Raw genomic sequence first — 55,451 nt, 5'->3', positions numbered from 1 at the left:
CGCCGCTGCGGGTTCGTCCGCGCACGCCAAGCCAATGTAGGCAGAGCCCTCCCCCTTGCCAAGTAAGTCGGGCGCCCCTGCGGCAAGGCCGTCCCCTCGCCTGGGCGGAGCGGGCCGGATCGTCACGCGGCCGGCCGGGTCGGCGGCGACGGCGAGCCCGCGCAGGGTGCGCCGCACCGCGCGCCCCGATCTCAGCGCCGGCAGCAGGTCGACGAGGACCAGCCGCTCCAGCCGCTCCAGCCGCCGCGGCAGCGTGCCGCCGGCCCGGTCGAGGGCGAGGTCGAGGACGCGCAGCGCGACCGCGTCGGGGAGCGCGGCGAGGATTTGGCCGTCGAGACGGAGCGGGACGATCGCCGCAGCACCCCCTCCCCCCACTGCGGGGGGAGGGAGAGGCGCGGCTCCCTCTCCCCCTGGGAGAGGGGACCCGTGCGCGTTCGTTGACACGAGATCTGAATGCACGCTCGCGAAGGCCGCCGCCGCCGCCTCTCCCAAGGCCCCCTCGTCGCGGGCCGCGCGCTCGGCCAGGCGGACGAGGCGATCGACGCTGAGGCCTTCGCGTTCCAGCAATCGGCGCAGGCGCACCCGGCCGTAGCGCTCGTCGGCGTTCGAGGGGTCGCGCGCGAAGCCGACGCCCTGCGCCTCGCACCAGGCCACGAGGTCGGCCTTGGCGATATCGAGGAAGGGCCGCGCCAGCGCCAGCCCGGGCTCGAGCGGGCGCTCCCGCCGCATGCCGGCGAGGCCCGCCGGGCCGCTGCCGGCGATCAGGCGCATCAGCACCGTCTCGGCCTGGTCGTCGCGGGTGTGGCCGGTGAGCACGAGGCGTGCGCCGACCGTGCGCGCATGCGTGGCGAGCAGGCGGTAGCGGGCGGCCCGCGCCTCCGCCTGGATCGCGGCTCTGGGACGGACGCCCTCCCAGGGCAGGGTCGCGTGGGGCAGGCCGAGCGCCGCGGCGGCGCGGGCGACGGCGCGGGCCTCGTCGGCGGATTCGGGGCGCAGGCCGTGGTCCACCGTCGCGACGAAGAGCGCGCCGGCCCGGCACGCGGCGGCGGCGTGCATCAGGGCGGTGGAATCGGGGCCCCCGGAGACGGCGAGCACCACGGGCGCGTCCCCGGCGAGCCAAGGTGCGAGGGCGCGACGGATCCGGTCACCGGGATCGTCGCGCGGGTCGCTCACGCGGTGCAGCGCGCGCGCTTCTGCTCGCGCGCCACGCTCTGGCGCACGTTCGAGCCGGCGGCGGGGAACTTGCGGTCGAGCTCGGCCAGGGTCGCGCAGGCCTGCTCGCGCGCGCCCAGCGCGTTGAGCGAGACGCCGAGCTTCAGCATCGCCTCCGGCGCCTGGGGCGAGCGGGCGTAGTCGGTCGAGACCTTCAGGAACTGCTCGGCCGCCTCGCGGTTGCGGTTGCGCTGCAGGTAGCTCTCGCCGAGCCAGTAGGTCGCGGCCGGGACGTGGCCGTCGCGCGGGTGCGACTGGATGAACTGGCGGAAGGCCATCTCGGCCTGCTCGTAGCGCTTCTCGCGGATGTGGCCGACGGCGGCCTCGTAGTCGCTCGTCGCGTCCCCGCTGCCGGTGGCGGCGACGCTGGCCGGGGCGCGGGCCGGGCTCGGAAGCGCGCCGGTGGTGCCGACGCGGGCGGGCGGCGACAGGTCGACGGGCTCGTCGTAGCCGGGGGCGCCGCGCGCCTCCGCGTCCTCGCCGTCGTCGATCGCCGGCTCCGGCAGGCGCCGGGTCTGGGCCATCGGCGCGGCGGCGGCCGGCGCAGGCGCCGCGGCCGGGGCGGAGGGCTGGGTCGCGCCGAGCTGCATCGGCGCACCGGGGCGGCCGGGGCTCTGCTCGGGGTCGAAGGCGTCGCCGCGCTTCTGCGGGCGGGCGGCGCCCGGATTGCCGCCGTTGACGGCGCCGGCCGGCTCGCGGCTCGGCGCGGGCGCGGCCTTGCCGCCGCCCTTCTCGTTGAGGCGGAACTCGACGTCCTCCTGGAACTTCCGAAGCTGCTCCTTGAGCTGCCGGTTCTCGTATTGCAGCGTCTCGATCTGCCCGGCCATCATCCGGGACTGGTTCTCGATCCGGTTGAGGCGCACGACGAATTCGGAGGCGTCCTGCGCCGCGGCCGGGGCGGCGAGGCTGAGGACGGCGCAGGAGGCGAGAAGCAGGCGGCGGAGCATGGTGGCACCGGTCGTGACAGGGAGCGCGCAAGGTCGGCGCGAGGCCGGTAGCAGATGCGCTCCAGCACGGCAAAGTTAAGGCGATGCCGGCTCGGGGCCCCTCGAGCCGCACGGCGAGGGCGGGCCTAGGGGGCCGGCCGCATGCGGCGGCGCCCCGGAAGTTGCCGCCACGACCGGCCTGGTGTGAGATGCCCGCCGCGAAGTCCCGAACGGCCGGATGCGAAGCCCCCATGCCGCAGGAACGGATCATCGTGGAAGCGACGGCGCCCGCGCCGGTCGGCGTCGTCCGGGACGCCTACACGATGCCGGATCGGATCACGCAGTGGAATTTCGCGTCCGACGACTGGCATTGTCCGACGGCGACCGTCGACCTTCGGGAAGGCGGCACGTTCACGGCGCGCATGGCGGCGAAGGACGGCAGCCTGGGCTTCGATGTCGCGGGCACCGACACCAGGATCGTCCCGAACGAACGGATCGAATACGCCTTCGGCGACCGTCATGCGGCGGTCGAGTTCACCGCGTTGGGCGACCGGACCGGCGTGACGGTCGCGTTCGATCCCGAGACCGATGTCCCCATCGCGCAGCAGCGCAGCGGCTGGGCCGCCATCCTCGGCAACCTCTGCCGACACGTGGCGAGAGGGCGAGCCGCGCCGGACGCGTCGGCCGGACGCGTCGCGGCGGGTGCCGTCCCCCGCTCGCCCCTGCCCCGATACGCCCGCCCGAGGAGGCCGCGTTGTGGTGGAGGCAGGATGGCGGGGTCGTCGGGCGACGAAGGTCGCGCCTGCGGTCAGCTTCCGGCGCCGCGGTCGAGCACCGTCACGGCGCGGCGGTTCTGCGACCAGCACGAGATGTCGTTGCAGACCGCGACCGGGCGTTCCTTGCCGTAGGAGACGGTGCGCATCCGCCCGGCGGCGATGCCGCGCGAGGCGAGGTAGTCGTTCACCGCCTGGGCGCGGCGGGCACCCAGCGAGAAGTTGTACTCGCGGGTGCCGCGCTCGTCGGCATGGCCCTCGATGAGGAAGCTGTAGCGCGGGTAGCGCTGCAGCCAGGCCGCCTGCTTGTCGAGGGTGCCGGTCGCGGTGGGCGTCAGGTCGGTCGAGTCGGATTCGAAGAACACCCGGTCGCCGACGTTGACGACGAAGTCCTGCGCGCTGCCGGGGGTGGAGGCGCCGCCGCCGAAGGCGGAGGCGTCGGCGAGGTCCTTGTCGCTGCTGCAGGCCGAGACGGCGAGGCCGGCGCAGAGGGCGAAGCTCAGGGAGGCGGCGCGGAAGGTGGCGGCGCGGAAGCGCGCGGATCGGGGCATGTCTGTCACTCCACGAGCGGACGGTGTGCGCCGGCCCGGTCCCGGGTCGCGGCAGGTCGGCGCGTTGATGTCCGCGCGATCAAACGAGATTGGGCTTTAGGCCTGTCGGGTTAAGCGAAGGTTCCATCAAGCTTGACGCCGGGTTTCCAACGGAGCCGGCCCGCCGCCGATGTGTCGTGGCGCACGCAGGACTCGCGGCGCGAGGACCGACGTCGCGGGCCCCGTCAGGCACCCGCATTGCGGCGGCCGCGCGGCCCGGCCTCGCGCAAGCGTCGATTCGACCGGAGCGTTGCGGCGGCGCAACAACGGCGCGTCGCGGGCGAGCCCGCGCGGGCATGCGGGGCCGGGGGCGGCGCGCGTTAGGGAAGCGTTAACGCTCGCGGCCTCCACTGAGGCGAAACCTGCCGACCGGATCCACCCCGATGCATCCCGCCCAGAGCGTGCTCATTGTCGAGGACAGCTACCTGCTCCTCGAGATCGTCGCGTCGCTGTGCGAGACGCAGGGCATCCGCGTCATCGAGGCGTCGAGCGGCGAGGCCGCGCTGACGATCCTGCGCGAGCGCGGCCGCACGATCGACTGGCTGTTCACCGACATCCGCCTGCCCGGCCTGATCGACGGCTGGAGCGTGGCCGAGGCCTTCCGCGCGATGCATCCCGACCGGCCGGTGGTCTACACCTCGACCGCCCCCGGCCTGCCGCCGCGCGCCGTCCGCGGCGGCCTTTACCTGCGCAAGCCGTTCCAGATCCGCGACATCGAGCAGGTGGTGCGGATGATGGCGCAGGGCGTCACCGACGAGCCGCTCCGCGCCGCGATGTGATCGTCGCCCGGTCGCGCCGGGGCGTCACGCGACCCGCCCCGGCTCACGCGGCCGCGGCGCGGAACATCGCGACGATCTCCGGCGCGCCGATCCAGGCCTCGACCCGCGCGCAGGCGAGGTCGCTCGGCTCCGCGGCGTCGTACAGGGCGAAGCTCGCCGCCAGGAAGCCGGGCAGGTCGTACAGGACCGGGAAGGCGTCGCCGCGGGGCTTGGTCTTGAACAGGTACGAGCCGGTGAGCCCGTAGATCTCGGCGATCGGCGGATAGACCGGCCAGACCACGTCGCGGGCGAGCTCGTCGCCGAGGTAGTCCTCGATCTCCACCGGCTCCGGCGCGAAGCCGCTCTCGACCAGCAGGCGCCGGGCGATGTCGGCGACGACGAAGACCTTCGGGTGGTTGATCACGTGCATGAAGGCGCCGCGCCGGCTCCAGCGGCTCATCTCGCGCTCGAGCCCGAAGGCGACCGTGGCCCCGCCGCCGATCAGCTCGCGGACCGCCGGCTCCCACTGGTCGAGATAGCCGAGCCGCCGGAACACGTCCTCGCGGAACAGCCGCCCGGCCTGGGTCGCGGTGAGGCCGAGGCGGTGGGCGCACAGGGCGATCGCCGAATGGTACTGCCCGAGCGGCGAGCGCGCGAGCTTCAGCGCCGCGAGGTCCTCGACCCGGCCGGCATAGACCATGTCCGGATGGAAGGCCGAGAACACGATCGTCGGAAACAGCTTGGTGCGCGGGTCGCGCCGGCGCAGGACCGCGATGTCGCCGCCGGGGAGCAGCCCGGCCGGGAACAGCTGCGAGAACACGTGGTCGGAGGCGGCGAGCGTCGACACCAGCCCGTCGATGTCGCCGTGGTCGCGCCCGAGCGTCCCCATCGGCAGGAAGCGCACCGGGCTGTTGGGCGCCAGCAGCCGCATCGCCTGGGCCACGCCGCGCGCCTGGCAGTTGCCGAGCACCGCGATGCGCGGGCCGCGCCGGCCCGCATCGGCAGCGGGCTTGGCGCGCCACGGTGTCGCCCAGGATGGCGGCGACAACGAGAACGCGCCGCGGGCGCGCCTAGGCAGATCGGACAGGGCCACGTTACGCGCCGGGTGCATCGGGTGGGGCGAAGAAGCTCGGGGCGCGTCGCCGAGGCGGTTGCGCCGGAGGTCGGAGGAAGGGTCTACAAGATGACGTCCAACCCCTATAGCGGTCTACCGGCCGAGCGTTTCTGGCGCAAGGTCGTGACCAACGTCGCCCCCTTCGCCGTCGATCCGCGGCCGCGCGCGTCCTTCGCGATCGGCCAGGCCGACAAGGTCGCCACCGGCGGATCGTGCTTCGCCCAGCGCGTCGCCGAGGCGCTTCGGGCGGAAGGCTTCAACTACTACGTGACGGAAGCCGCACCCGAGGGCACCGCGCCGGCGGAGGCCGACGCGCGCCAGTTCGGAACCTTCTCGGCCCGGTACGGCAACCTCTATTACACGCGCCAGTTCGTGCAGCTGTTCGACCGGGCCTACGGCCGGTTCGAGCCCGAGCTGAAGGCGTGGCTGCGCGAGGACGGCCGCTACGTCGACCCGTTCCGCCCCACCGTCGAGCCCGCCGGCTTCGCGGACGAGGCCGCGGTGGTCGCCGCGCGCGACGCGCATCTGGCCGAGGTGCGCCGCCTGTTCGAGACCCTCGACGTGTTCGTGCTGACGCTGGGCCTGACCGAGGGCTGGCGCTGGCGCGCCGACGGCGCCGCCCTGCCGCTCGCGCCCGGCGTCGCCGGCGGCAGCTACGATCCGGCGCTCTACGAATGCGTCAACGCCGGCGCGGCCGAGGTGCTCGCCGACCTGCAGGGCTTCCTCGAGCGGCTCTGGAGCGTGAACCCGACCGCCCGCATCATCCTCACGGTCTCGCCGGTGCCGATGATCGCCACCTACATGGACCGGCACGTGATGGAGTCGAACAGCTACTCGAAGTCGGTGCTGCGGGTGGCGGCCGGCGAGGCCTGCGCCTCCGGCGACCCGCGGGCGGTGTACTTCCCGGCCTACGACATCGTCACCAGCAACGTGAATGCCGGCCGCTACTACAACGACGACCTGCGCACCATCAACGACGCCGGCGTGCGCCACGTGATGCGCTCGTTCCTCGCCACCTTCGCCGCCGACCGCACCGCACCGGCCCCGGTGCAGGCCGCCCACGACTTCGCCGCCGAATACGAGGGCACGGCGGGCGTGATCTGCGACGAGGAGCAGATCGAGCGCAGCGTGGCGTGAGGGGACGACGCGACCCGTCCCTTCCCTCCCCCGCAGAGGGGGGAGGGGAGCGCGCGTCGCGGATAGCCCCTACTGCAGGTGCTTCGTGTAGACCTCGCCCGCCGCCGCCTTGATCGCCGCGCCGCAGTCGCGCCCGATCCGCTCGGCGTCGGCGACCGGGCCCGAGCGCGAGGCGGCCCAGTGGCGGCTGCCGTCGGGGAGGAAGAGCAGGCCGTCGAGGCTGAGCGTGTCGCCCTCGATCCGCGCCAGCGCCGCGATCGGCGTGCGGCAGGAGCCGTCGAGCTCGGCCAGGAGCGCGCGCTCGGCGCCGATCGCCGTGGTGGTGCGGGCGCAGGCGAGCGGCGCCAGCAGCGCGTGGATCTCGGCATCGCCCGCGCGGGCCTCGATGCCGAGCGCCCCCTGCGCGACCGCCGGCAGCATCTCCTCGACCGAGAGCACCGAGCGGGCCATGCCCTCCAGCCCGAGGCGCTCGAGGCCGGCGAGCGCCAGCAGCGTCGCGTCGCACTCGCCGGCCTCGAGCTTGCGCATCCGGGTGTTGGCGTTGCCGCGGAGCGGCACGATGCGCAGGTCGGGGCGCCGCATCAGCACCTGCGCCGCGCGCCGGAGCGACGAGGTGCCGACCCGCGCGCCCGCGGGCAATTCCGAGAGCCCGGCGGCCCGCGGCGACAGGAAGGCGTCGCGCGGGTCGTCGCGGGCGAGGATGCAGGCGATGACCAGCCCCTCGGGCAGCCAGGTCTCGACGTCCTTCATCGAGTGGACCGCCACGTCGACCTCGTCGGAAAACAGCGCCTGCTCCAGCTCTTTGGTGAACAGCCCCTTGCCGCCGATCTCGGAGAGCGGCCGGTCCAGGATCTTGTCGGCCACCGTGGTGACGACGACGAGCTCGGTCTCCAGGCCCGGGTTGGCCGCCACGATCCGGTCGCGGACCATGCCGGTCTGGGCCAGCGCCATCGGGCTGCCGCGGGTGCCGATGCGGAGGGGACGCTGGATCATGTGCTTCTTGTCTCGCCCGAGCTTTGCGCGAGCATCGTCGGCGGCGGCGGGCGACGCAAGCGCTCGATCCGCTCCGACCCCGTCATTCCGGGGCTGCGAAGCAGAGCCCGGAATCCAGAGCCGCCGACAATGCCCATGACTTTCGCGTCGGCGTGTCCGGACTCCGGGCTCGCCTGCGGCGCCCCGGAATGACGGTGGAGGGGGCCGTCGGCGTCGCGCGCGTCCTCAGAACGCCTTCAGCACCCGTTCCGTGTGCTCCACGGCCGGCGGGCTCGCGAAGCAGGGGGAGACCAGGGCGCGGTAATCCTGCCACGGCTGCGAGCCGGTGAAGTCCCGGGTGTGGGCCTCGAGCGTGTCCCACTCGATCAGCAGGCGGTAGCGCTGCGGATGCTCGACCGAGCGCCGCACGTCGAAGCTGCGGCAGCCGGCGGCGACCCGGAAGATCTCCGCGGCCTCGGCGATGCCGGCCTCGAACGCCGCCTCCATCCCGGGCTTGATCTCGACCTGTGCGATTTCGAGGATCATCGGTGTCGTGTCCTTTGCGGCGGGAGGCCTACTGGAGCGGGCGGCCGAGCTTGCGCGCCAGGATCCGCTGCGGGCTCTTGTCCGGGTCGGCCTGGGCGGAGACCGGCAGGTAGGCGGTCTGCTCCAGCATGTAGCGGCCGCCCATGGCGCCGTGCATCACGAGGTCGGAGAAGGTGACCCAGGTCTGGCCCGGCAGGAACTCCACGTCGGCCTGGGGCGCGCCGGCCTGGTAGTCGGCGTCCTGCTTGAGCGCGTCGTGCAGGTGCAGCATCAGGTGGTCGTATTCCGAGCGCCGCGCCTTGGTGATGCGCAGGGCGGCGAGCAGCCGCGCCGAGAGGGCCGAGTAGCCCGGGAGCTTCGGCAGGAACTTGTCGGCCATCGAGCCGAAATCCTCGCCCACCCGCCACAGGCGCGGCTGGCCGCTCGGGTTGATGTTGCGGAACACCCGCAGGATGCGCTTCTCGCCGATCGGGTTGGAGGGGAAGGCGTCGACGTGCAGCCGGGTGTCGTCGCGGCGCCAGCTCATCTTGCGCCGGTCGACGTCGAAGGGCCGGTACGACGTGCCGGCGAGGCTGATCCCGCTCGCGTATTCCGGCAGGTGGCGCGCGATCAGGTCCTTGGAGAACGCCCGGTAGCGCACCAGCAGCTGGCGCAGCGCCTCCTGCTCCTCCGGCGTGCCGGCGGCGCCCCGGAGGGTCGCGGCCTCGCCCCGGATGTTGACGTTCTTGGCCTTGCCGTCGGCGAAGGGGCGCTCGGTGAAGCGCCGCTCGAAGTCGCTGAACGGGAAGTCGAGATCGGGGAACATCAGCACCGCGCCGCCTTCCAGGGCCGCGGCGAGCGAGCCGTTCGAGGCGGGCCCCGAGGCGGGAACGGTGAGGATCGGGCTGATCATGCGGGTCGCGTGTCCTGTCGCGGGGCCGGCGTCGCGGGTCCGCGGGTTTAGCCGAGGCTCGGGGCGAGGGCCAGCGCGGCGGTTTTACCGGTGGATGACGGCGCCGGCATCCTGTCATCCCGGGATGCCGCAGTCGCGACGCCTTGCGCAACCGATGCGAAGGCGGCACGTTCTCCCCCTGTTCCGGGCGGTCTCGCCCGCACAAGGATCATTCGCCGATGGCGACGTTGAAGGAATTCGAGGAGTCGCTGCGCGAGCACGGCATGAACATGGCGCTTGCCCTGCTGGAGCGCCTGCGCGAGCGCGACCGCGCGATCCGCACCGTGAAGCCCGCCCGGCGCCTGACCGGCCAGAAGATGACGCCGGAGCTGGCCCACGCCATCCTCGACCTGCACGCCTCCACCGGCATGACGCAGCAGGAGATCGCCTTCAAGGTCGGCGTGAACCAGGGCCGGGTCAACGAGGTGATCAAGCGCGGCAAGTGGCTCGACGGCGATCCGCACGCCCCCGAGGCCGTGGCCCGCGACAAGGCCCTGGCCCGCCTGCGCGGCGAGCCGACGGCGCGCAAGGCCCCCGCGGCGAAGCGCGCCGCAGGAAAGAGCACCCCGGCCAAGGCGAAGACCGTCCCGGCGCCCCGGCGCAACCAGGGGCAATTGGCCTTCGGCGATCTCTGAGGCGCCAGGCGCAGGCATCGGCTTCGTCCGAGCGCCTGCAACCGGCTTGGGGACGATGACTTAATCCGTCAGGTCCGGGCTGAGGTCCTTCGGCCGCACGAACCGCTCCAGGCGGCCGTCGCCGTCGATCGCGTTCCAGCTTTCCGCATCGAATTCGATCACCGCCAGCGCCGCCGTGGGGAAGCCCTGCGCGAGGCGGCTTCGCGCCGCGCGCGGGCCGGCGTTGACCAGCCGGTCGGCCAGCGCCTCCATGCCGGGATTGTGGCCGACCAGGATCAGCGTCTCGGCGGAATCGGGGGCGGCGCGGACCGCCTCGAGCAGCGATGCCGGCGGCGCCTCGTAGATCGTCTCGACGATCTGCGCGGGAACCGCGCCGAGCGAGGCGGCCACCGCCTCCCAGGTTTCCCGCGTGCGCTTTGCGGGCGAGACCAGGGCGAGGTCGGGCTGCAGGCCCTCGCTCGCGAGGTAGGTGCCCATCCGCGGCGCCGCCTCGCGCCCCCGGGCGTCGAGGGGCCGGTCGATGTCGGGGACGCCCGCCGGCCGGTCCGACTTGGCGTGGCGCAGGAGCAGCAGGCGGCGCATCAGGCGAACCCGACGATCGGATGCGGGGTGTAGAGCGACTCCAGCGCCGCGATCTCGTCGTCCATGAGCACGAGGTCGAGGGCCGCGACCGCATCGGTCAGGTGGCCGGGCTTCGCGGCGCCGATGATCGGCGCGGCGACCTCGGGCTTGGCCGCGACCCAGGCCAGGGCCACCTGCGCGCGCGGCACGCCGCGGGCCTCGGCGATCTCGGCGACCTTGGCGATGATCGCCCGGTCGGCGTCGGCCGCCGCGTCGTAGAGGCCCTTGCCGACGGCGTCGCTGTCCTGGCGCGCGCTGGTGGCGTCGGCGTCGCGGGTCAGCCGCCCGCGGGCGAGCGGGCTCCACGGCAGCACGGCGATCCCCTGGTCGCGGCAGAGCGGCAGCATCTCGCGCTCCTCCTCGCGATGCAGCAGGTTGACGTGGTTCTGCATGGTCGCGAACCGGGTCCAGCCGTGGAGATCGGCGGTGTAGAGCGCCTTCGAGAACTGCCACGCATACATCGACGAGGCGCCGAGATACCGCGCCTTGCCGGCCTTCACCACGTCGTGCAGCGCCTCCAGCGTCACCTCGATCGGGGTCTCGTAGTCCCAGCGGTGGATCTGGAACAGGTCGACGTGGTCCATGCCGAGCCGCTTCAGGCTGGCGTCGATCGCCGCGAAGATTGCCTTTCGCGACAGCCCGCCGGCATTCGGCCGGTCCGTCAGCGGGTAGAAGCACTTGGTCGCGACGACGAGGCTGTCGCGGTCGCCGTAATCGCGCAGCGCCCGGCCGACGATCTCCTCGCTGGTGCCGTCGGAATAGTAGTTGGCCGTGTCGAAGAAGTTGATCCCGAGGTCGAGCGCCTGGTGGATCAGCGGGCGGCTCTCGTCCTCCGGCAGCGTCCAGGGATGGGGGCCGCGCTCGGGGATGCCGTAGGTCATGCAGCCGAGGCAGAGGGCGGACACGTCGAGGCCGGTGCGGCCGAGTTTCTTCATCTTCATGCGGCGGCTCTTGGTTCTCTCGATCTGACGGCCGCGTTTTGGCCAAGGTGGCAGGCGGCGTTCCGCTGCCCCCAATTCATCGCCTCATCTGAGGTGCCCGCGCGAGCGGGCCTCGAAGGAGCCCTCCCGAGGTCGCGCGGTCCCTGGAACCCTCCTTCGAGGCCTCCGCTTCGCTGCGGCACCTCAGGATGAGGGGGTGGAGGGGAGGAGCGGAAGGCTCAGCCCCCCCGCCCCTCGCGCCGCATCATGAAGGCCAGCTTCTCGAACAGGCTCACGTCCTGCTCGTTCTTGAGCAGCGCGCCGTGCAGCGGCGGGATCAGCTTGCGGGCGTTGGTCTCGCGCAGGGTCTCGGGGTCGACGTCCTCCGAGACCAGGAGCTTGAGCCAGTCGAGCAGCTCGGAGGTCGAGGGCTTCTTCTTCAGGCCCGGCACCTCGCGGGTCTCGATGAACACCCGCAGCGCCTCCTCGACGAGGCGGTGCTTGATGCCGGGATAGTGCACCTCGACGATTCGCCCCAGCGTCTGCGCGTCCGGGAACTTGATGTAGTGGAAGAAGCACCGGCGCAGGAACGCGTCCGGCAGCTCCTTCTCGTTGTTCGAGGTGATGATCACCACAGGGCGGCGGGCCGCCTTCACCGTCTCGCCGGTCTCGTAGACGAAGAACTCCATGCGATCGAGCTCGGTCAGCAGGTCGTTCGGGAACTCGATGTCGGCCTTGTCGATCTCGTCGATCAGCAGCACCGGGCGCGCGTCGGCCGTGAAGGCCTCCCACAGCTTGCCGCGGCGGATGTAGTGGGAAATCTCCGAGACGCGGGGATCGCCGAGCTGCGAGTCGCGCAGCCGCGAGACGGCGTCGTACTCGTACAGGCCCTGCTGCGCCTTGGTGGTCGACTTGACGTTCCAGGTGAGCAGGTCGGCGCCGAGCCCCTTGGCGATCTCCTCGGCCAGCACCGTCTTGCCGGTGCCGGGCTCGCCCTTCACCAGCAGCGGCCGCTCCAGCACGATGGCGGCGTTGACGGCCGCCGTGAGGTCGGGCGTCGCGACGTAGGACTCGGTTCCGGTGAAGCGCATCGGGCTGTCTCGTCCTGGCGGGCCGGCACGGCCGACCCGTCCGACATAGGGTGCAAAGCCGGTCGCGGGCAACGCCCCAGGGACGCGGCCCGCTCATCCCCAGTCCCGTGGGTCGGGACCCATGAGGTCCGGCGGGCCGCCGCCCCGCCGTCGCGGGGAGCCGGACCGCGACGCGATCGACCGCGTCGCGGTCCGGTCTTCGCCCGGCCTAGCGGTCGGCCTTGGCGCCGGCGGTGGTCAGCTCGATGTAGCGCAGGGTCGTCGGGCGCACGAGCTCGCGCACCTTGGCGGCCATGCCCTCCTCCTCCTTCAGCGATTGCTGGAAGGCCGCGGCATGGCCCTGCTGGCCCGCCGCCTCGCCGATCGCCAGCAGCGAGGTGTAGGCGGCGATCTCGAAGTTCTCGAAGGCGTGGTTGGCGTAGGCGTTCTTCAGGATCTCGTCCTGGGCCGGGGCGTGCCCGAGCGCCATCATGTTGCCGACGAAGCCGAGAAAGCCCTCCTTGAGCGCCGAGGGGCTCTCGGAGAGGCCGTGCAGCGCCTCCTCCAGGCGGGTGCGCTGGCCGTGGGTCTCGTCGATGTGGCGGCGGAGCGCCGCCTCCATCTCGGGATAGTTCTGCAGCCGTTCGACCTGACGCTCCATGATCTGGAGCGCCTGCATCTCCAGGGCATGCGTGTTCTTCAGCGCCGTGACGTAGATGTCGCGCGTGTCGAGGGCCATGTTCGGATCTCCTGATCGGCGGCCGGAGCCCGGCCGCGCCTATGGGAGAGACCCGGCGCCCGCCGGCCAAGTTTCCCGGGAGTCGCGCACGCGCTCAATGTGACGCAGCGCGGCGGATCTCCCGCGTGCGTCTCGCGCGTGGACGGCGCACCCAAGCCTCCCCCGCACCCAAGCCGGGCTCGCCCGCCTCGGGCACATGGGGTGCGGATCTCGGGCGGGCCCGAGATCCGTCGGGGGGAGGGAAAAGCCGGTGCTCCTCAGGCGAGCAGGGTGTCGGACGGCTCGCTGTCGGAGGGGCGGTCGTCCTCGGAGCTTTCCGGGGCGGTCTCGATCACCGGCTCGACCGCGGCGGCGACCGGCTCCGAGCGGATCGTCACGGTGTCGCCCTCGATGGAGAAGCGCACGTTCATGGCGGCGGCGCGGGCGACGAGGCCGGCATAGTAGGGCAGGATGCCGTGGGCATCGACGACGCCGTTCTCGGGCGTGCCGGCGATCAGCGCCTCGACATGGGGCGGGATGCGGGCATGCGAGCCCTTGGCGACCAGCACCAGGGTCGGCGCCTCGCCGTCGCCGGTCACCGTCACGTCGAGCAGGCCGCCGCGCGGGATCGCGCCGGTGGCGATCATCACGAGGTTGAGGAGCAGCTTGACCTTGTTCTTCGGGTAGAGCGCCACCGGCGCGCTCCAGCTGAGCTGGGTCTTCTCGTCGGAGAACATGCCGCGCGAGACCTTCTCCGCGTCGGCGAGGTCGATCGAGGCGCCGGCCGAGCCCGCCGCGCCGAAGGCGATCCGGGCGAATTGCAGGCGGGCGGAGGCGTGGCGCGCGCTCTTGCGGATCAGGTCGAGGGCGAACTCGCGCATCGACTCGTCCTGGTCGTCCTCCAGCACCTCGAGCCCGTTCACGATCGCGCCCACGGGGCTGATCACGTCGTGGCAGACGCGGGAGCACAGCAGCGCGGAGAGGTCGAGGGCGTCGAGGGTCACGGCATTCATGGCACGCTCCGGGCGTTTTCTTCGGACTTGGTCTTCGGACTTGGTCGTCCGGCTTGGCGACGCGGAACTCGGCCGCGTGCTTGGCGACGCGGAACTCGGCCGCGGGGCGGCCCTGCCCGAACGGATAGACGCCACATCCGCCTTTGCAAAGGGTTACGGGGGAGGCGCGACGCGGCAAGCCGATCGCCGGCCGGCCCTCGGACCGGAGCGGCAGGCGCCCGGCTCGGTCCGCCGCCCCGCGCGCCCCCTCAGGTCCGGCAGAACAGCACCCGCCCGTCCGCCCGCATCTGAAGCAGGGCGTCGAACTCGCGCACGTTGCGGGTCAGCACGGCGACCCCGTGCTTCATCGCCTGCACGAACAGCACGCAGTCGTGGAGGGCCTTCATCCGCTCGTCGCGGCCGTAGCCCTGAACCCGCGCGAGGATGCCCGCATACACGGCGGCCTGGGCGAGGATGTCGGCATCCGGCACGAACAGGCGATGCGCCGGCATGGCATCGATCGCCGCTTCGATCGCCGCGACGGCGCCCTCGGTCCGGGCGTCGCCCGGATCCAGCGCGCCGACCGTATGCATCAGCTCCTGGACGGCGACGGTGCTGTGGTTCACCAGCCGGATCGCGAGCAGATCCGCGACGATCGCGGGCGCCCTGCCTTGCATCTGGTCGATGTAGACGCAGGTATCGAGGAGAAGGCCGTTCCCGGCCGATGCCTCCGTCCCGAGAAACGGAAGACAGTCGTCGGGTCGGCGTCCCAGGGTCCTGACCGGAGCCTGCCTCCGAACCCGCTCGGCGGACCGGAAGTCGAACGCCACGCGCTAGAATCCGAGGTCCAGCCCGGGATCGACCGTGCCTCTCAACGCTCGAAACACGTCGGCGAAATCGTCTTCGATCGCCAGGTTGGCCAGGGCGAACTCCACCAGCTCGGTGTCCGACCGGATGCCGGTGCGGGCTTTCGCGCGCTCGATCAGTTCCGGCGACACGCGCCCGTGAATCCGCCCGCCTTTCTTTGCGATCAGGCCGCTCTCCTGCGCCCGCGCCAGCACGGCCTGAACCTTCGCCTTGGACGAGGCCGCCGCCACGATCGCCATAGGATCGGGCGACACGCGGTGCAATCGGACGCTCGATCCGCTCGGTCCTCCGCGTGGAGGCTCGTCGCGAAGGCGGTCTGCGCCCGTCCCATGCGCCCGGCTCGGCGAGCACGCCCGCAGACCCGGCAAACCTCTGGAGGCGTGCGACGCGCACGACCGGCACCGGGATGCCGGCGCGCCTATTCCAGCCGCACCACGACGCTGTCGCTCGCGCCGGTCGCGTCGAGGACCGAGATGCGGGCGAAGCCGGCGCCGTCCGGGACCCATTCGGACTGGCGGCGGGGGGAATCGGCCACCGGGCGGCCGCCGACCATCCAGGTCAGCGGCGGCACGCCGCCCAGCGCCTTCAGGGCGAGGCGCGCCTGCTGCGCCGCCTCGCCCGGGTGATCCTGAAGCCCGAGATCGATCCGGGCGCCGTCGGGCGGGTAGGCGATCTTCAGGGGCGCGGTGTCGGCGGCGGCCAGGGTCTTGGGGGCGTCGCGGCGGATGTGGCGGAGCGGCGGCGGCAGGCCGGCCGACGTGGTGACCAGCGCGTCGCGCGGCTGCGCCACCGGCTCCGGCTCGCCGCCGAAGCGCGCGAACGCGTCGAACAGGATCGGCGCGGCGACCGCGCGCCCGACGAGGCCCGGCACCGCGGCGCCGTCCGGCCGCCCGACCCAGACCGCGATCGTCACCCGCCGGTCGAACCCGGCCGCCCACGCGTCGCGATAGCCGAACGAGGTGCCGGTCTTGTAGGCGATGCGGCCGGACAGCGCGTTCTCGGGGGGCGGTGCGCCGCGCAGGATGTCGGCGACGTACCAGGCCGCCACCGGCTCGGCGACGCGGCGCGCGGAGTCGGGCGGCGCCGGCCGGTCGGCGCGGCGGATCAGGTCGGGCATCGCGCCGCCGCGGGCGAGGCCGGCATAGAGCCGGGCGAGGTCGGTCAGCGTGATCCCGAGGCCGCCCAGCGCCACGGGTAGGCCCGGCGCGGCGTCGCGCGGCAGCAGGATCGCGGCGCCGGCGGCCCTGAGGCGGGCGATGAAGCGGGCCGGGCCGACCGCCTCCATCAACGCGACGGCGGGCACGTTGAGCGAGAGCTGCAGGGCGCGGCGGGCGGTGACGGTGCCTTGATACGTGAGGTCGAAGTTCTCGGGCGCGTAGGCGGCGGCGTACCGGGCCGGGCGGTCGTCGAGCAGCGTCTCGGGATGGGCGAGCCCGCTCTCGAAGGCCTGTGCGTAGATGAAGGGCTTGAGCGCCGAGCCCGGCGAGCGCACCGCCAGCGTCATGTCGATGGCGCCGCGGCGCGCGGCGTCGCGGTAGCCGGCGCTGCCGACCTGGGCGAGCACCGCGCCGGTGCGGTTGTCGATCGCCAGGATCGCCGCCGACAGGCCGGGCCCCGCGGCCTGCGCGCGCTCCGTCGCCAGCTGCTCGAGGCTCGCCTGGAGCCGGCCGTCGAGGGTCAGGCGCAGCACGCTCGCCGACGGGTCGGCGGCGACCGCCGCCTCCGCCGCGTGCGCCGCCGCCATCGGGAACGGGCGTCGCAGGTCCGGCACCGGCTCGGCCTTGGCGGCGGCGGCCTCGCTGCGCGTGATCGCGCCGCGGGCGGCGGCGATGTCGAGCACCCGGTCCCGCGCCCGGCGGGCGTTGGCGGGAAAGCGGTCCGGCCGGCGGGTCTCGGGCGCCTGCGGCAGGGCGACGAGGAGGGCGGATTCGGCGAACGAGAGCCGGGCCGGCTCGCGGCCGAAATAGGCGAGCGCCGCCGCCCGCGCGCCCTCGACCGGGCCGCCATAGGGCGCGAGCGCGAGGTAGAGGTCGAGCACGCCGGCCTTGCCGAAGCGCCGCTCGAGCGCGACCGCGCGGACCATCTGCCGGAGCTTTGCGGCGAGCGAGCGTTCGGCGCGCGGCTCGACCAGGCGGGCGACCTGCATCGACAGGGTCGAGCCGCCGGAGACGATCCGTCCGTGCGCCAGCCATTGCCACGCGGCGCGCAGCGTCGCCGCCGGGTCGATGCCGGGATGGTTGGCGAAGCGCCGGTCCTCGTAGGCCGTGAGCATCGCGAGATAGCGCGGGTCGACGGACGCCGCCGTCACCGGCAGCCGCCAGCGCCCGTCCGGCGTCGCGAACGGGCGCAGCAGGGTCCCGCGGGCGTCGACCACGATGGTGGAGCGCAGGTCCGCCTGCGCCAGGTCGAGGGGCGGCAGCGCGGCGGCGAAGCGCCAGAGGGCGAGGGGGGGGATGGCGACGAGGATCGCGACGAGGGCGACAAACACGCGCCACCACCCTCCCCCCTCGGCGGGGGAGGGTGACCCCTGCGTGAGCAGGGGTCGGGAGAGGGGAGCGCCGTCTCCGGAGGACGCGGTCCCCTCTCCCCCCCTGCTCCGCAGGGTCCCCTCCCCCGCAGAGGGGGGAGGGACGCGCGGGCGGCCGCCCATCCCTACTTCGCCGCCCCGATCTCGACCGAGCCGAACGCGGTGCGGCCGAAGCGTTCGGGGCGGTACATGTCCTCGATGGTCGCGCCGGGGTGGACGTAGGTGCCGGGCGAGATCGCGCGGACGGTGTAGGCGGCGGTGAAGAAGGCCGACTGCTCGGGCGAGCGGTCGTAGGCGGCCACGAAGCGGTCGTCGCGGAACTCGGTGTGGACCGGCTGCACGTCGGACTTCGCGAAGGCGAGGCCGGTGAGCGCGTCGGCGTCGAGGAGCTTCGAGTTGTCGATCTCGAGGCCCGCGGGCAGGCGGTCGACCAGCAGCAGGCGGCCGGCGCTGGCCTTGGCCTCCGTCACCTTCAGCACCACCACGAGGCGGTCGTTCTGGCGGATGCCGCGGGCGGGGTCGACGATGCTGCCGTCGAGGCGGTGATAGCTCCGCTCGATGGCGTAGCCGCGCGCGTCGGCCGGCTCGGGCGACACGGGATTGCCCGAGACGCCGACCACCACCTGCACCGGCGCCCGGCCGGTGTTGGCGATCGCCACCGGCCGCTCCAGCGCCGCCGCCCGGTAGCTCCGCGCCAGCGGGCCGGCCTGGGGCGCGCCGTCGACGGTGAAGGACAGCGCGTCGGCTTCCTGCGTCAGGCCCTGGGCCGCCAGCACCATCCAGGTGTTCTCCTGCGTGCTGGTGACCCGCCCGGAGGCGCGCTCCTCGACAAGCACCGCGGAGACCGGGGTCAGCGCGGCCTGCGAGAAACCGGTCTCGGCGGCGAGCGCCAGCAGGCCGGCGCCGTCGCGCAGGCGCGAGCCGTAATCGGCGCGGTAGCTCTGCCTGTCGCGCTCGGACCGGAGCGCCGTCAGCGCGGACTCCATCGCCTTGGCGGCGCGGCCGCGGTCGCCGAGGAGCGCCAGGGCCGCCGCGATCTGCGCCCGCCCGAGGGGGGTGACGAAGTCGGCGAGCTTGGTGTCGGCGAGGTAGCGCAGGTCCCCCATCACCGGGCGGCCGTTCCGGGCCAGCACGTAGGCCGCGTAGGCGAGGTCGGTGCCGCCGTCGCGCACCTCCGTGGTGTTGGCGACCGCGTTGCGCAGGCGGTCGAGGGCTTGGCCGAACGCCACCTGCGGCACGGCGAAGCCGCGCTCGCGGGCCCGCGTCAGGAAGTCGGTGACGTAGGCCGACAGCCAGAGGTCGTTCGACCCCTGCGCCGACCACAGCCCGAAATCGCCGCTCGCATCCTGGCGCGACAGCACCCGCTCGATCGCCTCGCGGATGCGGGCGTCGACGGTGTCGTCGAGGGCCAGCCTGTCCTTGGCCGCGAGCGCGTTGACGTAGAGCAGCGGCATCGCCCGGCTCACCACCTGCTCGGAGCAGCCGTAGGGGTAGCGGTCCAGCGCCAGCAGCAGCGCCGGCACGTCGATGCCCGGCAGCGCGGCGGCCGCCACCGAGACGGTGCCGGTGCCGGGCAGGATGTCGGCGAGCAGGTCCCCGGAGAGCTGCAGGCTCGCGCCGGGCGCCAGCGTGCGCACCTCGCGCCGCACCAGCGCGCCGGTGCCGGGCGAGACGGGAAGCGTGAAGCGCTGGCCGACGCCCGCGGCGAGGCCCGGGCCGGAGAGCGTCAGGTCGAGGCTCGCGGTGCCGGGCCCGGCCGCGGTGATCGGCACCACGAGCTGCCCCTTGGCGCCCGCCTCCAGCCGCATCGTCGTGCGCACCGCCTGCGCCCCGACCAGCACCGGCCCCGACAGGTCGAGGTCGAGGGTGTAGTCGCCGCCCTGCCCCTCGACGTTGTCGAGCGCCAGGAAGACGCGGGAGCGGTCGCCGGCATTGAGGAAGCGCGGCAGCGTGCCGGTGACGACCACGGGATCGCGCACGATCACGTCGGCCGAGGCCTGGCCGACGCGGCTGCCGCTCCAGGCGGTGACCATCACCCGCGCGGTGCCGTTGAAGGCCGGCACCGGGAAGGTGACGCTGGCGCTGCCGTCGGGCGCGACAGTCACCACGCCGGAATAGAGCGCGAGCGGCGCCTGGGTCGGCGGCGCGTCGGCCAGCTCCCCTCCGGCGCCGTCGCCGCCGGAGCGGATCGCGCCCAGCGTCCCCTGCATCCCGTCGATCAGGTACCCGTAGAGGTCGCGGATCTCGGGTCCGAGCGCCTTCTGGCCGAGGAAGTAGGCGACCGGGTTCGGCGCCTCGTAGCGGGTGAGGTTGAGGATGCCGACGTCGACCATCGCCACGGTGACGCGGGCCGCCTCGCCGGCCTTGAGCCCCGCGAGCCGGATCGGCAGGGTCAGGTCCTGGCGCGGGCGCGTCTTCTCCGGGGCCTCGACCGAGACCGTCAGCGCCCGCTCGGCCCGGTCGACCGAGAACCACGCCAGCCCCAGCGCCCGGCCCGGCAGGCGCTTGGCGGCCTGGTCGAGCGGCCGGTAGGCGGTGGCGACGAGGTAGGCGCCCGCGCCCCATTCGGCCTTGACCGGGATCGACACCGTGGCGCCGCCCTCCGGCACGTCCACGTCGAGCACCGCCTGCAGCCGGTCGCCGACCACCGTGACGGTGGCGCGGCCCTTGAAGCGCGGGTTCAGCCGCGCCTGCAGGGTGTCGCCGGCGGTGTAGGCCGCCTTGTCGAGGGTGAGGTCGAGGAGGTCGGGCACCTCGGCCGTCTCCGAGCCGCCCCAGCCGACGCTGAAGCTGACGGAGGCCGCAGCCCCCGGCCGGCCCGGCGCGCTGACCTCGAGGCGGTACTTCCCGAAGCCGAGCGCCTGGGCCACCTTGGCCGGCGCGTCGGCCTTCAGGTCGAGGGTGCCGTCGGCGACCCGGCGCACGGACTTCACCGGCTCGAACGACCAGCGGCCGTCGGCGCGGTACCATTGGTAGGTCTGCTCCAGCCGCGACAGCGTCCAGGTCGCGCCGGCCTGCGCCAGGCGCGTGCCGTCGGGCGCGGCCATCACCACGTCGAAGCCGGCGGTGCCGCCGACGGGCAGGTCGTCGCCAAAGCCCTTGCGGATCGCCAGCACCGGGCCCTCGGGCAGGATCGGCAGGGTGAGGCTGCGCGACAGCGCCCGCCCGCCGGGCTCGCCGACCGCGAGCGTGATCTTGGCCTCGACCGGGCGCGGCGCGGCCAGCGCCTGCACCGGCACCGCGACCACGGCCTCGCCCTGGGCGTCGGTGGCGGCGCGCGCCTCGATCTCCTGGGTCGAGGCCTCGATCGCCTCGTCGTCGAGCCCGACCGAGAAGCCGTCCAGGCCCTTGATGCCGCTCGCGGCCGCCGCCTGCACGGTGACGCTGCCCGAGACGTCGAGGCCCGAGCCCGGCGCGCCGTAGAGGTAGCGCGCCGCCACCGCGACCCGGGCGGCCTCGCCCCGGCGCAGGCTCGGCTGCTCGGGCTTCAGCGTCACCTCGAGCCGCTCGGGGACGTAGTCCTCGAGCAGGAACGAGGCCTCGCCGACGGCGGGCGCCTTCGGATCGGTGAAGGCCTGGATCCGCCAGGTGCCGTGCATCGCGCCCGAGAGCAGCGGCAGCGGCAGGGCGCGCCCGCCGAGGCCCTGGTCGGCCACCGAGACGCGGCGGTACTCGACGCCGTCGGGGCGCTTGACCACCAGGGTCAGCGGCAGGCTCGGCACCGCCTTGCCCTGCCCGTCGCGGAGGAGCGCGGTGATCTGCACGGTCTCGCCGGAGCGGTAGACCCCGCGCTCGGGGAAGACGTAGGCCTCGATCGAGCCGGCGTCGGCCCGACCCTTCACGCCGCGGTCGGTGAGGTCGAAGGCGGCGAGGTCGAGGTCGAGGAAGCCGTAATCGTCGCCGACCTGCGCCACCACCAGGCTCGGGGCGACGCCGCCCTCGCCGCGGGCGAGCCCCGGATCGAAGGCGGCGTGGCCGCTCGCGTCGGTCCGGCGCGCGGCCAGCACCTCGTTGTTGCGGGCGATCAGGCGGATCTCGGCGTTCGCGACCACCGTCGCGCTGGCGAGCGAGCGCGCGAAGACGTGGACGCCGTCGCGGCCCTTGAAGGCGGTAAGCCCGAGATCGGAGACCACGAACCACTGCGTCGCCTTGGCCTCGTAGCCGCCGTCCTCGCCCTCCGCGGTCGCGGCGGTGCCCGAGGCCTGCGCCAGCATCACGTAGAGGCCGGGCTCGAGCCGGCCCACCGCCTGGAGCACCGGGAAGGCGGTGACCGATTCCTGGTTGACCTCGGCCTTGGCCGTGTCGAGCGTGCCCTTCCAGACCTGGACGCCCTTCTGCTCGGCGATGGTCCGGGCGGTGGCGCCGTTGAGCTGGCCGAGGAACTCCTCCGACCGCAGCGACGGCAGCAGGCCGCGGTCGCCGATGCGCAGCACCTCGACGTCGACCTTCGGCGCGTTGACCGAGACCAGCGGCACCCCCGCCTGCCCGGTGCGGGGCAGGACGTAGTTGCGGCCGGTGAAGCGCACCTGGGGGGCGCGGTCGCGGACGTAGACCTCGTAGTCGGCCGACTTCAGCAGGCTCTCGCCCACCGCGGAGGGCAGGCCCTGGCGCACGACGAAGGCGTAGGAGCCGCCGTGCTTCAGCCCGTCGACGCAGACCTGGGAGCCTTCGGCCGTGACCGCGGCGTTGGTCGCGCCCGACACCGCGACGAAGGGGGCGAAGTCGGCCTTGGCCGCCAGCGGCTCGGAGAAGGTGAAGCACACCCGCGGGGCGGCGGCGTCGGCGTCGACCTTGTAGTCGAGGATGCGGAAGCCGTGCTCGGCGCGCATCGTCTCGTAGGCCTCGCGCACGGGCGCCACGTCGTTCAGGGCCAGGCTCGCCCCGTAGGCTTCGAGCGCCGGGCGCCACTCCGCCCGGCCGCCCTGGATCTCGGCGAGCAGCGCCAGGGCCTCGGCCGCCTCGGGCGCGCTCCGCGCGCGCTGGTAGGCCTGGTAGGCGGCGGCCGGGGCCCGGCCGCGCAGGCGCGCGCGGCCCTCGTAATCCTTGTTCTCGTCGTCGCCGGCGACCGCGTCGGCCGCCCGCGCGTAGCCGAGCCAGGCCTGGACGTCGGACGGGTCGGCCGCCACCGCGGCGGCGAAGGGCGGCAGCGCCTCGGCGGCCTTCTCGTCGGCGAGCAGCGCCTCGGCGGCGCGGCGGGATTGCCCGGGCCCCTTGAGCGCGCCGGCGGCCTCGCCCTTCAGCGACGTTTCGAGCCGCACGGCCGCGCTCGCCAGCCCCTCGCGCACGAAGGTCCTTGCGATCGCCGGTGCGGGCCGGGCCGCGGGCGCCGGCCTGGGGACGGCACGCGCGGCGGGCGCCGGCGCCTGCGCGAAGGACGGCGTCGTCGACGGCGCCGCGATCAGGAGCCCGGCCAGCAGGCCGATCCGACGCCCGAACCCCGATCCCAGCATGATCGTCCTCGCCCTGTCGCGCCGGTCGGCCCCTCGGGGCCGACCGGCGATTCGCGTGGCGCAAATGCCGGGCGGACCGTAGCACCCGCCCCGCCGGCCGCAATCAGCGCGGGGCCGCCGTCGGCCCCGTCCCGCCGAAAATCGGGTCCGCGGCGGCGGCGTCGACGATGACCGCCGCATCCTCCGGCAGCAGGAAGCCCTGGGCCTCGGCCTCCCGGGCGGCCTCGCGCACCCGGTTCACGTAGTCGGCCTGGCTCCGGTAGCGCTCGGCCAGCGACGGCGGGCCGCCCTCGGTCGCCCGTCGCGGGAAGGGCCGGTAGGCGCCGACGAGCGAGCAGGTGAAGGTGGACAGCGGCGCGTTCTGCAGGCCGTGGACGCCGAGCGGCGCCGCGATGTCGGGCAGGCGCACGCCGCCGACGGGATTGCCGTCGGCGTCGCGCCGCGGCACCTGGACGACCGCCCCCTGCAGGGTCCTGGGCGCCTGCAGCACGCTCGCGTCGCCGGTGGCCGGCACCAGCGGCATCAGCCGGGTCTCGGGCGGGGCGAGGTTTTGCGCGACCCAGCCGTCGAGGCGCTGGAGCGTGGCCCGGGCCACGGGAGCCCAGTCGAGGCGGCCCGGCGGCAGGCTGCAGGCCTCGGCCCGGACCACGGTGACGTGCGAGGCGCCGGCGACGTCGTACATCCGGACGTTGGCCGGCAGCGCGAGGTCTTCGGTGCCGGTGGCGCCGGTGCGGCCGAGCGAGGCGCGCAGCGACGCGTAATCCGTGGTCGAATTCAGGAGCATCGCCTTCGGCGCCACCTCGCCCCGCGCCTCGGCCGCGGCGACGATCGCGCCGATGGTCAGCGGCCCGTCGTGGACGCCGGGAAACTCCGGATCGGCGAAATTCGGCGCGCCGTCGGCGCTCGATCCCGGCCCGGTGCCCGATCGCAGGATCGGCAGCAGCCCCGCGCCCGAGACGAAGACGTGCATCCCGTCGAAGACGCGCCGGCCGTCGGCGCGGTTGAAGCCGTGCAGCAGGAAGGTCTTCAGGAAGCGCCCGTCCTGCGACTTGCCGGTGGCGAGCGTCCGGCTCACGCTGCCGGCGAGCGGGTTCGGCGTGCCCGCGGCATCGGCCGCCGCGTGGGCGAGGAAGTCGGCCGTATCGCGCACGATGGCGAAGCCGACCCCCTCGACGAAGCGCCGCTGTCCCTCGCCGTCGGTGAAGGACGGCAGGTCGGCGCCCTGGCCGAGCTCCCAGTACACCTCGGCGACCCGGTAGCCGCGATCCTCCAGGAAGCCGGTGCCGGCATCGAGGTTGCCCGACGCCATCGGCAGCGCCCGCGGGCTGTTGTAGAGCGCGTGGGCGTAGGCCTTGCCGCGATTGGGCACGTCGACCAGCAGCGCGCCGTTGCCGGCGGCCGCATCGACCGGCAGGAACAGGATCACCCGCGCCGCGTACTCGACCCTGCCGGCGGCGTTGCGCGTCGCCCTGTCGAGATCGGGAATGCCGGCCTCGCCGGGCGCCAGATCGCCGACGACGCGCCCCTCCCAGCGCGCATAGGCCCCCGCCGCGAACGTGCCGTAGGGCTGCTTGGACGCGATCTCCAGGCGGACGACCCTGGCCTCGGCCGCGCCCGCGCCGAGGGCGAGGAGGAGGGCTGCGGCGTGGAGGATGCGTGGCATGGGAACCCCTCGTTTCGGCAGAGCCTGACGCCGTCGCGGCGTGCCGGCCCGGGGGACGATCCGGGGGCGGATGGAACCGCGCTCGGCGCTCGATCCCGACACGGAACGCCCGATGCGCGCGGCCGTCACTTCCGCAGCGGCACGCCCTTCGTGGTGAAACGCGGCGCGCCCGGATGGCGCCCGGGTCGCGGCTGGCCGCCCGCCTTGCCCAGGCCCGTTCCCGGCGGCTGCGAGAGCGGGACGAGCTGGTCCGGCCGCGGCCCGATGAGATCCGCGCGGCCCATCGCCCGCAACGCCTCGCGCAGCAGGGGCCAGTTCTCGGGGTCGTGGTAGCGCAGGAACGCCTTGTGCAGCCGGCGCTGGCGCATCCCCTTGATCGCGTCGACCGGCTCGCTGCCGCCGCGCCGCACGCCCTGCAACGGATTGATCTCGGTGTGGTACATCGTCGTGGCGGTCGCCATCGGCGAGGGCAGGAACGTCTGCACCTGATCGGCGCGGTAGTCGTTCTTCTTGAGCCAGACGGCGAGGTTCATCATGTCCTGGTCGGTCGTGCCCGGATGGGCCGCGATGAAGTACGGGATCAGGTAGTATTTCTTGCCGGCCTTCTCGGCGGCGGCGTCGAACATCTCCTTGAAGCGGTCGTAGGTGCCGATCCCCGGCTTCATCATCAGGTCGAGGGGGCCGCGCTCGGTGTGCTCGGGGGCGATCTTCAGCCGGCCGCCGACGTGATGGGTCACGAGCTCCTCGACGTATTCGGGGCTCCGGACCGCGAGGTCGTAGCGCACGCCGGAGGCCACCATCACCTTCTTGACGCCCTTGACCTCGCGGACCTTGCGATAGAGCCGGATCAGGTCGTCGTGCGAGGTGTTCAGGTTCGGGCAGATGTCCGGGAAGACGCAGGACGGCAGCCGGCACGCCGCCTCGATCTTCGGGTCCTTGCAGGCCATCCGGTACATGTTCGCCGTCGGCCCGCCGACATCCGAGATCACGCCGGTGAAGCCCGGGGTCTTGTCGCGGATCCGCTCGATCTCGCGCAGGATCGAGCCTTCCGAGCGGTTCTGGATGACGCGGCCCTCGTGCTCGGTGATCGAGCAGAAGGTGCAGCCGCCGAAGCAGCCGCGCATGATCGTCACGGAGAACTTGATCATGTCCCAGGCGGGGATCTTCGCGTCGCCGTAGGCGGGATGGGGGGCGCGGGCGTAGGGCAGGTCGTAGACCGCATCCATCTCCTCGCTGGAGAGCGGGATCGGCGGCGGGTTCAGCCACAGATCGCGGTCGCCGTGGCGCTGGACGAGGGGGCGGGCGTTGCCGGGGTTGGCCTCCCGGTGCAGCACCCGCGAGGCGCGGGCATAGGCCTCCTTGTCGTCCTTGACCTCGTCGTAGGCGGGGAGCCGGATCACGGTCTCGCCGGGGCGGCGCATCGCGGCCTCGTCGGCCGAATCGAGATCGTCGGCGGGCAGCTCGGCGTAGTGCGCGGGCACGCGGCGGAACAGGGCGACGCCCCGGACGGAGTCGAGCTCGTGCGGCGCCGCGCCGGCCGCGAGGCGGTTCGCCACCTCGACCACGGCGCGCTCGGCATTGCCGTAGAGCAGCAGGTCGGCCTTCGCATCCGCAAGGATCGAGCGGCGCACCTTGTCGGACCAGTAATCGTAATGGGCGATGCGGCGGAGCGAGGCCTCGATGCCGCCGAGGATGATCGGCACGTCCTTGTACGCCTCGCGGCAGCGCTGCGTGTAGACGATGGTCGAGCGGTCCGGGCGCCGGCCGCCCTCCCCGCCCGCGGTGTAGGCGTCGTCGTGGCGCAGGCGACGGTCCGCCGTGTAGCGGTTCACCATCGAGTCGAGATTGCCGCCGGTGACGCCGAAGAACAGCGCCGGCCGGCCCAGGGCCTTGAACGGCTCCGCCGATTGCCAGTCGGGCTGCGCGATGATGCCGACCCGGAATCCCTGCGCCTCGAGCAGCCGGCCGATGATGGCCATGCCGAAGCTGGGATGGTCGACATAGGCGTCGCCCGTCACCAGGACGATGTCGCAGGATTCCCACCCGAGCGCGTCCATCTCGGCGCGGCTCATGGGCAGGAACGGCGCCGCCGCCTTGGAAGACGGCCGCTTGCAGGCGAGGGGAGCCGGGGATCGACTCGCGGAAGCTTGGAGGAGGTCCATGGGGCCCGTGCATAGACCGCCGGGGCCGCGACCTCAACGAACGGCGCGGCGGGTCATCACGGACCAGCCCGGCCCCTACCCCTCCTCGCCCGGCATCGCCGTCGGCCAGTCGACGATCCGGTCCGGGAGCTCGTCGTCGGAGAACTCCTCCTCGTTGCCGGCCATCCGGCCGCGGATCGAGATGCCGGCGTCGTGGACGCTGTTGCGCGAGCCTGAGATCAGCGGGTGCCAGTCGAACAGCGGCTCGCCGTCGCGGACCAGGCGGTAGGCGCAGGTGGGCGGCAGCCACGGGATCGTGCGCACCGCCTCCGGCGTGAGGCGGACGCAGTCCGGCACGCGGACCTGGCGCTTGGCGTAGTCGCGGCAGCGGCAATGGTGGCCGTCGAGCAGCGTGCAGCCGACGTCGGTGTGGTGGACCTCGCCGGTGTCGTCGTCCTCGAGCTTGAGCAGGCAGCAGCGGCCGCAGCCGTCGCACAGGCTCTCCCACTCGGCCGGCGTCATCGCATCGAGGGATTTCTCCCGCCAGAACGGCGGGGCGGCACCCGCGTGGGCGGGCTTGGGGTTCCCCATCGGGAACACCTCTCGTGTCTCAAGGGCTGAAGCGCTCTCCTGTGCCGCATGGGCGCCGGCCGCGCAACCTCGCCCCGGGGCCGCCCCAATCCCGCATCAAGGTTGACGCGACCTTTCTCGGGCGCCCGCCGGACCCATCGCCGCGAGGGCCGCGTTCCATCTCGCGAAAGGCCCCGCAGCTTGGTAGAGAGGGGCACGGCCCCGTCGTCCGCGGGTCCGTCGAGGCGTCTCTAGGAGCCGGAACCCCGTCGTGCGCCTGCCGAACGTCTCTCGTCTCCTCACCCGCATCAGGCACGCGTCGCTGGCCTTCGACGCGTGGGTCAATGCGGGCCTCTACGACAGCGGCGTCTCCGGCGGCGCGGCCTACGGCCGCTTCCAGGAGCGGATGAAGGTCTTCGCCTTCCGCGGCTGGAAGCGGGTCGCGCTCGACCTGACGAGCGAAGCCACGACGCTCGGCACCGGGGCGGCGATCCTGATGCTGGCGATGGCGCAGCCCGCCTTCAACCTCACCAGCGACAACTGGCTGAAGCAGCAGGACCTCGCGGTCACCTTCCTCGACCGCTACGGCACCGAGGTCGGGCGGCGCGGGATCAAGCACGACGACTCGCTCAAGCTCGACGAATTCCCCGACATCATGATCAAGGCCCTGGTCTCGACCGAGGACCGGCGCTTCTACGAGCACTGGGGCATCGACCCGATCGGCACGATGCGGGCGCTGGTCAACAACTCGCGCGGCGGCGGCAACACCCAGGGCGGCTCGTCGATCACGCAGCAGCTCGCCAAGAACCTGTTCCTCACCAACGAGCGCTCGCTAGAGCGCAAGATCAACGAGGCCTTCCTGGCCCTGTGGCTCGAGAGCCACCTGACCAAGAACGAGATCCTGAAGCTCTATCTCGACCGCGCCTACATGGGCGGCGGCACCTTCGGCGCGGTGGCGGCGGCGGACTACTATTTCGGCAAGCCGCTGAAGGACATCAGCCTGGCCGAGGCCGCGATGCTGGCCGGCCTGTTCAAGGCGCCGAGCAAGTACGCGCCGAGCGTCAACCTTCCGGCGGCCCGCGCGCGCGCCGTCGACGTGCTGCACAACATGGTCGAGGCCGGCTTCGTCACCGAGGGGCAGATCCAGACGGCGCTGCGCAACCCGGCGACGCCGGTGACGCGCACCCGCGACATCACCGCCGACTACTACCTCGACTGGGCCTTCGGCGAGATCAAGGCCATGGCCGACGCGGGCAAGTTCAAGAGCGACCGGGTGCTGACGGTGAAGACGCCGCTCGACCTCGGCATCCAGAAGCGCGCCGACCAGGTGGTGGCCGACATCCTGCGCAAGTCCGGCGAGGCCTACGACGTCGACGAGGCGGCGATGGTGATCCTCGATCCCGACGGCGCCCTGCGCGCGATGGTCGGCGGCGCCGATTACGGCGAGAGCCAGTTCAACCGCGCCACCGACGCGCTGCGCCAGACCGGCTCGTCGTTCAAGCCCTACGTCTACGCGGCGGCGCTGAGCTCGGGCCTGTTCCGGCCGGACACGGTGGTGGTCGACAGCCCCGTCTGCCTCGGCAACTGGTGCCCGCAGAATTACGGCCGCTCCTATTCCGGGCGCCAGCCGATGTGGCTCGCGGTGGCCAAATCGATCAACACGATCCCGATCAAGGTCTCGATCGCCATCGGCAAGGGCCTCGGGATCAAGGGCGACTTCCCGGCGGCGAAGGCGGGCCGCGCCAAGATCATCGACACGGCCCACCGCATGGGCATCACCACCCCGCTGGTCGATTCCGTCTCGCTGCCGATCGGCTCGGCCGAGGTGACGGTGATCGACCAGGCCGCGGCCTACGCGGTGTTCGCCAACGGCGGGCGCAAGGCGAAGCCCTACGCGGCCTCCGAGGTGAAGAACTCCAGCGGCGAGGTGATCTACCGGCACGACGACGAGAAGCCCGAGCAGGTGCTCTCGACCCAGGTCGTGGCCGACATGAACTACATGCTGAACAAGGTGGTCGAGGAGGGCACCGGCCGCCGCGCGCAGCTCGAGGGCATGAAGGTCGCGGGCAAGTCCGGCACCACGAACGCCTACCGCGACGCGTGGTTCGTCGGCTACACCGGCAACTACGTCGCCGCGGTCTGGTTCGGCAACGACGACCACACCTCGACCAACAAGATGACCGGCGGCTCGCTCCCCGCCTCCGCCTGGCACGACGTGCTCGAGGTCGCCCACCAGGGCATCGAGCTCAAGCCCCTGCCGGGGCTCAAGGCCCCGAACGCCGCCGCCGCCCAGGCCGCCGCCGCCGCCCCGACCGATCCGGCCGCGACCAGCTACGGCAAGCTCTCGCGCCGGAGCTTCGAGGTGATCGGCGGCCTCAACGGCCTGTTCCGCACCGTCGAGCGGGCCCGGCCCGATGCGGGCGAGGCCAAGCCCGCCGCCGGCGAGCCGCGCCCGGGCGCGAGCCTGGCGCCGGCCGCCACGACCCGCGACGTCGCCGAAGGCACCCGCTCCGTCGGCGGCCGCTTCGAGACCCGGTGACGGCCATGGCGTCGGGCATCGATCCGGCCGCGACGGCGGTCGCGCCGCAGGCCGCGGACGCGCGGCGCGAGCCGAGCCCGCCGCAAGGCACCGACAGGGGCACGGACAGGGGCACCGGCACGGCCGCCGGCCGCCTGCGGAAGCTCGCCTCCGGCGCCTCGCCGGCCGCGCTCGCCCTCTACGCGCTCGCGCTCGGCGCCGGCCTCGGGCTTGCCAGCGCCGACTGGGCGACGCGGGGCGGCTACCCGTTCGGCGGCGTCACGGTGGGGGCCTGGACCGCGTGGCCGCGGGCCGGCTCGACCGCGGCCGACCCCTATACCCGCGCCGTCAACGCCCGCCGCGGCGAGGTGCCGCTCGCCGTCGGCGAGGGTCTGCTGCTCACCGCCGCGGTCGACGATGCCGGGCGGGCGCTCGATGCGACCTGCACCTACCGCATCGCCGGCGTCACCCCGCCGGCCCGCGCCTGGACGCTGACGGTGGCCGGCCGCGGCGCGCCCGAGCCGGGCCGCCAGCCGGTGCGCGAGGGCTTCACCGCCACCGAGATCCTGCGCGAGGCCGACGGGCGCTTCGCGATCCTCCTCGGCCCCGAGGTCGAGCCCGGCAACTGGCTGCCGAGCCCGCGCGCCAGCGGGCCGATCCGGCTGGCGCTGCGCCTCTACGACACCCCCGTGGCCGCCAGCGCCGGGACGCTCGACCGCGACGCCGTCCCCGCCATCACCCGGACGGGATGCGCCTCGTGAACCTGCGCGTGCTCTACGCCACCGCCTGCGGGCTGGCGCTCGCCGGCATCGTCCACGTGGCGACGGTGCTCGCGATTCCCGCCCTGTCGGAGACCGACGCCCTCACCCGCGCCCGCTCCAGCGAGAGCCTGGAGCACCCGCAGCGGGTCTACACGCTGGCGACCCACGGCGAGGCGGCGCCGGCCGAGGCGTGGCTGCCGATCCCCGACCCGTCGGTCGCGGTCGGCGTCTGCGCCTACGACCTTGACGACGGCCCGATGCGGGTCTCGGCCCGCACCGGCGCGATGATGCTGTCGCTGGCGGTGCACGGGCGGAAGGGCGCCTTCTACGCGGTGACCGACCAGGCGGCGGTGCGCGGCGCCCTCGACCTCGTGGTGCTGACCCGGGCGCAGTACGACGCGGCGCTCGCCAGCGACGACGAGAACGAGCCGAGCCGCGACGTGCGCATCGTCGCCCCGAGCGACCAGGGATTCGTCGTGGTCCGCGTCATCGCCGCCCTGCCGAGCCAGCGGCAGGCCGCCAACGACGCGGTGCAGGCGGTCTCCTGCACCACCGACAGCCCGGACGAGCCGGATCCCGACCTGGCGCCGGCCAGCGCGTCGCCGGCGAGCCCGCCGCCCGCAAGTCCCTCGCCGACAAGCCCGCCGCCGGCCGGCCGCGCCAAGCCGAACGGCTGACGTGGAGCCGAACGGCCGACGTCACGCCGTCGGCGCCGGCCGCTTCCGCGCGAAGTAGGCCCGGCGCTCGGCCTCCGACCGGTTCACGGCGGCGCGGACCTGCAGCAGGTCCTTGCGCGTGACGAGCCCGACCAGCGCGCCGGTCTCCGCATCGGTCACCGGCAGGCGGCCCTGGCCGGTCGTCAGCATCAGGTCGACGGCGTGCGCCGCGACGTCGCCCGGATGGACGACGGCCAGCGACCCATCCGAGACCCGCTCGCTCAGCCGCTCGCCCGCGCGGTTCCCCTCCGCCCGCCACAGCAGCGCGTCGCCGCGGGTGACGAGGCCGACGGGGCGGTGCGCGCCGTCCACCACCGGGTAGGCGTCGTGGCGCCCCGCCTCCACCGCCGCGACCGCCTCGGCGAGCGTCAGGCCGGCGTCGAGCGTCTCGACCGCGGGCACCATCACCGCGGCGACGCGGGTGAGCTCGTAGGGGTCGATGCCGTATTCGCGGGTGATGTGCTGGCCGCGCCGCGCGATCTTCTCCGTCAGGATCGAGCGCTTGAGCAGCAGCACCGTCACCCCGTAGGCAGCCGCCGACGCCGCCAGCAGCGCCGGCAGCGCGTGGACGTCGCCGGTCAGCTCGACGGCGAACAGCGTGCCGGTGAGCGGCGCCCGCATCGTGCCGCCGAGCATCGCCGCCATGCCGAGCAGGGCCCAGAACCCGGGCTCGCCCGGCAGCACCGACCCGACGAGCCAGCCCATCGCCCCGCCGAGGATCAGCAGCGGCGCGAGCACGCCGCCCGAGGTGCCGGACGAGAGCGCGACGAGCCAGATCGCCGCCTTGACCAGCAGGATCAGCAGGACGGCCCGGACCAGCATGTGCCCGCCAAGCAGGTCGGCGATGACGTCGTAGCCGACGCCGAGGGCGCGCGGCTCGACCAGCCCGCCGAGGCCGACGGCGAGGCCGCCGAGCGCCGGCCACCACATCCAGTGGATCGGCAGGCGCTCGAACGCGTCCTCGATCGCGTAGAGCAGCGTCGTCAGCGCGCCCGAGAGCAGCCCCGCGACGACGCCGACGGCGACGCAGGCGGCGAGCCCCCACCACGGCAGCACCGGGTCGGCGGCGAAGGGGAAGAGCGGGCCGGACCCGAACAGCGCCGGCCGCAGCATCGTGGCGGTGACGGCGGCGGCCACCACCGGGATGAAGCTGCGCGGGCGCCACTCGAACAGCAGCAGCTCCACCGCGAGCAGCACCGCGGCGACCGGCGTGCCGAAGATCGCGGTCATGCCGGCGGCGGCGCCGGCGACGAGGAGCGTCTTCCGCTCGGCGGCGCTCAAGTGGAAGAACTGCGCGAACAGCGAGCCGATGGCGCCGCCGGTCATGATGATCGGCCCCTCGGCGCCGAACGGGCCGCCGGTGCCGATCGAGATCGCGGACGAGACCGGCTTCAGCACGGCGACCTTCGGCGACATGCGGCTGCCGCCGATCAGGATCGCCTCGATCGCCTCGGGAATGCCGTGGCCGCGGATCTTCTCGGAGCCGAACCGCGCCATCAGGCCGATGACCAGGCCGCCGAGCGGCGGCACGCAGACCATCCAGAGCGACGGCGTCGCCCGCGCCAGCGAGGTCGCCGCCGCGTCGACCCGGCCGAACCAGACGAGGTTCGTCACGACGGCGATCAGCGCGAGCAGGGCCCAGGCCGCGACCGTGCTGCCGAGGCCGATGATCACGGCCATGGCGCAGAGGCGGACGAGGCGTCGGTCGGTCCGGAAATCGCCGAGAACCCGACGCCCGGCGGGCGCGGCTGGCTGGGTGGCCTGCATGCGGTCGAACCTACTGTAGGATGCGGTGACGCCCGATATATATCGTAATACGATATATTAAACCCCTGACCGGAGATGCCCGATGGATTCGGATGCGGGGCCCGTCCTCTCGCGGGAGGCCTATGCCGCGATCGCGCGCTTCCGGCTGGAGCTGCGGCGCTTCCTCGCCTTCAGCGAGGCGGCGGCCGGCAAGGTCGGCCTGCCGGCGCAGCAGCATCAGGCGCTGCTGGCGATCGCCGGGCATGACGGGCCGCCCACCGTCGGGTTCGTGGCCGAGCAGCTGCTGATCGCGCCGCAGACCGCGGCGGAGCTGGTCGCCCGCATGGTCGACAAGGGCTTCCTGACCAAGGCCGCTGAGGCCCGGGACCGGCGCCGCATGGCGCTGACGCTGACGCCGAAGGCGATGGCGGTGCTGCAGCAGCTGACGACGGCCCATCTCGCCGAGCTGCAGACGCTGGAGCCGGCGCTGGCCACCGCCCTGGCCACGGCCCTCGACCGCGTGCACGGCCGGCCCGACGCCGGGTGCCCTTGAGGAGCGCCGGGCTTGCGGAACCGGGGCGCTCCGGTCCGAATGCCGGGCGGAGCGGCCGTGGGCCGGCGGCGCGGGAGGACGACCTCGATGATCGAGCTGATCCCGCGGGCGCACCTGTTCGGCAACCCGCTGCGGACCGCCTACCGGATCAGCCGCGACGGGACGCGGCTGGCCTGGCTCGCGCCGGTCGAGGGCGTGCTGAACCTCCGGGTCGGGCCGGCCGGCGACCCGGCTTCCGGCGCGCCGGTGACCGCCGACCGCCACCGCGGCATCCGCGACTACGAATGGGCCTATGACGGGCGCCACCTGCTCTACCTGCAGGACACGGACGGCGACGAGAACCACCGACCCGCTGGCCTACGCGGTCGACCGCGCGCGCTCGCCGGTCCACGTCGCCGACCGGATCCGGGTGCCGCTGCTGATCGCGCAGGGCGCGAACGATCCGCGGGTGCGGCAGGCGGAATCCGACCAGATGGTCGCGGCGCTCGTCGCCAAGCGCATCCCGGTCACCTACCTGCTGTTCCCCGACGAGGGCCACGGCTTCGCCCGGCCGGAGAACAGCCTCGCCTTCCACGCCCGGGCCGAAGCCTTCCTCGGCCGCCACCTCGGCGGCCGCGTCGAGCCGATCCACCGGCACGAGGCCGAGGGACGCGCAATGCGGATCCTGCGCGACGATCCGCCGGCCTGAGAACGGTCGCCTGCGTCGCGACGCGATCCCCTCACGAAAGCGTGTGGCGATCCGCGGCCGAATTGTATGGATTTTGTATTCAAACCGGCAACCTTCCGACCGGTACGTTCGTACCGATGGCATGGTCAACGACAACGTGCATTCCCTGCAAGCGATCGCCGACGCCCTAGGGCTGCCCGTGGAAGCCTTCGCGGCCGGAGCGCAAGGGGACCGAGCGCAAGGGGCCGGAGAGCGAGAGGCCGGAGCACAGTCGGCCGGCGAACTCGGCGAGCTGGCGTCCCTGCTGCAGCTCTGGCTCTCGATCCGCGATCCCCAGGCCCGGCGCCGCGTCCTCAACGCGATGCGCGGCGAAGCGGAACGCCCGGGCAGCGGCGGCTGAGCCGGCGCGGGCGGCCGCCGCGCGGACCTTCAGGCGGGCGGGAGGGCGTCGAGCGCGCGGGACAGGTCGGCCAGGAGGTCGTCCTCCGCCTCGAGCCCGATCGACAGCCGCAGCAGCCCGCCGGTGATGCCGGCGATCGCGCGCGCGTCGGGATCCATCGCCGCATGGGTCATGGTCTCGGCGTGCGAGATCAGGCTCTCGACCCCGCCGAGGGACTCGGCCAGCGTGAACACCCGCAGCACCGCCACGAACCGCCGCACTGCCTCGCGCCCGCCCGCGAGCTCGAAGCTCAGCATGGCGCCGAAGCCGCTCTGCTGCGCCTTGGCGAGGGCGTGGCCCGGATGGGTCTCAAGGCCGGGATAGTACACCGCGGCGACGGCCGGGTGGGCGGCCAGGAACGCGGCGAGACGCCCGGCGGTCTTCTGCTGCTGCTCGATCCGCACGAACAGGGTGCGCACGCCCCGCAGCGTGAGGTAGGCGTCGAACGGCGAGCCGGTGACGCCGATGGTGTTGGCCCAGGCGGCGAGCTCGTCGCCGACCTTGGCGTCGGCCGCGACCACCGCGCCCCCGACCACGTCGGAATGCCCGTTGAGGAACTTGGTGGTCGCGTGCACGACGAGGTCGGCCCCGAGCGCCAGGGGCCGCTGCAGGGCCGGCGACAGGAAGGTGTTGTCGACCACCGAGAGTGCGCCGGCCTCGCGGGCGAGCCCGGTGACGCGGCGGACGTCGACGACGCGCATCAGCGGGTTGCTCGGCGTCTCGATCAGCACGACCTTGGGCCTTCCCGCGAAGGCCGCGGCCAAAGCCGCCGGGTCGTTCTGGTCGACGAAGGCAACCGTGTAGTGCCCGCGCGCGCTGCGCAGGCTGAGCAGGCGGTGCGTGCCGCCGTAGCAATCGTGCGGGGCGATCAGGAGGTCGCCCGGCCGCAGGCTCGACAGCGCCAGGTCGAGGGCCGCCATGCCGCTCGACACCACGACCGCGCGGGCGCCGCCCTCGAGCTTGGCGATGGTGTCGGCGAGCTGGTCGCGCGTCGGGTTGCCCAGCCGCGAGTAGTCGTACGGCCCCGGCTTCTCGAAGGCCGGGAACTTGTAGGTCGTCGAGAGATGGATCGGGGCGATGACAGCGCCGTACGCGGTGTCCTCGGCCACGCCGTTGGTGGCCGCGATCGTGCGCGCTGCTTTCGGTTCGGTCATCGCTTCCCCTCCTCCCGGGAATCGGTCCGCGGTGCGATCCGACGGCCCTGCCGAGGCGTTCTTTATAGAGGACGAAACGATCTTACAACGGAACGTGGCGTCGCGTGCCGCCTTTCAGTCCTTCACGACCAGCGGGCGCACCGGCGGCAACGCCGCGGCCCCATCCTCGCCGGGCACGAGGCCGCAGCGGAAGGCGGCCTCGCGCGGGAGCAGCGGGTCGAGCAGCGCGCGGCGGGCGGCGAGCACGCCGATGCTGCGCTCCGCCCCCACGGCCTCCGGGCCGGGCAGCGCGACGACGAGGTGCTCGACCGCGTAGCGGTAGCGCGCGGTGCGCTCGGCCAGTTCGAGCCGGACCCAGGCGATCAGGCATCGGTTCTCAGCCACCCGCATGGCGGCGTTGCGCACGTCGACATCGTCGAGCGCCCTGGCGAAGGGAAGGCTGCGCAGCCGCAGGGCGTCGGCGTCGATCACCCGTGCGGCGATCGCGACGAAGGGCGGGATCAGCCGGGCGTCGGCGGTCGCGTCCTCGGACAGCCGGCGGTAGCGCGAGACCGGCGAGCGGGCGGGCTCGGCGACGAGGGCGTCGTGATAGGCGGCGACGTCCCCCGGGCGCCACGACGGCGGCAGCACGCGGGCGCGGGTAAGGTTGGCGAGCACGTCGACGAACGCGGCCTCGGGGGCCGCCGGCATCAGGAAGCGCCAGGCGCGCGCGCGCAGCGTCTGCTCCTCGTCGGTCAGCGGGAAGGCGGAGGCCGGCTCCTCGCGCTCGCGGGCGGCCAGCGTCCCGGTGGTCTCGACCAGGCTGTTCCAGGCGCCGGCCTTCGGGCGGCCGAAATCGCCCTCCTGGGCGCAGGCGGCCAGCAGCGCGGTGAGGAGCGCGGCGGTGAGCGCGCAGGTCGCGACCGGGCTCGCGCGGCGTCGGGCGCCGGCGATCGGAATCGGCACGCGCCGGGCCTGACTCGGCCGGGGCTGACTCGGCCGGCCCTGACTTGGCATGGTCCGCCTCGTTCGGGTGTCGATGGGGTGGGATGCGGGGATCGTCGGGCCGGCGGGTCGCCCGCCGGGGGCCGGATCAGGAGGCGAGGCGCTCGTAGCGCACGCCGAGGAACAGCAGGATCTCGCCGCGGCGCTCGCCGGCCTCGGGACGCCGGGGGGGCCGGGGCGCGGCGGGGAACGGCACCACGCGGCCGGCCGGCACGCGCGGCGCGACGTCGTCGACGGCCGGCGGGTCGGAACGGAGGGCGGCGGGTCGGGAGACGGTCATGGGGGGCACCTGTCGGCTGATCCGGGCATCGCGCCCGGGCCCCGGGGCGGGGCGTCGGCAAGGGCGACGGCGTGTCGATGGCCGGCAGATCAGCACGCCATGGTTAACGCATCGTTTCCCGGAGGCGCGCGCGCCCGAACGGCGTGCGGGGCCGCATCGCGCGGCGCGTGCCGGCCCCGGCACGCCGTTGGCCTGCCCCTTGCAGGACCGGATCCGCCCATGGCGGGCGTTTCCTCCCAACGACTGGGCCCTGCTCGCGACCCGGGCGGGGCCCTTCTTCTGCGCCGGGCCGATCCGTGCCGGCGGACGCCGTCGCCCGGGGGATCGCGGCCGATGCTGCGTTGCGGTGGCGGAGCAGCCGAAGCGGAACCGTCGCACGGTCAGGGCGCTTGCCTAGCGACCGTCGGGCCCGATATGCCGTGCCATTCGCGGATGCGCCCCTCGCGGACCCGCCGCCCGGGATTCCATGACCGACAAGCAAGGACCACGCTGGATGCGACTGGACACGTTTCGACACGCCCGTGGCGCAAGGCTGCCCCGGATGCTCCGCCCGGTGGCGCTGGCGGCCCTCCCGCTCGCCCTGCTGGCGCTCGCCGGCAGCCCGGCGCAGGCCCAGCGCGAGGACCAGGGGCTGCAGCTCGGCTGCGCCAACGACTATTTCCGCCTCTGCGCGGGCGTCGACCCGAACAGCCCGGCGGCCGAGGCCTGCATGACGCGCAACCGCAAGCGCCTGTCGCCCGAGTGCCGCAACGCCATCGGCGACTACGACAAGCGCACCGGCGGCAAGTCGATGCCGGAGGATTGAGCGGTCCGGGCGCGTCCGCGACGCGTCCGAAGCGACGATGGGGACGACGAGCGGCCGGCTCGGTCCGGGGGGATGCGGCGATTCCCCGGGGAGCCGGCCGCGTCATGAGTGGAGCCCAACGACATGGCTTTGACCGTTGCGGTCCAGATGGACCCGATCCAGGCGATCCGCATCGCCGGCGACACCACCTTCGCCCTGCTGCTCGAGGCGCAGGCGCGCGGCCACCGGCTGATCTACTACACCCCCGACCGGCTCTCGATGCAGGGCCGCCGCGTCACCGCGCGGGTGCAGGCGCTGACCGTGCAGGACGTGGAGGGCGCGCACGCGACGCTCGGCGAGATCGAGCGGATCGACCTGTCGGAGGCCGACGTGGTGCTGATGCGCCAGGACCCGCCCTTCGACATGGCCTACATCACCGCGACCCACATGCTGGAGAAGATCCACCCGCAGACGCTGGTGGTAAACAACCCGGCCGAAGTCCGCAACGCGCCGGAAAAGCTCTTCGTCCTCGACTTCCCCGACCTGATGCCGCCGACGCTGATCTCCCGCGACAAGGCGGAGATCGAGGACTTTCGCCGCGAGCACGGCACCGTGGCGATGAAGCCGCTGCACGGCCACGGCGGCGCGGCGGTGTTCCGCGTCTCCGAGACCGACCCGAACTTCGGCTCGATGTTCGACCTGTTCTCGGTCACCTTCCGCGAGGCGTGGGTGGTGCAGCGCTTCCTCGAGAAGATCACCGAGGGCGACAAGCGCATCATCCTGGTCGACGGCGAGCCGATGGGCGCGATCAACCGCGTGCCGGCCCTGAACGACATCCGCTCCAACATGGTCCGCGGCGGCGCCGCCCGGCCCTCCGACCTGACCGAGCGGGAGCGCGAGATCTGCGCCACGATCGGCCCGGAGCTGCGCCGCCGCGGCCTGATCCTCGTCGGCATCGACGTGATCGACGGGCACCTCACCGAGATCAACGTCACCTCCCCGACCGGCATCCGCGCGATCAAGCGCCTGGGCGGCCCGGACCTCGCCGTGAGCGTGTGGGACGCGATCGAGGCGCGCGTGGGCGCGCAGGTCTGAAGCCTTTTCGAGCGAGGTGGATGCCGGCTCGCGTGAAGACAGTGCGACATCACAACAAGGGAGAGCATTGTCCGTGACCTAGTGATCACGGACAATGTTCTAGGGCGCGTCCCTCGCCTTTGCGGTCAGGCGGTGCGCTTGATCGCGCGCCGCTCGGCCGAGGGCGCCTGCGTCCCGTCGTGGACGGCGCGATTCCGATCAGGGCGAGGGTCGCGTTGGGTGTGCGTCGCCAGCCCGGCTGCGAGCGCCGCGTTCATTCGCGTCTGCCAGCCCGGCCCGCCCGCCTTGTAGGCGTCCAGCACCTCCGCCGGCACGCGCAGGGAGACCGGGACGCTGCGCCGCTCGACCTTCGGCCGGCCGGCCCTCTTGGTGAAGGCCTCGGCCATCGCGGGCGGCATCCCTTCGACGCCGGGCCTGGCGCGCGCCAGCTCCGCATCGGTCAGGGGCGGCGTGTCGGACACGGCATCCCAATCCGCCTGGGTATAGGCGTCGTTCGGGACGTAGCTCGGGGCAGGATCACGCTTGCTCATAGGACGCTCGCTCCTTCCGGCCGGCACGCCGCACGCTGATCACGTCGATCACCTCGGAGCCGAGCGGCGAAACGATCGCCACGACGACCGTTTCCCCGTGCCACGTCCCGATCAGCTTGAAGCGGGCGCGTCCGGTGCGGCTCGGCTTGGCGGCGATGTTCAGGAAGCGGTCGAAACTGAAGGCCTCCTCGAACGCAGCGAGATCGAAGCCGTGCTTGACGATGTTCGCCTGTCGCTTCGGCTCGTCGAAGGCGAACCTCATGGTTCCGGTCTACACCGAAACCCGACGTCCGCAAGCCTATTTCGGTATATACAGCCCGACGGTGGCGGCACGTGATCCCATCCGTTCTGGCCGATCTCACGTCTCCGATTTCGGCGTCGCGTTCAACTCGGCCCAATCGAACTCCTCCTCCAGCACGAAGTAGGCGTCGTCGCCGATCGCGCCCTCGCGGCGCAGGCGCATGACCGTGTCGCGGGCGGCGCCGATGGCGCGGCGGCGCAGGCCGTCGGTGGGCAGCGATTCCGGGGCGCGGCCCTCGTCGTGGTCCTCGGCCGCCGCGAGCGCGCCGCGAAGCTCCTCGCGCAGGGCCTCGGTGCCGGCGTCGTCCTCGGCCCCCTCGAGGCTGTCGAGCGCCGCGCGGTAGGCTTCGGCCCGGGCGCGGCCCACCTCGCGGCCGACCGGGTCGTCGTCCTCGAGGCCGAGCCGGGCGAGCAGCGGGTTCAGGGTCAGGCCCTGGACCACGAGGGTGCCGAGCACCGTGCCGAAGGCGGCGAACACGATGAGGTCGCGCTGGGGGAAGCCCTGCGGCAGGGCGAGCGCCGTGGCGATGGTGAGGATGCCGCGCATCCCCGCCCACGACACCGCGATCGCGCCGCGGAAGGCGTGGCGGCCGGGCTCGGCGAAGGCGAGGCCGGGCAGGGCGGAGGCCGGCAGCACCCAGGCGATCCGCACCAGCACCACCGTGGCGAAGACCGCGCCGGCGAGCGCGAGCGCGCCGAGCTGGTCGGCGCCGGCGAGGCGCTGCAGGATCGGGCCGATCTGGATGCCGATCAGCACGAAGGCCAGCACGTTGAGCACGAACACCGCGGTGTTCCAGACCGCGTAGGAGATGATGCGGGTGCGCGGCGCGGTGATGCCGGGGGTGCCGCGCGCCACGGTGATCGCGAAGGCGACCAGCGTCAGCACCCCCGACATCTCCAGGCGCTCGGCCGCGATCCAGATGCCGAAGGCGGCCACGAACTGCAGCACGATGGTGCTGGCCGCATCTTGCACCCGCCGCATCCCGGCGACGAAGGCGAACCCCGCGAGCGGCCCGACGACCAGGCTCGCGACCACGCCGACGAGGAAGGTCGGGCCGACCTCGGAGGCGTGGAAGGCGCCGCTCGCGGCGGCCGCGACGCCGAGCCGGTAGATCAGCAGCGAGCCGGCATCGTTGAGCAGGCTCTCGCCGCGCAGGATGGTGGTGAGGCGGTGCGGCAGCGAGACGTGGCGCAGCACCGAGAGCGCGGCCACCGCGTCGGGCGGCGCGACGATCGCGCCGAGCACGATGCAGGCGGCGAGCGGCATGCCCGGCACCAGCAGCTTGGCGACGACGGCGACGGCGATCGTCGTCACCGCCACCGCGCCGAAGGCGAGGCCAGCGATCGGGCGCCAGTTCACCCGCAGGTCGCGCAGCGAGGTGGCGTAGCCGGCATCCATCAGCACGGGGGCGAGGAACAGCGCCAGCGCCAGCTCGGGGTCGAGCTCGAGGTTCGGCACGCCCGGCACGAAGGCCAGCCCGACGCCGCCGAGCGCCAGGAAGGCCGGATACGGCGCCCCGATCCGCCGCGCGAAAGCAGCCAGAAGCACCGCGCCGAACAGGACGCCGACGACCCAATCGAAGATGATCATGGATCGGAGATAGGGCGCTGCGGGCGGCGCGGCGCACGCCCCGGCGGAGCAAGCTCGGGATTTGCCGAACCCAGGACTTGCCCAGCTCAGGACTTGCCCAGTTCAGGACTTGCCCAGCTCAGGATTTGCCGAGCCGGTCGCGGATCCAGGCCTGTGCCGCGTCGAGGTCGACGAAGACGGGGGCCCGCGGGTCGTCGAGCGGCCCGAAGCCGGCCTCCAGGAACCAGCGGCCCGCCCCGTCCTCGTGCTGGTCGGACAGGCGCACCAGCACGGCGACGAGGAAGCCGTCGGAGAAGACGAGCCGGCTCTCGTGGTCGTCGCTTCCCGTGGCGACCTGCACGGGCTGCAGGAACAGGCTCATGCGGCGGCCCGCTCGCCGAGATGGAGGTAGTTGGGCTTGAATTCGGCCAGCGCCCTCAGCCGGGGCAGGTCGAGGATCCGCACCCGCTTGCCGCGGAACTCGATGAGCCCGGACCGGCGCAGCTCCTGCAGCGTGCGGTTGAGGTGCACGTTCGACAGGCCGGTGGTGTCGGCGAGATCCAGCTGCGTGAGCGGCAGGTCGTAGCTGTCGTCCTCGGCCAGCCCCACCACCTGCAGCCGGATGCGAAGCTCGCAGAACAGGTGCGCGAGCCGCTCCAGGGCCGAGCGGCAGCCGACGTTCACCAGCCATTCGCGCAGCGTCGCCTCGTCCACCAGCGTGGTCATCCGGAGCGCGCGGGCGATCCGGGGATGGCTCTCCATCACCTCGACCACCGTCCTCGGCGGGATCAGCACCACGCGGCAGGCCGACAGCGTGGTGATCGAGTGGTCCATCGCGTCCAGCAACGCCGCGTCGAGGTCGCAGAGGTCGCCCGGGACCAGGTAGGCGGTGATCTGGCGGGTGCCGGTGGCGCGCACCTTGTGGCGGCAGGCGATGCCCTCCAGGATCATGAACACGCCCTGCGGCGCGTCGCCCTCGCGGGCGAGGTCGGTCTGCGACGGGACGATCCGCGACGGGGCGCTGATCCGCTCCAGCAGCGCCTCGTCGGCCTCCGACAGGGCCGCGAAGCCCTCGAGCTTGCGCACGAGCGGGTTGCGGCCCCTCGCCGCCCGAAGCCGCCGGACCGGTGCGGTCGGCGCATCGCCGGCGGGCGCGCGGCCGACGGGCTCGACGTGGGTCGGGGGCGCATGGACCGCCCCCTCATGCGCCGGCGCCGATCCGGCGGCGGCCAAAGCCGGCTCGTCGAGGGCGGGCTGGTCGATGGCCGGCTCGTCGAGGGTCAGCGCGTCGAGCAGGGCCACCACGTCCCAGGGCAGCGCCGGCTTGCGCAGCCAGGGCTCGTCCCGGACGTCGCGGGCGGCGGGGTCGTCGCGCTCGAGGCCGGAATGGACGAGGAAGGGCAGCCGGCACTGGCGCAGCCGCGCGATCAGGGCGTCGGAGGGTCCTTCCTTGAGCACCAGGTCGACGACCGCCACGCTCGGCGCCTCCCGCTCCAGTGACAGCAGCGCCTCGGCCGCCGTCGCGAACGGCCCGATCACCCGGTAGCCCGCCCCCTCCAGGGCGTCGCTCAAATCCATGGCGACGATCGCGTCGGCTTCGGCGACCAGCACCGCCGGTTGCTGGGCCACGTCTTTCATTCGGATCTCCGGACGCGAAGGCGGCCGCCCCTTCGAGCAGCGCAGAGAGCAAGGTTTCGAATTCTAGACATACGCGAATGCCGCCCGGAAGAGGCACGGGAGCTTCAGTATGATAGCCAACACTTGGGTCTGTCTGCAATCATACAAACATCGAGGCGCGAAACTTTTCGATTGACCTCGCCGCGGGCGAGCGCTCATCTGGCCCATCGCCTGCCGGGGAGACGAGGCGCGGGCGCCTGGGAGACAGCGTGTGCTCTTGCCCGATCGGGACCGAGCGATGCCGGCACCGCAGCGATCCAGCGTCCGCAACCGCTTGCTGAGGGCGCTCTCGCCCGCCGACTTCGCGTTGCTCCAGCCGGCCCTGCAGCCGGTCGCGACCGAGCTGCGACAGACCCTGATCGCGCCCGACGAGCCGATCCGGACGCTGTACTTCCCCGAGGACAGCCTTGCCTCGATCGTCAGCGGGGCCGCCGGCAGGGTCGAGATCGGCGTGATCGGGCGGGAGGGCCTGGTCGGGGCCGCGCCGGTGCTGCTCGCCGTCGACCGGTCGCCGTTCCACCACTTCGTCCAGAGCCCGGGCGGGATGCTGTCCATCGCCACCGCGGACCTGCTGGCCGCGGTCGACGAGAGCCCGACCCTGCGCGGGCTGCTGCTGCGCTTCGTCCAGATCCTGATGCTGCAGACGGCGCAGACCGCCTTCGTCAACGCGGCCTACAACATCGACGTGCGCCTCGCCCGCTGGCTGCTGATGTGCCACGATCGGCTGGAGGGCGACGACCTCGTGCTCACCCACGAGTTCCTGTCCCTGATGCTGGGCGCGCAGCGCAGCAGCACGACCCTGGCGGTCCAGGCCCTGGAGGGGGCACGGCCTGATCCGCGCGCGGCGCGGCCGCATCACGATCCTGAGCCGCGAAGGGCTGGAGGCGGTCGTGGACGACGGCTACGGCCTGCCCGAGCGCGAGTACGCCCGGTTGATCGGGAGCCTGTGATGCCGCGGTACTTCTTCCATGTCCGGCACCGCGAAGGCCCGGCGGGGCTGGCGATCGACGAGGAGGGCGACGAGCTCGCCGACGTGGAGGCCGCCCGCGCGCGGGCGCTCGCCGTCGCCCGCCGGATGATCGCGCAGGACCGCCTGACGCTGATCCGCGACTGGATGGTGTGCAGCTTCGAGATCGCCGACGAGGCCGGCGAGCGCGTGCTCACGGTGCCGTTCGGCGACACCGTCCCGGACGAGGACGGCCCGGGCTGACCCGCAGGCCTCGCGGCCGCGGGCCGGCGCGCCGCCCGGGCTCAATACTGCACGGTCGCCCGCACCCCGAGCACGGTGGCGTTCTTCAGCCGGCGCCCGTCCGCGTCGGCGACGCCGCCGCTCGGGCGGATGATGTACTGCACGTCCGGCTGCACGGTGAAGCCCGGCACCACCAGCGCCTGGTAGGTCGCCTCCAGCGCGGTCTCGGCCCGCCGCCGCGGGATCGCGGTGCCGGTGAACAGGATGGTGTCGGTGTCGGCCCGGCGCGCGTCGTCGGCGTAGCGGGCATAGGCGATGCCGGCGCCGATCGTGTCGTCGTCGCGCCCCGGGATCAGGCCCTTGTAGGCCAGGCCGGCATCGACGTAGGCCGAGATCAGGCTGGAGCGCGTCGGCGAGAGCGAGGCGCGCACGAACACCGACAGGCCCTCGTCGTCCTTCTCGGGCTCGATCAGCAGGCTCTGGTCGATCATCGCGTAGAGGCCGGCATTGCCCCGGCGCTGGCGCGGCACGCCGGACGAGGCCGGGTCGGCGAGGGACAGGCCGAGCGTGTCGCGGCGCAGGTCGTCGAAGCGGCCGAAATGCTGCCAGCCGCCGAACGTCACCGTGCCCGGCAGCGCCGTCGAGCCCTTCTCGGTGTTGTAGGAATAGGCCGCCTCGGCCACGATCAGGGCCGGGTCGTTCGTGCGGAAGTTCGTGCCGGTGCGGTTGAGGCGCTGCTCCTCCGCGTCGTCGCCGGGGCGGTTGGCGCCGGCCGGATCGCCGTCGTAGATCCCGGCCTGGAACGACAGGCCGCCGCCGGGCTCGAACTTTGCGCGGATGGCCGGCGCCGCCACGGGATAGGCCGGGCCGCCGGAAGGCAGGTTGGCGCTGGTGATCGCCGGCCAGCCGAAGCTCGAGTTCACGAACAGCGTCGCGGTCTGGCTGACGAAGAACTCGGTGTCGGCGGCCTGCTGGCCGATGCGCAGGCCGAGCTTGCCGTCGAGGAACTGCTGGTCGAACCACAGCACGTAGAGCCGGGTCGCGGGCAGCGCCCCGATCACGCTGACGTCGAGCAGGTTGCCGACGTAGTAGCGCGACAGGCCGGTGCCGTGGATGAAGTAGGCGTTGGCGTGCACGCTCGCGCCCTGCCAGCCGGCGAGCTTGTCGAGGTCGAGGTAGAGCCGCAGGTTCAGCCGGTCCTCGACCACCGCCCCCTGCCGCATCCCGCCGGTCGGGTTGCCGAGCACGTCGGTGATGTAGGTGAGGCTGTACTGGATGCCCCGCTCCTTCAGGACCGGGCGCAGGCCGAACGGATCGCCGAGCGGCCCGAGATAGGGCTCGACCGAGCGGGCATAGCCGCCCGAGGTCTGGCTCGTGGTCTCGGGCTGCGCCACCGAGGTCCGCACGTCGCCGCCGGCGCCTTCGCGGATCACCGGAATGACCGGGGGCGCCGGCGATGCCTGCTGCGCTTGCGCAAGCGTCGGGAGGCCGAGCATCGCGGCGGCGAGGCAAGGGAGCAGGCGGCTGCGCGGAAGGGGGGCTGGACGCGACACGACTGAACCCTGAAGCCTTCGTGGCCCGATCCTAGCCCCACCGAACGGGGCTGTCCCGTGCAGGTTAAGCACACCAGCCGGGTTCCGGGCCGAAGGGATGCTTCGGAGGGCCGGTGAAGCGCGGATCTCCTCGCTCTCACAGATCTGGGGCTTGCCCGAGATCTGCACGTCGTGTGCCCAAACCTGCTCGTCGTGTGGCCAAGTCGGAGAGACCCGACTTGGATGCGGGAGAGGGACACGGTGAGGGGGACAGGTCTTTCCGGACAGGTCGCACCCCGACCTCTCCCAGACGGGAGCGGGGGCCGCGTCGGCGCTTCGCGCGATCCCTTCGTCGAGACCCGCGGCTTTGCGCCCGCGGCACGGTTTTCGTACAGCCGGCCGATCCGTCGCCAGCCGTGAGCGAGACCATGCCCGAGACACCCGTCTTCTCCCACGGCGCCGTCGCCGCCCCGCACCACCGCGCCGCGCAGGCCGGGCAGACCGTGCTGGCGCAGGGCGGCAACGCGATCGAGGCGATGACCGCGATGGCCGCGACGATCGCCGTGGTCTACCCGCACATGAACGGCATCGGCGGCGACGGGTTCTGGCTGGTGCGCGAGAAGGGCGGCCGGGTGCGCGGCATCGAGGCCTGCGGGCCGGCCGGCGCGCTCGCCACCCGGGCGCGCTACCGTGAGCGCGAGCTCGACGCCATCCCGTCCCGCGGCCCCGACGCCTGCGTCACGGTCGCGGGCGCCGTCGGCGGCTGGCGGCTGGCGCTGGAGCTGTCGCGGGCGCTCGGCGGCAGGCTGCCGCTGGAGACGCTGCTCGCCGACGCGATCCGCCACGCCCGCGAGGGCTGCCCGGTCTCGCCCTCGGAGGGGCGCTACGTGCCGAAGGAGCTCGACACCCTCCACGACGCCCCGAACTTTTCCGCGACGTTCCTCAAGGCGGGCAAGCCGTGGCCGGTGGGCGACGTGCGGAGGTTGCCGGCGCTGGCCGCGACCCTGGAGCAGCTCGCCCATGCCGGGCTCGACGACTTCTACCGCGGCGACGTCGGCCGCGAGATCGCCGCCGACCTCGAGCGCCTCGGCGCGCCGGTGACGCGGGCCGACCTGAAGGCCTACCAGCCGCGCGAGCGCGCGCCGCTCTCGATCCGCCGCCGCGACGCGACGCTCTACAACTTCCCGCCGCCGACGCAGGGCCTGGCGGCGCTGCTGATCCTCGGCATCGTCGACCGCCTCGACATCCGCCAGGCGGAGACCACGGCGCATTACCACGGGCTGATCGAGGCGACGAAGCGCGCCTTCGCGATCCGCGACCGGGTGGTGACCGACCACGACCGCCTGACCTCGGACCCGGCGACCTACCTCACGCCCGAAAGCCTCGCCCGCGAGGCGGCGCAGGTGGACATGGCGCGCGCCGCCGCGATCCCGCTGCGGAACCCTGGCGAGGGCGACACCGTGTGGATGGGCGCGATCGATGCCGACGGCCTGGCCGTGTCCTACATCCAGTCGATCTACTGGGAATACGGCTCGGGCTGCGTGCTGCCGAAGACCGGCATCCACTGGCAGAACCGCGGCACGTCGTTCTCGCTCGACGCCGACGCCGTGAACCCGCTGGAGCCGGGACGGCGCCCGTTCCACACCCTGATCCCGGCGCTCGCCTGCTTCGACGACGGCCGGGTGATGGCCTACGGCTCGATGGGCGGCGACGGCCAGCCGCAGTTCCAGGCGCAGATCTTCACCCGCTACGCCGATTACGGCCGCAGCCCCGCCGACGCGGTCGACGCCCCGCGCCTGCTCTACGGCCGCACCTGGGGCGCGGAATCGCTGACGGTGAAGGTCGAGGACCGCTTCGACCCGGCCTGCATCCGCGCCCTCGAGCGCATGGGCCACCGGATCGAGGAGCTCGGCGGCGCCTACATCGACTCGCTCGGCCACGCCGGCATGCTGGTGCGCCACGCCAGGAACGGGCGGATCGAGGCGACGCACGACCCGCGCTCGGACGGCGGCGCGCTGGGGTTGTGAGGGAACGGGCGGCCGGAGGCGCGCCGCGACGCTTCCGCGGCGGACCCGGGCGCGATCGGATGGGTCGGCCCACGGGCCGCGATCGGCCGCTCCCTCGGGGGCGGCCGGATGGCGAGGATCCGGCCGCGCCGGCCGCCGTGCCCGTCCGGCGAGATCAGGCGGCCGCCGCGGCGAGGACGCAGCGGAGCTGCTCGTCCAGGTCGCGCGCGACGCCGTCGACCTCGGGGTTGCCGAACTGGCCGAAGGTGGTGGCCGGGCGGTCGTACTCGAACGCGACGCGGCCCTCGGCATCCTCGCGCAGGAGCACCCGGACCGGCGCGTACAGGGCGGCCGAAAGGACGTGCCGGGTCATCCGCGCGGCCGTCAGCGGGTTGCCGATGTCGTACTGGACGGCCTTGCGCACGAGCCCGGCGGTGCGGAGCAGCCCGCCATGGTCGCGGGCGCCGAAGATCGAGAGCGGCGCCTGGCGCTCGAGGAGGTCGCGCGCCGCGTCCACCTGCCCGTCCAGCAGCAGCTCGGCATAGGCGTGGTCGAGGCGCGGCACCGACGCCTCCAGGGCGGACCGCACCGCCTCGAAGGACTTGGGGGAGCGCAGCGTCACGTGCTCGATCGTGACCTGGGTCGCGGATATCGGGTCGTTCATGGAATCGATGCCTCGGGTCTCTCGCCTCGGGTTCTCAGGCTCGATCGCGCGCGCCGGACGCGTGGCCCGCCTCCGCTGCGGCCGACCGACCGCCGTATGCCTGAAGGAGGGCGCGGAGCGGCGTCCGCAAGACGGACAAGATATCTACGCCATCGATACTTGGGATCGATCGCATCTGTTTGATCGATAGAGTGGCCGTTCGCATCTTCGCCTCATCGAACGACGGGCAGCCCCGTCGCAGTTGAGGATCGACGGATGACCCACCGCACCATCACCCTCGCCGCCGCCGTGGCCCTGACCATCGGGACCCTCGCCGCGGCCCCCGCCTCCGAGGCGACCGCCACCGGAAACGCCGTCGCCGTGCCCGCCGTGCTCGGTGCGGGCTATCACGTGCCGGGCGTGGCGCTCGGCGCCGCCGACGTCCGCGCGCAGGGCGGCCTTCTCGTGCCGAACCTGACGCGGTGGCGGCCCGCATCCGTTGCCGAGGCGTCGGCCGAGCGCTTCCAGGCGCCGGCCGCCTTCACCGTCGCCTACCGGACCCGCGGCATCGCCACGAATGCCGCCCAGGTCCTCAAGCAGGGCGGGTTCGCGACCGCCGGCGCCGTGCGCTGGCTGCCCGATGTCCCCGCCTCGGCCGAGCTCGGCGCAAGCACCGTGACGCTCGGGGCCCTGTGAGCGGGGACCGGTCCGCGGAGCGAGCCTCAACCCTGCGAAGCCCTGGCCGATCGCGCGCATCGGCCAGGACTGCAGATCCACCCGATGCGCCGCCGCGCCGCGCGCCTTTCGCTCGACCGGGTCGACGGGTTTGCGGCCGGTCCGCCCGCGGCCGTAGATGGTCCGGCGCGGACATCGCCGATGTCCTGCCGAGGAGGCTTCGATGGCGACCGAGCAGACCACGATCCGGACACGCGACGGCGCCTGCCCGACGCATGTCGTGACGCCTGCCGGTGGCGGGCCGTGGCCGGCGGTGATCCTCTACATGGACGCCGGCGGCATCCGCCCGGCGATGCTCGACATGGCGCGGCGGCTCGCCGATGCCGGCTACGTCGTCCTCGTCCCGGATCTGTTCTACCGCTACGGCCCCTACGGGCCGTTCGTGCCGCGCGACGTCCTGGCGGCCGGCTTCCGCGCCATCCTCGGCCCGCTGATGGCGACGACCGACCCGATCAAGGCCGCGGAGGATACCGGTGCCGTCCTGGCCTATCTCGACACGCGCGACGACGTCGCGGGACGCAGGGTCGGTGCGGTCGGCTTCTGCATGGGGGGCGGCATGGCGCTTGCCGCGGCGGGAACCTACCCCCACCGATTCGCCGCCGCGGCGAGCTTCCACGGCGGCAACCTCGCCACCGATGCGCCGACGAGCCCCCACCGGCTCGCGCCCGCGCTGACGGCGGAGATCCACATCGCCGCGGCCGAGAACGACGACAGCTATCCGCCCGCGATGGCCGCGCGCCTGGAGCACGCCCTGGCGCAGGCCGGCGTGCGCTACACGGCGCGGACCTATCCCGCCGCGCATGGCTGGATGATGCCGGATTTCCCCGTCCACGATCCCGACGCCGCCGAGCAGGGCTGGCACGCGATGCGCGCCCTCTTCGGCCGCACGCTGCACGGCGGCGGATAACGGCGCGCCGCGGATCGTATTGGGCCCTTCCGGGAAGACCGGCCGCCCTCCCCCGCCCGAGGCGCGGTCCGGCGCCTGCGCCGGGGATCGATGCCCCGCTCTCGGACGCGGGTCGCGAGCAGGGTCCCCCCGTGTTCGGATCCCTTGGGCGCGCGAGGTCCGCCTATTGCCGCCCTATTCGTGCGGGCGTCCCGGACGAACCCCGATCGATCGGCCGTCCTCGATCCTATTCGAGCCGTCGCGGGCCCGCGCATCGAGGCGATGTGCATCACATCGGGGGCTCAGGCCCGGGCGGTGCTGATGAGGCTCCGGCCGCCGCCCCCGGAAAGTGCAGCCTTTGTGCAACGGCCGCCCAATCTTGGCACTAAGGTGCCTGAAACCGCTATTTTTTTGGGCGACGCTGTAGAATAATTCTCCAGGTTGAGACGGAAGAGGTCGGACCGCAAGACGGCGCTTGGGCCATCGCCGAACAGAACTCGCACCGGACAAGCGAGGTTCGGCACGATGGTCTCGAGGCGACGTGCCCGACATTCGAGATCCCTGGGGTAGGAACGAGAACATGATGAAGACCTGGCTTGCCGCAGGTGCGGGCGCCCTCACCGTCGGCATGAGCACCACCGTTCTGGCCGGTCCGGTCACGCAGCCCGGCGAGCAGGTCGGCCTCGCCTACGGCCCGCTGCCGCAAGGCGTCTACGCGATCAACACCTTCAGCACCGGCCGCGGCGACGCGCGCAACAGCCCGGACGTCGGCGTCAACGTGCCGATCCTGGTCTGGTCGACCGGCTACAAGGTGCTCGGCGCGACCATCATGCCTGTGATCGCGGTCCCGTCGGTGTTCGTGGGCACGAACAACCCGGCCGGCGTCGCCAACCAGGACCAGAGCTACTTCTACAACCCCTTCATCGGCAACATCTTCGCCTGGGATCTCGGCAACAAGATCAGCGCCGCCTACCTCGTCGGCGCCTATGTCGGCGTCGGCGACCGCGGCTCGCTCTGCAACGGCGCTCCCGGCGCCGCCTGCATCGCCGGCGGTGCCACCCCGGTGCTGCCGCAGGTCGCCGGCACCTCGATCCGCAACACCGGCGGCATCTCCTACACCGGCGAAGGCTGGAACCTGACCGCCGCGCTCACCCACATCCTGCAGGTGGACGACGCGCCGCGCTTCGGCGGCCAGGTCGGCGCCGCCCTCGGCCCGATCCCGAATTCCGACGGCCTCTACATCGACCTGACCGCGACCAAAACCTTCGGCAAGTTCGAGATCGGCGCCGTGGCCTACGGCTACACCGACCTGCCGGTGAACCGGAACCGGGCGATCTACGCGAACTACCAGAAGCAGGGCACGTTCGCGGCCGGCGGCCTGATCGGCTACGACTTCGGCATCTTCAAGACGCAGCTCATGGTGACCCGCACCGTCGCCGACCGCGGCGTCGGCCCGTTCGCCGACGAGACCCGCGGCTGGGTCCGCTTCATCGCGCCGCTCTACACCACCGCCGCCGCCGCGGTCGCCGCGCCCACCCCGCTCGTCCGCAAGTACTGATCGCCAATGACCGATCGACCGACGATGCCGGCTCCCCGTGAGCCGGCATCGTCATGTCGGGTGGCCGCGATCGTCGCGAACCGCGTCCATCGGCCGATGCGGAGCGATCGCCGCGGACCGGTCGCCCGCGAGGCACGACGAAAAGCCCCGCGCGGCTCGAGCCGGCGGGGCTGAGTGTGAGAATCGAAGCAAAGGGGAAACGGAAGCTTCGCCTTCTCAGGATCGACAGCATATCGATCGCCGACCCGACAGCAAGGTCTGATTTCATAAGTCACGGATTCTGGCACGGAATTACAGTTTTGACGATCCGTTCAGTGAGAAAAACGAACCGGATACTGACCTCGCAATCCCTCGAAGGATCGGCAGCAGCCCGGCAGCATGCTCCGCTCGGCATCGGCATGGTGCCGGCATGCGCGGCACTGATCCGGCGCTCCCCGGGCCCAGCGCGCGCATCGGCGCCCCCGACCTCTGAAACGGACGGCCCCCGCACGGCCTGAAGCGGCGGCGGTCGACCGGCCCGCCGGCCGGCGCCAGGCTGGCGGCCATGCAGGGTCCACAGCGCCTCGGATCGCAGGGGCGGTGACGGATCGATCTGGCGCCGCTCCGGGGGCCGGCGCGACCCGGTCCGCGAGCGTGCGGGTCGAACGTCCGCTGCCGCGGTTGATCGCGCGGCGCCGAACCTGGCTCGCTGCCGCCGTCGGCGCGGGCCCGCGGCTCCGCGACGACCGGAGCCGGCCGCGCCCCTGACCGCCGGCGGCTGAAAGCCGTTCCCCGCATCCGGCGCCGTTCCAGCCTTCACCATCCGGCCTTGACCTTCCCACCGTTGGAAGCCCCATCTCGGCTCCATGCTGAACGCAGACGCCGACACGCTCACCCCGACCGCGACCGACCCGCACGCGCCGGCCGACACCCGCACCGTCGCCCTGCCCGTCTCGGGCATGACCTGCGCGTCCTGCGCCGGCCGCATCGAGACGGCGTTGCGGGCGGTGCCGGGCGTCGCGAGCGCCTCCGTGAACCTCGCCACCGAGCGCGCCAGCGTCACCGTCGCGGGCGCAGTGCCGACCGCGGCCCTCGCGCAGGCGGTGACGGATGCCGGCTACGACGTCGCGGCAGAGACCGTCGATCTCGCGGTCACGGGCATGACCTGCGCGTCCTGCGCCGGGCGGGTGGAGACGGCGTTGCGGGCCGTGCCCGGCGTCTCCGCGGCCGCGGTCAACCTCGCCACCGAGCGGGCGCGGGTGACGGTCGCGGCCGGCACCGTCACCGCCGACGCGCTCGTCGCGGCGATCGAGGCGGCCGGCTACGAGGCGGCCCCGGCGGCACCCGCGGGCGGGGCCGAGGCCGCGGACGTCCAGCGGGACGCCGCCGCGCGCCGCGACGGGCTCCACCTCCTCGTCGCAGGCCTGCTCGCGGCGCCGCTGGTCGCGCCGATGCTGCTGATGCCGTTCGGGATCGCGTGGATGCCGCTCGGCTGGCTGCAGCTGGCGCTCGCCACCCCGATCCAGCTCTGGCTCGGCGCCCGATTCTACCGGGCCGGCTGGCGCGCGCTGCGGGCCGGCGCCGGCAACATGGACCTGCTCGTCGCGCTCGGCACCTCGGCGGCCTACGGCCTCAGCCTGGTCGAGCTGGTCCGGGCCGAGGCGCACGGCCACGCGGCGCCGCACTTGTATTTCGAGGCCTCGGCGGTGGTGATCACCCTGGTGCTGCTCGGCAAGCGACTGGAAAGCCGCGCCAAGCGGCGCACCGCGTCGGCGATCCACGCGCTGACGGCGTTGCGCCCCGAGCGTGCGCGCCTGCGCCGGCCGGACGGCAGCGAGGCCGAGATCGACGTCGCGGCGCTCCGGGTCGGCGACATGGTCGTGGTCCGCCCCGGCGAGCGGCTGCCCGCCGACGGCACCGTCCGCGCCGGCGCGAGCCAGGTCGACGAGGCGCTGATCACCGGCGAGAGCGTGCCGGTCGCCAAGGCGGCCGGCGACCGGGTCGTCGGCGGCGCGATCAACGGCGACGGCCTGCTCGTGGTCGAGGCCGTCGCGGTCGGCGCGGAGGCGACCCTGGCGCGGATCATCCGCCTGGTCGAGGACGCGCAGGCGGCCAAGGCCCCGATCCAGCGCCTGGTCGACCGGGTCAGCGCGGTGTTCGTGCCGGTGGTGCTCGGGCTGGCGCTTCTCACCTTCCTCGGCTGGTGGCTCGTGGCCGGCGCCGGCGTCGAGGCCGCGCTGATCGACGCGGTGGCGGTGCTCGTGATCGCCTGCCCCTGCGCGCTCGGCCTGGCGACGCCCACGGCGATCATGGCCGGCACCGGCGTCGCGGCGCGCCACGGCATCCTGATCAAGGACGCGGAGGCGCTGGAGGTGGCCCATGCCCTCGACACGGTCGCCTTCGACAAGACCGGCACGCTGACGGAGGGACGCCCGACGGTGACCGAGCTCGAGCCCGCGCCGGGCATCGCGCGGGCCGACCTCCTGCGCCGCGCCGCGGCGCTCCAGGCCGGCAGCGAGCATCCCCTCGCCCGCGCCGTCGCGGCGCTGGCCGCCGCCGAGGGCGTGTCGCCGCCGGCCGCGTCCGACCTGCGGGCGTTGCCCGGCCGCGGCGTCGCCGCCGAGGTGGAGGGCCGCACGCTGCGCCTCGGCAGCCGCCGGCTGATGGACGAGGACGGCGTCGACCTCACGGCGCTCGCCGCGCGGGCCGAGGCGTTGGCGCGGGACGGCCGCACCGTCTCGTGGCTCGCCGAGGCGGGTCGCGACCCGGACCAGGCGCCGCGGCTCCTCGGCCTGATCGCGTTCGGCGATGCGATGAAGCCCTCGGCGGCCGCGGCCGTGGCCGCGCTCCGCCGGCGCGGCCTGCGCATCGTGATGCTGACCGGCGACAATCGCGGCAGCGCCGCCCGGGCGGCCGAGGCGCTCGGCCTCGACGCGGTCACGGCCGAGCTTCTGCCGGAGGACAAGGCGGCGGCGATCCTGCGCCTGAAGGCCGGCGGGCGTCGGGTCGCCATGGTCGGCGACGGCGTCAACGACGCGCCGGCGCTCGCGGCCGCCGATGTCGGCATCGCCCTGAGCAGCGGGACCGACGTCGCGATGCACGCCGCCGGCGTCACGCTGATGCGCGGCGATCCCGTGCTGGTCGCCGACGCCGTCGACATCGCCCGGCGGACCTACGCCAAGATCCGGCAGAACCTGTTCTGGGCGCTGGCCTACAACGTCGTCGGCATTCCGCTCGCGGCCGCCGGCCTGCTCAGCCCGATGGTCGCCGGCGCCGCGATGGCGTTCTCCAGCGTCAGCGTCGTCGGCAACGCGCTGCTGCTGCGCCGCTGGCGCCCGGCCGCGGAGGCGCGGCGATGATGACCATCGGCGAGGCCGCACGGGCCTCCGGCGTCTCGGCCAAGATGATCCGCTACTACGAGAGCACCGGCCTGATCGACCGGGCGGCGCGATCGGAAGCCGGCTACCGGCACTACACCGAAGCGGAGATCCACACGTTGCGCTTCATCCGCCGGGCGCGCGACCTCGGCTTCACCGTGGAGCAGATCGGCGTGCTGCTGGCGCTGTGGCGCGACCGGGGCCGGGCCAGCGCCGACGTGAAGCGCATCGCGCTCGAGCACGTCGACGCGCTGGAGCGGAAGGCGGCCGAGCTCCACGCGATGAGCCGGACGCTGACCGCGCTCGCCGCACGCTGCCACGGCGACGACCGCCCGGACTGCCCGATCATGGAGGATCTGGCGGAGGCCGGACCTGTTCCGGAAGGCGCACCGGGCGGCCCCGCCCGGTTCGGGCTCGGTCGGTCGGCGCATCGGCGCGATGAGGGATGACGAGGCGGACGCCGCATCGGGAGCCGCTGCCGAAGGCGATACCCGAACGGCAAACAGCCGGCCTGCGTGGTGCGCGGGCCGGCTGTTTGCGGTCTTGTGAGGTGTATGTGGTGTGTTTGGTTGCGGGGACAGGATTTGAACCTGTGACCTTCAGGTTATGAGCCTGACGAGCTACCGGGCTGCTCCACCC

49 protein-coding genes and 1 pseudogene (1 of these 50 running past the window's edge) are annotated in these 55,451 nt (G+C 73.3%); 20 read left to right on the top strand and 30 right to left on the bottom strand.

What is annotated here, in order from left to right; all coding sequences use genetic code 11:
* Positions 1-1,173, bottom strand: partial view of a tRNA lysidine(34) synthetase TilS gene (tilS, locus tag MKK70_RS01770; RefSeq protein WP_243945555.1) — the 5' portion only. The gene continues 30 nt to the left of window position 1, outside the view; only the first 1,173 of its 1,203 coding nucleotides appear in the window; it begins with the start codon at positions 1,171-1,173; its stop codon lies off the left edge, out of view.
* On the bottom strand, positions 1,170-2,159 hold the full coding sequence (ybgF, locus tag MKK70_RS01765) for a tol-pal system protein YbgF (protein ID WP_243945553.1): 990 nt from the start codon (positions 2,157-2,159) through the stop codon (positions 1,170-1,172). Before ybgF ends, tilS begins: the two co-directional genes overlap by 4 nt.
* A gap of 188 nt (positions 2,160-2,347) precedes the next feature.
* On the opposite strand from ybgF, the gene MKK70_RS30785 reads away from it, so the two are divergent.
* Positions 2,348-3,046, top strand: coding sequence for an SRPBCC domain-containing protein (locus tag MKK70_RS30785; RefSeq protein WP_313899067.1), 699 nt, complete (start codon positions 2,348-2,350; stop codon positions 3,044-3,046).
* Here MKK70_RS30785 and pal read toward each other — a convergent pair.
* Positions 2,947-3,462, bottom strand: a complete 516-nt coding sequence (gene pal / locus MKK70_RS01755) for a peptidoglycan-associated lipoprotein Pal (protein WP_147729567.1) — start codon at positions 3,460-3,462, stop codon at positions 2,947-2,949. The genes MKK70_RS30785 and pal overlap by 100 nt on opposite strands.
* 422 nt (positions 3,463-3,884) lie before the next feature.
* Here pal and MKK70_RS01750 point away from each other — a divergent pair, with 422 nt between their 5' ends.
* The gene (locus MKK70_RS01750) at positions 3,885-4,280 is read left to right on the top strand and encodes a response regulator (protein ID WP_147729566.1); all 396 of its coding nucleotides are present in this window, start codon (positions 3,885-3,887) and stop codon (positions 4,278-4,280) included.
* Between the two features lie 43 nt (positions 4,281-4,323).
* On the opposite strand, the gene MKK70_RS01745 is transcribed toward MKK70_RS01750, so the two are convergent.
* On the bottom strand, positions 4,324-5,352 hold the full coding sequence (locus tag MKK70_RS01745; protein ID WP_243945551.1) for a WcbI family polysaccharide biosynthesis putative acetyltransferase: 1,029 nt from the start codon (positions 5,350-5,352) through the stop codon (positions 4,324-4,326).
* A gap of 90 nt (positions 5,353-5,442) precedes the next feature.
* Here MKK70_RS01745 and MKK70_RS01740 point away from each other — a divergent pair, with 90 nt between their 5' ends.
* Complete coding sequence (locus MKK70_RS01740) at positions 5,443-6,510, top strand: GSCFA domain-containing protein (RefSeq protein WP_243945549.1); 1,068 nt, start codon at positions 5,443-5,445, stop codon at positions 6,508-6,510.
* Positions 6,511-6,579: 69 nt separating this feature from the next.
* Here the strand turns inward: MKK70_RS01740 and hemC are convergent, their stop codons facing one another.
* The 3 genes from hemC to MKK70_RS01725 all read right to left on the bottom strand — a co-directional run bounded on the left by hemC (position 6,580) and on the right by MKK70_RS01725 (position 8,920).
* The gene (hemC, locus tag MKK70_RS01735) at positions 6,580-7,503 is read right to left on the bottom strand and encodes a hydroxymethylbilane synthase (protein ID WP_147729055.1); all 924 of its coding nucleotides are present in this window, start codon (positions 7,501-7,503) and stop codon (positions 6,580-6,582) included.
* 225 nt (positions 7,504-7,728) lie between these two features.
* Complete coding sequence (locus tag MKK70_RS01730) at positions 7,729-8,028, bottom strand: antibiotic biosynthesis monooxygenase family protein (protein ID WP_147729054.1); 300 nt, start codon at positions 8,026-8,028, stop codon at positions 7,729-7,731.
* Between the two features lie 28 nt (positions 8,029-8,056).
* Complete coding sequence (locus MKK70_RS01725) at positions 8,057-8,920, bottom strand: Kdo hydroxylase family protein (RefSeq protein ID WP_147729053.1); 864 nt, start codon at positions 8,918-8,920, stop codon at positions 8,057-8,059.
* A gap of 218 nt (positions 8,921-9,138) precedes the next feature.
* Between MKK70_RS01725 and MKK70_RS01720 the strand changes: the two genes are divergently transcribed.
* On the top strand, positions 9,139-9,594 hold the full coding sequence (locus MKK70_RS01720) for an RNA polymerase subunit sigma-70 (protein ID WP_243933690.1): 456 nt from the start codon (positions 9,139-9,141) through the stop codon (positions 9,592-9,594).
* Positions 9,595-9,654: 60 nt separating this feature from the next.
* Here MKK70_RS01720 and MKK70_RS01715 read toward each other — a convergent pair whose 3' ends face one another.
* The 12 genes from MKK70_RS01715 to MKK70_RS01660 all read right to left on the bottom strand — a co-directional run bounded on the left by MKK70_RS01715 (position 9,655) and on the right by MKK70_RS01660 (position 27,154).
* Positions 9,655-10,176 carry a SixA phosphatase family protein gene (locus MKK70_RS01715; RefSeq protein WP_243945547.1) on the bottom strand — a complete coding sequence of 174 codons (522 nt, stop codon included), beginning with the start codon at positions 10,174-10,176 and terminating at the stop codon, positions 9,655-9,657.
* Positions 10,176-11,156 (bottom strand): aldo/keto reductase, encoded by a 981-nt coding sequence (locus tag MKK70_RS01710; RefSeq protein WP_243945545.1) that lies wholly within the window; start codon positions 11,154-11,156, stop codon positions 10,176-10,178. Before MKK70_RS01710 ends, MKK70_RS01715 begins: the two co-directional genes overlap by 1 nt.
* 218 nt (positions 11,157-11,374) lie before the next feature.
* The gene (locus MKK70_RS01705; protein ID WP_243945543.1) at positions 11,375-12,226 is read right to left on the bottom strand and encodes an AAA family ATPase; all 852 of its coding nucleotides are present in this window, start codon (positions 12,224-12,226) and stop codon (positions 11,375-11,377) included.
* Positions 12,227-12,434: 208 nt separating this feature from the next.
* A complete protein-coding gene (locus MKK70_RS01700) occupies positions 12,435-12,944 on the bottom strand; it encodes a ferritin-like domain-containing protein (protein WP_147860068.1) in 510 nt (169 codons plus the stop codon).
* A gap of 257 nt (positions 12,945-13,201) precedes the next feature.
* Positions 13,202-13,936 carry a histidine phosphotransferase ChpT gene (gene chpT / locus MKK70_RS01695; RefSeq protein WP_147728838.1) on the bottom strand — a complete coding sequence of 245 codons (735 nt, stop codon included), beginning with the start codon at positions 13,934-13,936 and terminating at the stop codon, positions 13,202-13,204.
* Between the two features lie 248 nt (positions 13,937-14,184).
* Positions 14,185-14,592, bottom strand: coding sequence for a DNA-binding protein (locus MKK70_RS01690; RefSeq protein ID WP_313899066.1), 408 nt, complete (start codon positions 14,590-14,592; stop codon positions 14,185-14,187).
* 156 nt (positions 14,593-14,748) lie between these two features.
* Complete coding sequence (locus MKK70_RS01685) at positions 14,749-15,021, bottom strand: hypothetical protein (RefSeq protein ID WP_243945539.1); 273 nt, start codon at positions 15,019-15,021, stop codon at positions 14,749-14,751.
* 179 nt (positions 15,022-15,200) lie between these two features.
* Positions 15,201-17,432 carry a penicillin-binding protein 1C gene (gene pbpC / locus MKK70_RS01680; protein ID WP_243945537.1) on the bottom strand — a complete coding sequence of 744 codons (2,232 nt, stop codon included), beginning with the start codon at positions 17,430-17,432 and terminating at the stop codon, positions 15,201-15,203.
* A gap of 2 nt (positions 17,433-17,434) precedes the next feature.
* Positions 17,435-22,759 (bottom strand): alpha-2-macroglobulin family protein, encoded by a 5,325-nt coding sequence (locus tag MKK70_RS01675; protein ID WP_243945535.1) that lies wholly within the window; start codon positions 22,757-22,759, stop codon positions 17,435-17,437.
* A 103-nt stretch (positions 22,760-22,862) separates the two neighbouring features.
* Positions 22,863-24,422 carry an alpha/beta hydrolase domain-containing protein gene (locus MKK70_RS01670; protein WP_243945534.1) on the bottom strand — a complete coding sequence of 520 codons (1,560 nt, stop codon included), beginning with the start codon at positions 24,420-24,422 and terminating at the stop codon, positions 22,863-22,865.
* Positions 24,423-24,547: 125 nt separating this feature from the next.
* Positions 24,548-26,494, bottom strand: coding sequence for a YgiQ family radical SAM protein (locus MKK70_RS01665; RefSeq protein WP_409568231.1), 1,947 nt, complete (start codon positions 26,492-26,494; stop codon positions 24,548-24,550).
* Between the two features lie 165 nt (positions 26,495-26,659).
* Positions 26,660-27,154 carry a YcgN family cysteine cluster protein gene (locus MKK70_RS01660; protein WP_243945530.1) on the bottom strand — a complete coding sequence of 165 codons (495 nt, stop codon included), beginning with the start codon at positions 27,152-27,154 and terminating at the stop codon, positions 26,660-26,662.
* 250 nt (positions 27,155-27,404) lie between these two features.
* Between MKK70_RS01660 and MKK70_RS01655 the strand changes: the two genes are divergently transcribed.
* The 3 genes from MKK70_RS01655 to MKK70_RS01645 are packed head-to-tail and all read left to right on the top strand — an operon-like array spanning position 27,405 to position 31,089.
* Complete coding sequence (locus MKK70_RS01655; RefSeq protein WP_243945528.1) at positions 27,405-29,672, top strand: transglycosylase domain-containing protein; 2,268 nt, start codon at positions 27,405-27,407, stop codon at positions 29,670-29,672.
* Between the two features lie 5 nt (positions 29,673-29,677).
* Positions 29,678-30,412, top strand: a complete 735-nt coding sequence (locus tag MKK70_RS01650; RefSeq protein WP_243945527.1) for a DUF1214 domain-containing protein — start codon at positions 29,678-29,680, stop codon at positions 30,410-30,412.
* The gene (locus tag MKK70_RS01645; protein ID WP_243945526.1) at positions 30,400-31,089 is read left to right on the top strand and encodes a hypothetical protein; all 690 of its coding nucleotides are present in this window, start codon (positions 30,400-30,402) and stop codon (positions 31,087-31,089) included. The genes MKK70_RS01650 and MKK70_RS01645 overlap by 13 nt, the downstream gene beginning before the upstream one ends.
* A gap of 21 nt (positions 31,090-31,110) precedes the next feature.
* Here MKK70_RS01645 and MKK70_RS01640 read toward each other — a convergent pair whose 3' ends face one another.
* Positions 31,111-32,895, bottom strand: a complete 1,785-nt coding sequence (locus MKK70_RS01640; protein ID WP_243945525.1) for a chloride channel protein — start codon at positions 32,893-32,895, stop codon at positions 31,111-31,113.
* Positions 32,896-32,977: 82 nt separating this feature from the next.
* On the opposite strand from MKK70_RS01640, the gene MKK70_RS01635 reads away from it, so the two are divergent.
* The 3 genes from MKK70_RS01635 (at position 32,978) to MKK70_RS01625 (ending at position 34,494) form a co-directional block, all read left to right on the top strand.
* A complete protein-coding gene (locus tag MKK70_RS01635) occupies positions 32,978-33,427 on the top strand; it encodes a MarR family winged helix-turn-helix transcriptional regulator (protein ID WP_147729017.1) in 450 nt (149 codons plus the stop codon).
* A gap of 292 nt (positions 33,428-33,719) precedes the next feature.
* Positions 33,720-34,115, top strand: coding sequence for an alpha/beta hydrolase family protein (locus tag MKK70_RS01630; protein WP_243945524.1), 396 nt, complete (start codon positions 33,720-33,722; stop codon positions 34,113-34,115).
* Positions 34,116-34,236: 121 nt separating this feature from the next.
* Positions 34,237-34,494: a hypothetical protein gene (locus MKK70_RS01625; RefSeq protein ID WP_243945523.1), complete on the top strand. Its 258-nt coding sequence runs from the start codon at positions 34,237-34,239 to the stop codon at positions 34,492-34,494.
* 29 nt (positions 34,495-34,523) lie between these two features.
* On the opposite strand, the gene metB is transcribed toward MKK70_RS01625, so the two are convergent.
* The 3 genes from metB to MKK70_RS01610 all read right to left on the bottom strand — a co-directional run bounded on the left by metB (position 34,524) and on the right by MKK70_RS01610 (position 36,951).
* A complete protein-coding gene (metB, locus tag MKK70_RS01620) occupies positions 34,524-35,687 on the bottom strand; it encodes a cystathionine gamma-synthase (RefSeq protein WP_243945522.1) in 1,164 nt (387 codons plus the stop codon).
* Between the two features lie 114 nt (positions 35,688-35,801).
* On the bottom strand, positions 35,802-36,626 hold the full coding sequence (locus MKK70_RS01615; RefSeq protein ID WP_405044454.1) for a hypothetical protein: 825 nt from the start codon (positions 36,624-36,626) through the stop codon (positions 35,802-35,804).
* 133 nt (positions 36,627-36,759) lie between these two features.
* Positions 36,760-36,951: a hypothetical protein gene (locus tag MKK70_RS01610; RefSeq protein WP_243933708.1), complete on the bottom strand. Its 192-nt coding sequence runs from the start codon at positions 36,949-36,951 to the stop codon at positions 36,760-36,762.
* A 541-nt stretch (positions 36,952-37,492) separates the two neighbouring features.
* Here MKK70_RS01610 and MKK70_RS01605 point away from each other — a divergent pair.
* Together MKK70_RS01605 and gshB are read left to right on the top strand one after the other, a co-directional pair.
* On the top strand, positions 37,493-37,756 hold the full coding sequence (locus MKK70_RS01605; RefSeq protein ID WP_147729324.1) for a hypothetical protein: 264 nt from the start codon (positions 37,493-37,495) through the stop codon (positions 37,754-37,756).
* Positions 37,757-37,879: 123 nt separating this feature from the next.
* Positions 37,880-38,830, top strand: coding sequence for a glutathione synthase (gshB, locus tag MKK70_RS01600; RefSeq protein ID WP_243938243.1), 951 nt, complete (start codon positions 37,880-37,882; stop codon positions 38,828-38,830).
* A 125-nt stretch (positions 38,831-38,955) separates the two neighbouring features.
* Here gshB and MKK70_RS01595 read toward each other — a convergent pair whose 3' ends face one another.
* The 5 genes from MKK70_RS01595 to MKK70_RS01575 form a co-directional block, all read right to left on the bottom strand.
* Positions 38,956-39,360, bottom strand: a complete 405-nt coding sequence (locus MKK70_RS01595) for a BrnA antitoxin family protein (protein WP_147842843.1) — start codon at positions 39,358-39,360, stop codon at positions 38,956-38,958.
* Positions 39,347-39,622 carry a BrnT family toxin gene (locus tag MKK70_RS01590; protein ID WP_147842842.1) on the bottom strand — a complete coding sequence of 92 codons (276 nt, stop codon included), beginning with the start codon at positions 39,620-39,622 and terminating at the stop codon, positions 39,347-39,349. Before MKK70_RS01590 ends, MKK70_RS01595 begins: the two co-directional genes overlap by 14 nt.
* Positions 39,623-39,718: 96 nt before the next feature.
* Positions 39,719-41,251, bottom strand: coding sequence for a cation:proton antiporter (locus MKK70_RS01585; RefSeq protein WP_147860059.1), 1,533 nt, complete (start codon positions 41,249-41,251; stop codon positions 39,719-39,721).
* A gap of 118 nt (positions 41,252-41,369) precedes the next feature.
* A complete protein-coding gene (locus tag MKK70_RS01580) occupies positions 41,370-41,612 on the bottom strand; it encodes a hypothetical protein (protein ID WP_147728911.1) in 243 nt (80 codons plus the stop codon).
* Positions 41,609-42,868: a helix-turn-helix domain-containing protein gene (locus MKK70_RS01575; protein ID WP_243945519.1), complete on the bottom strand. Its 1,260-nt coding sequence runs from the start codon at positions 42,866-42,868 to the stop codon at positions 41,609-41,611. Before MKK70_RS01575 ends, MKK70_RS01580 begins: the two co-directional genes overlap by 4 nt.
* 277 nt (positions 42,869-43,145) lie before the next feature.
* Between MKK70_RS01575 and MKK70_RS01570 the strand changes: the two are divergent.
* Both MKK70_RS01570 and MKK70_RS01565 read left to right on the top strand, forming a co-directional pair.
* Positions 43,146-43,857 (top strand): annotated as a pseudogene (locus tag MKK70_RS01570) (Crp/Fnr family transcriptional regulator).
* The gene (locus MKK70_RS01565; RefSeq protein WP_147728908.1) at positions 43,857-44,117 is read left to right on the top strand and encodes a DUF6894 family protein; all 261 of its coding nucleotides are present in this window, start codon (positions 43,857-43,859) and stop codon (positions 44,115-44,117) included. The pseudogene MKK70_RS01570 and the gene MKK70_RS01565 overlap by 1 nt, the downstream one beginning before the upstream one ends.
* Before the next feature lie 41 nt (positions 44,118-44,158).
* Here the strand turns inward: MKK70_RS01565 and MKK70_RS01560 are convergent, their stop codons facing one another.
* Positions 44,159-45,592: a carbohydrate porin gene (locus MKK70_RS01560; protein WP_243938260.1), complete on the bottom strand. Its 1,434-nt coding sequence runs from the start codon at positions 45,590-45,592 to the stop codon at positions 44,159-44,161.
* A gap of 464 nt (positions 45,593-46,056) precedes the next feature.
* Between MKK70_RS01560 and MKK70_RS01555 the strand changes: the two genes are divergently transcribed.
* Complete coding sequence (locus MKK70_RS01555; RefSeq protein WP_243945517.1) at positions 46,057-47,655, top strand: gamma-glutamyltransferase family protein; 1,599 nt, start codon at positions 46,057-46,059, stop codon at positions 47,653-47,655.
* 154 nt (positions 47,656-47,809) lie between these two features.
* On the opposite strand, the gene MKK70_RS01550 is transcribed toward MKK70_RS01555, so the two are convergent.
* A complete protein-coding gene (locus tag MKK70_RS01550; protein WP_243933716.1) occupies positions 47,810-48,298 on the bottom strand; it encodes a DUF302 domain-containing protein in 489 nt (162 codons plus the stop codon).
* Positions 48,299-48,553: 255 nt separating this feature from the next.
* Here MKK70_RS01550 and MKK70_RS01545 point away from each other — a divergent pair, with 255 nt between their 5' ends.
* The 5 genes from MKK70_RS01545 (at position 48,554) to cueR (ending at position 55,261) form a co-directional block, all read left to right on the top strand.
* Positions 48,554-48,973 carry a hypothetical protein gene (locus MKK70_RS01545; protein WP_243945558.1) on the top strand — a complete coding sequence of 140 codons (420 nt, stop codon included), beginning with the start codon at positions 48,554-48,556 and terminating at the stop codon, positions 48,971-48,973.
* 202 nt (positions 48,974-49,175) lie between these two features.
* Positions 49,176-49,919: a dienelactone hydrolase family protein gene (locus tag MKK70_RS01540; RefSeq protein WP_243945515.1), complete on the top strand. Its 744-nt coding sequence runs from the start codon at positions 49,176-49,178 to the stop codon at positions 49,917-49,919.
* 559 nt (positions 49,920-50,478) lie between these two features.
* Entirely contained in the window at positions 50,479-51,456 is a 978-nt protein-coding gene (locus MKK70_RS01535) for a transporter (RefSeq protein WP_243945513.1), read from the top strand.
* 845 nt (positions 51,457-52,301) lie between these two features.
* Positions 52,302-54,794 carry a heavy metal translocating P-type ATPase gene (locus MKK70_RS01530; protein WP_279603469.1) on the top strand — a complete coding sequence of 831 codons (2,493 nt, stop codon included), beginning with the start codon at positions 52,302-52,304 and terminating at the stop codon, positions 54,792-54,794.
* Complete coding sequence (gene cueR / locus MKK70_RS01525) at positions 54,794-55,261, top strand: Cu(I)-responsive transcriptional regulator (RefSeq protein WP_147844750.1); 468 nt, start codon at positions 54,794-54,796, stop codon at positions 55,259-55,261. Before MKK70_RS01530 ends, cueR begins: the two co-directional genes overlap by 1 nt.
* The last annotated feature ends 190 nt before the right edge of the window (positions 55,262-55,451 follow it).

This window comes from Methylobacterium sp. E-041 (assembly GCF_022829665.1).
GTDB lineage: Bacteria > Pseudomonadota > Alphaproteobacteria > Rhizobiales > Beijerinckiaceae > Methylobacterium.
Note: the sequence above shows the minus strand (reverse complement) of the source record. Positions and strands in the feature narration are given on the sequence as shown.

Bases quoted from the DNA above. Each gene is read 5' to 3' on its own strand.
- MKK70_RS01535 (WP_243945513.1), top strand. From the start codon at position 50,479: ATGATGAAGACCTGGCTTGCCGCAGGTGCGGGCGCCCTCACCGTCGGC.
- MKK70_RS01565 (WP_147728908.1), top strand. From the start codon at position 43,857: ATGCCGCGGTACTTCTTCCATGTCCGGCACCGCGAAGGCCCGGCGGGG.
- MKK70_RS01630 (WP_243945524.1), top strand. From the start codon at position 33,720: ATGACGGGCGCCACCTGCTCTACCTGCAGGACACGGACGGCGACGAGA.
- MKK70_RS01590 (WP_147842842.1), bottom strand. From the start codon at position 39,622: ATGAGGTTCGCCTTCGACGAGCCGAAGCGACAGGCGAACATCGTCAAG.
- MKK70_RS01685 (WP_243945539.1), bottom strand. From the start codon at position 15,021: ATGGCGATCGTGGCGGCGGCCTCGTCCAAGGCGAAGGTTCAGGCCGTG.
- MKK70_RS01585 (WP_147860059.1), bottom strand. From the start codon at position 41,251: ATGATCATCTTCGATTGGGTCGTCGGCGTCCTGTTCGGCGCGGTGCTT.
- MKK70_RS01580 (WP_147728911.1), bottom strand. From the start codon at position 41,612: ATGAGCCTGTTCCTGCAGCCCGTGCAGGTCGCCACGGGAAGCGACGAC.
- MKK70_RS01705 (WP_243945543.1), bottom strand. From the start codon at position 12,226: ATGCGCTTCACCGGAACCGAGTCCTACGTCGCGACGCCCGACCTCACG.
- MKK70_RS01645 (WP_243945526.1), top strand. From the start codon at position 30,400: ATGCGCCTCGTGAACCTGCGCGTGCTCTACGCCACCGCCTGCGGGCTG.
- MKK70_RS01575 (WP_243945519.1), bottom strand. From the start codon at position 42,868: ATGAAAGACGTGGCCCAGCAACCGGCGGTGCTGGTCGCCGAAGCCGAC.
- gshB (WP_243938243.1), top strand. From the start codon at position 37,880: ATGGCTTTGACCGTTGCGGTCCAGATGGACCCGATCCAGGCGATCCGC.
- hemC (WP_147729055.1), bottom strand. From the start codon at position 7,503: ATGATCCAGCGTCCCCTCCGCATCGGCACCCGCGGCAGCCCGATGGCG.
- MKK70_RS01720 (WP_243933690.1), top strand. From the start codon at position 9,139: ATGGCGACGTTGAAGGAATTCGAGGAGTCGCTGCGCGAGCACGGCATG.
- MKK70_RS01690 (WP_313899066.1), bottom strand. From the start codon at position 14,592: ATGCAAGGCAGGGCGCCCGCGATCGTCGCGGATCTGCTCGCGATCCGG.
- MKK70_RS01550 (WP_243933716.1), bottom strand. From the start codon at position 48,298: ATGAACGACCCGATATCCGCGACCCAGGTCACGATCGAGCACGTGACG.
- MKK70_RS30785 (WP_313899067.1), top strand. From the start codon at position 2,348: ATGCCCGCCGCGAAGTCCCGAACGGCCGGATGCGAAGCCCCCATGCCG.
- MKK70_RS01660 (WP_243945530.1), bottom strand. From the start codon at position 27,154: ATGGGGAACCCCAAGCCCGCCCACGCGGGTGCCGCCCCGCCGTTCTGG.
- MKK70_RS01640 (WP_243945525.1), bottom strand. From the start codon at position 32,895: ATGCAGGCCACCCAGCCAGCCGCGCCCGCCGGGCGTCGGGTTCTCGGC.
- MKK70_RS01610 (WP_243933708.1), bottom strand. From the start codon at position 36,951: ATGACCGTCTCCCGACCCGCCGCCCTCCGTTCCGACCCGCCGGCCGTC.
- pal (WP_147729567.1), bottom strand. From the start codon at position 3,462: ATGCCCCGATCCGCGCGCTTCCGCGCCGCCACCTTCCGCGCCGCCTCC.
- MKK70_RS01625 (WP_243945523.1), top strand. From the start codon at position 34,237: ATGGTCAACGACAACGTGCATTCCCTGCAAGCGATCGCCGACGCCCTA.
- MKK70_RS01700 (WP_147860068.1), bottom strand. From the start codon at position 12,944: ATGGCCCTCGACACGCGCGACATCTACGTCACGGCGCTGAAGAACACG.
- MKK70_RS01715 (WP_243945547.1), bottom strand. From the start codon at position 10,176: ATGCGCCGCCTGCTGCTCCTGCGCCACGCCAAGTCGGACCGGCCGGCG.
- MKK70_RS01665 (WP_409568231.1), bottom strand. From the start codon at position 26,494: ATGAGCCGCGCCGAGATGGACGCGCTCGGGTGGGAATCCTGCGACATC.
- MKK70_RS01750 (WP_147729566.1), top strand. From the start codon at position 3,885: ATGCATCCCGCCCAGAGCGTGCTCATTGTCGAGGACAGCTACCTGCTC.
- MKK70_RS01545 (WP_243945558.1), top strand. From the start codon at position 48,554: ATGACCCACCGCACCATCACCCTCGCCGCCGCCGTGGCCCTGACCATC.
- chpT (WP_147728838.1), bottom strand. From the start codon at position 13,936: ATGAATGCCGTGACCCTCGACGCCCTCGACCTCTCCGCGCTGCTGTGC.
- metB (WP_243945522.1), bottom strand. From the start codon at position 35,687: ATGACCGAACCGAAAGCAGCGCGCACGATCGCGGCCACCAACGGCGTG.
- MKK70_RS01650 (WP_243945527.1), top strand. From the start codon at position 29,678: ATGGCGTCGGGCATCGATCCGGCCGCGACGGCGGTCGCGCCGCAGGCC.
- MKK70_RS01530 (WP_279603469.1), top strand. From the start codon at position 52,302: ATGCTGAACGCAGACGCCGACACGCTCACCCCGACCGCGACCGACCCG.
- MKK70_RS01555 (WP_243945517.1), top strand. From the start codon at position 46,057: ATGCCCGAGACACCCGTCTTCTCCCACGGCGCCGTCGCCGCCCCGCAC.
- cueR (WP_147844750.1), top strand. From the start codon at position 54,794: ATGACCATCGGCGAGGCCGCACGGGCCTCCGGCGTCTCGGCCAAGATG.
- ybgF (WP_243945553.1), bottom strand. From the start codon at position 2,159: ATGCTCCGCCGCCTGCTTCTCGCCTCCTGCGCCGTCCTCAGCCTCGCC.
- MKK70_RS01725 (WP_147729053.1), bottom strand. From the start codon at position 8,920: ATGATCAGCCCGATCCTCACCGTTCCCGCCTCGGGGCCCGCCTCGAAC.
- MKK70_RS01740 (WP_243945549.1), top strand. From the start codon at position 5,443: ATGACGTCCAACCCCTATAGCGGTCTACCGGCCGAGCGTTTCTGGCGC.
- pbpC (WP_243945537.1), bottom strand. From the start codon at position 17,432: ATGGGCGGCCGCCCGCGCGTCCCTCCCCCCTCTGCGGGGGAGGGGACC.
- MKK70_RS01730 (WP_147729054.1), bottom strand. From the start codon at position 8,028: ATGATCCTCGAAATCGCACAGGTCGAGATCAAGCCCGGGATGGAGGCG.
- MKK70_RS01635 (WP_147729017.1), top strand. From the start codon at position 32,978: ATGGATTCGGATGCGGGGCCCGTCCTCTCGCGGGAGGCCTATGCCGCG.
- MKK70_RS01595 (WP_147842843.1), bottom strand. From the start codon at position 39,360: ATGAGCAAGCGTGATCCTGCCCCGAGCTACGTCCCGAACGACGCCTAT.
- MKK70_RS01540 (WP_243945515.1), top strand. From the start codon at position 49,176: ATGGCGACCGAGCAGACCACGATCCGGACACGCGACGGCGCCTGCCCG.
- MKK70_RS01605 (WP_147729324.1), top strand. From the start codon at position 37,493: ATGCTCCGCCCGGTGGCGCTGGCGGCCCTCCCGCTCGCCCTGCTGGCG.
- MKK70_RS01710 (WP_243945545.1), bottom strand. From the start codon at position 11,156: ATGAAGATGAAGAAACTCGGCCGCACCGGCCTCGACGTGTCCGCCCTC.
- MKK70_RS01675 (WP_243945535.1), bottom strand. From the start codon at position 22,759: ATGCTGGGATCGGGGTTCGGGCGTCGGATCGGCCTGCTGGCCGGGCTC.
- MKK70_RS01560 (WP_243938260.1), bottom strand. From the start codon at position 45,592: ATGCTCGGCCTCCCGACGCTTGCGCAAGCGCAGCAGGCATCGCCGGCG.
- MKK70_RS01670 (WP_243945534.1), bottom strand. From the start codon at position 24,422: ATGCCACGCATCCTCCACGCCGCAGCCCTCCTCCTCGCCCTCGGCGCG.